This is a genomic window from bacterium 336/3, from assembly GCA_001281695.1.
Taxonomy (GTDB): Bacteria; Bacteroidota; Bacteroidia; order Cytophagales; family Thermonemataceae; genus Raineya.
The window spans coordinates 813,508-871,178 of record LJIE01000001.1 but is presented as its reverse complement, the minus strand read 5'-3'; the positions used below and the strand labels follow the sequence as shown (position 1 = coordinate 871,178).

Below are 57,671 nucleotides of genomic sequence, written 5' to 3'. Positions count from 1 at the left end.
ATTTTTAGGTTTTTCCATGGGCCTTTGGGTGATTGGTGCTGGACTTTTCACTAAAAATTTTTTACAAACATTTCGATACTTTCCTTTGGCAAGTAAAATCATGAATATCTATGCTATTTTGGGTGTATGGGTGTGTTGTAGTGTTTTTTTCTTGTCATATCCATTTTTTGCATTACAAATTATCATATTAGGTAATCTTGGTAATCTTGGTATTACCATTATTGGTATTGTTTGTTGGCTTAGAGGAAACCCTTTTGCCAGATATTTTGCTATTGCTTGGATTTTTTATGTAACAGGTACTATTTTGCTTGCTCTTTCAATAACAGGTCTTTTACCAAGAACTTTTATAACAGCTCATTTAGGCGAAATTTCATGCGTTTTTGAGGTCATTATGTTCGCTTTGGCTTTAAGTTATAAAAATCGAATAAAACATGAAAAAGTACGTCAAGATAGACTAAAAAGCCAGCAGAAAGTTATTGAACTTCAAAAAGATAATAATGTTCGACTTGAAAAGCAAGTAGCTGAACGAACAAGAATATTACAACAAAAACAAGAAGAAATAGAGATTCAAAATGAAGAACTTAAACAACAACAAGAAGAACTTGAATCTAGTAGAAATCAATTGTCTGAACAAAATAAAATTATAGAACAACAAAACTTGTATTTAAAACAATATAATGAAAATTTAGAAGTGTTAGTTGCACAAAGAACTCAACAACTTACAGATGCTAATTTAGAACTTGTAAACCAAAATATGCAATTAGAGCAGTTTGCCTTTATTACTGCTCATAATCTACGCTCACCAGTAGCTCAGTTATTAGGATTAACTCATCTTTTCAATACAGTAGACATTACAGATCCTTTAAATAAAGAAATATTAAAACATATACTTACTGCTACCAATTCTATGCACCAAACACTACAAGATTTAAGTGAGATTTTGGATGTAAGGAAAGGTAAAGAACAAAACTTAGAATATTTATCTTTTCAGATTATAGCTAAGGAAGTTATCAAAGATTATTTTGATAAAGTTTCAGATATGCAAATAAGTCTTGATTTTGAGCAAGTTGATTCTATTTATTTTGTAAAAGCTTACCTAAAAAGTATTTTTTACAATTTTATTAGTAATGCTGTCAAATACAAACACCCTAAAAGAAAACCTATTATAGAGATTTATACAAGAAATTATCCGCAAGAAGTTTGTCTAACTTTTAAAGATAATGGAATGGGCATTGATTTAAAAAAATATATGCACAAGTTATTTGGTTTATACCAAAGATTTCATTTGGAAAAAGAGGGTAAAGGTATGGGACTTTATCTTTGTAAAACTCAAGTAGAAGCTTTAGGAGGACGAATACAAGTACAAAGTGAAGTTGATATAGGAACTCAGTTTGATATTTATTTTAAAAAAATAAAATAAAAAGCGTCAGAAAAATCTGACGCTTTTGTTTATCTTCCTAAATATTGGTTTTTCAATTGATCATCTAAAGTGTCAGCCCACCATTCCAAATCAGCGATACAAGTACATACTTCGTTGTAATCTATACCCTGAATATCACGTTCATAAGTAGCATAAACAGTATCCGAACCAGGCATAATAGTCATTTTAACGCCTAATTTAGAGTCATTTAATTCTAGTAAGTGGCGATAAAATTGCTGCTCATTAGATTTAGGTACTTGCATAAGAGGTGAAAAAATGCGTAAAAAATAACGTTCTGTGCCATCTTTCATTGGAATAGATTGAACGAAAACTTCGATTTTGGCAGAACCTATCGTCCAATACCAAGCTCTACGTTGTTCGTTAAATGTACCTTCTTTGGTTAAACCAACAGAAGCCACATATTGGTTAATCATGTCTTCTACTTGTTCGCGTGTAACTGCCATAATTGTAATTTTTTTTGTGATACCTTAGTTTCTATTGGTAAATCTATTTTTTTTTTTGAGGAAAACAAAATTTTTAGTTTTTTTTTAAAACCTCTTTTTCAATAGAAAAAAATATAGCTTTTCTTTAAGAGAAAGTTATATTTTGACAACACCCACTGCATAAGCTTGTCCTTCGGCTTTGACAACACCTCCCTCTTTTTCAAGAGTTATGATAAATTTTTGAGGTTTTTTGAAACACTTTACTGGCGAGAACTTTCCCCAATGAAAAACTCCAGCATCCCAGACAATATTATCATCTGTAAGAGCCCAAAGTTGATACTGTTTACCTTTAGGAGGTTTGGGTAGCGAATTGGTAAATATATATGCTTGTTGTTTTTCGTCATTCCAAAATACAGTAGCATGACTTTGAGGTGCCATATCTTTCATACCTTCTAAGTAGGTAATATGATAAGCTGGATTTTGTACCATAGAAAGCTCACTTTCTAACTCTTGATATCTTGTTTCTAAAACTTTCTGATTATTGGCTATTTCTACATTTTGATTTTTGACAATGGCAAGATCATTTTGCGTTTGTTGCCATTGTCCATAAAAATAGAAATTCCCCAATAGACTTACAAGCAACAAAGCAATAGAAGCTACCATTCCATACTGGAAAAAACCTCTATTTTTAGATACTCCAATAATCGCATTGGGTGTATCTTTTTCTATACTTTGCATCACTTTGCTTTTGAGGCTTTTTGGAGGTGCTACCTCAAATTGAGATGCATACTCATTTAAGGAAGCCTGTAAGCTATGAAGCTCATTGGCTATTTCAGGATACTGGTGAGCCATATCCTCTACTTCTCTTCGTTCTTCCTCAGAGGCTATACCAAGTACATAAATACTTAAAATACCTGATTCGATATATTCCTGAATTTTCAAGTTCTTTATTATTTAAAATCTATTCTAAAAATTCCAGTCGCTTTTCAGCAAATTTCTTAAATATTCCAAGGCATTTCTTGCTCTCGTTTTTACTGTTCCCAAAGGAATAGATAACTTTTCAGCTATTTCAGATTGAGAATAACCCTCAAAATACATCATATCAATAATTACCTTATGCTCATCTTTCATCTTACCCATAATCTCTTTAAAACCTATGTATTCGCTCATTTGCCGAGTTGAGTCATCTGTTTTTTTATAAGCTTTTAAGGTTAGAGAATCATTTTTTTGTATTTGTTTGATTTCTTTAGACCTTAATTTATCAATAGCTGTATTTCTTGCAATATTGAGTACCCATGTAAACAGTTTTCCTTTTTCCGTTGAATATTGAGCTATATTACTCCATATTTTCACAAAGGCTTCTTGTACAACATCCTGTGCAATTTCTTCCGAACTTACAATGCGTATTACCACCCCATATATAGTAGGTGCGTAGTTATCGTACAAATACTCAAATGCTTTTGTGTTTTTGTTTTGTAACTGACTAACTAACTCGTTTTCCGAAAAAAATGTTTTCTCTTTTTCCAAACTAAAAAACCATTATTGATGATTAACTCCTAAATATAAAGAAAGTTTTTTTTTCGTTGTAAAAAAATTTATGCAGCATTTTGAGAAATATATTTTATCAGTATTCTTTTGGCAAGTGGTAACAGAGTTTCTTCCAAAGGGTACGATAGTTTAGCATTTACTAAAAATGTTGCTGGATTTGGCATTTGTTTATACTTACGAAGTAACTGGATTTTTAGATTTTCAAAAGTTTCAAAAAAGCTTTTTTGTATGGTTTCCATGTGTTGGAGATGGATAGCTCTAAAAGAATTTTCTATACTTGTAAACATAGATACCTGATAATAATAAATTTGTATATTTCTTAAAAACTCTTCGTGAAGTAAAAGATAGCCTTCTTTCTGATACAATGGAGATATACCAATAGGCAAAAATTCAAGATTTTGCTCTATATATTCATACATATTTTTACCCTCAAGGAGTAAGCTTTTAAAATTAGGCAATGCAAAACTGATGATAGATTCTAGTTCCTCCATGAGTTCATCATCTTGTACTAAATTTTCATATTCCAAGTGTAATTTCTCAAAGTCTGCTTTACTAATTTGCTTAGGAAAACTCTGATAAAGTATTTTTTTATGTTCTTTTACACTTTGTAGATTCTGATAATGAAAAATTATATCTGAAAGATAAGGATATAATTTTGAGGCTTTAAATTCTTCTTGAATGCCTTTAAAGTAGGCTAACAAAATATATTTTTTATACTCAAAATCTATCAAGCCTTCTGTAAGCCAATTAGGATTTAATACTTTCATAAGCTGGGGGTTTTAGGTAGATTATAAAAAATGCCTCTTTCTAAAAATACAAAAAACTTTTTTTCTTTAAAAATAACTTTTGGTTTTCTTCAAGAAAAATATTAAAATAGTGGACATTATTGTATCATCAAAACTCATGCAAAAATGATCTTAAAAAATCTATTGTTTTTTTGTGCATTAACCTTTTTAGGTTTGAACGCTTATGCTCAAGATACTTTTACTGGAAAAATTGTAGCGAAACCTTGGAGTAAAACAGGAGAAAGTTATTGTGCTCAAGGTAGTAGTTATTATGTTTTTGAACAAAAAGATCAATCTGCTATTGTAATTAAGGAAAACAAATCTGTTGATTTAAAAAAGTGGGAAGGAAAATATGTTCAAATTAAAGGTAAAATAGAAACAAAGGAAATCAAACCTTCTAATAATCCTATGGAACAAAGACCTATCAGTACAGATATCAATGGTAAAGAAGTTCCTTTTACTTGTTCAGTTTTAGTTATTGAAGAAATAATGAATCTCAAGAAATTCAAATCAAAAAAGTAATTTTTTTTATAAATTTTATAAATCATTCATCTCTCATGAAAAAATATAATATTTATTTTGATGAGTCTAAAAACACTGTTATTTTAGAATTTATAAGTTTTTTGACTTTTGATGAGTTTAAACAAGTATGGCTAGAATCTATGCATCTAATAGAAGAAAAAAAAGCTTCTTATTTTTATATTGATGCCAGTAAAGAACGTATTATCCCTCCTGGTTCTGAAGAGTGGCTTGTGAGTGATTTCTTTCCTGCTGCTCAACAAGCAGCCCAGCGTTTAGGGTATAGACTAAAGGTGGCAAGGTCTGAATCAGTAGATATTTTTAATAGACTAGCTTCAGAACGTAGTATTAGTCATTTCAGTAGTAATAATCCAAATTTTGATTTTCAGAATTTTCCAAGCCCTGAAAAAGCTTTAGAATGGCTCTATGAAGCATAAAAAATTAAAGTATAAAACAAGCAATTATGCTTGTTTTATACTTTAATTCCTTTCTAGAAATGATTCATTTCATATAATTAGGCTCATAAATCTATTCTAAAGGTAGCCCATAAGGTAGTGCTTTCCCAAGCAGGTGTTCCTGGTGATACATCAGGTCCTCCTGCATTACTATTCATTGGGTATAAGTTATTTTGATTGGTGATATTTTTTATTTGTATATCTATACTAGATTTGTTAGAAATATCATATCCCAAGCCTATATTTACAAGTAAACTACCTTGAGCGACTGTACCCACAGGTGAGACCCAAGAAGAATAATAGAGCATGTTTAATCCTACATTAAGTTTTTTGAAAGGTTTAGCAAGTGCATTAAAACGAATAATATTTTCGGGAAATGCTTTATAGCGAAGTTTTCCATCTTCTGATGCTAAGTACATACTATTAGCATTCTCTGCTAAATCTTTTTGTTCTTGAGTAGCATTGATTACTTTGACTAAAGAATGGCTCAAAATAAAAGAATATTTAGGTTTTGTAAAACTTAAAGTGGATTCACTACCTAATTGATTGAATGTTCCAGGTGTATTTTTAAAATACCAATATCCATTCCAGTCTCCAGGCACATCAGAACCTATACTAATCATTGGAAATACATTAGGATCTTGGTAAATTACACCTACATCTATTACATTTTGTACTGTATTATAGAATCCTACAGTATTTAGTACAAGATCATCAGTAAAGTTATATTTCAAAGACAGTTCTATATTATTAATTCGTTCAGGAACAATAGAAGCTATGTTATTTGCATTAGGAATACCTAAACCGTTGATTTGTGAGTAATTTTCGGAACGAAGAAAACCATCTTTTCTATATCCTCCAGAATAATGAAGTCCTACAGCCCCTCTAAAGCCTGCTTGATAAGAAGCTCTAATCAATAATTTTTTAGATGGTGTATAAATTGCTCCAAAACGTGGTGAAATATTTTGTCCCCAAAATGGGTGTTGATCATATCGAAAAGCAGCGAATATATCTATTTTTTCATTAATAGAATAAAAATCCTCTGCAAAAACACTAAGTAGATTTATTTTTTGTTGAAAAGACATTGTTAAATCATTATTGGCTGTGGCAGGGTTAAAAGAACCCACCACATTTGCGATGAAATTATTATTGTCTTTATTAGGCAACCCCATGGAAAAGGTTTTATATTCTACTCCTATTGCTGTTTTATTACGCTTCCACAAATCATCTATGTTAAAAACCGTTTTACCACCATATCTTTGTTCTGCTGTTCCTCCCATAACAGTTCCTGAAAGAGAATACAAACCATAATCATCATTGATAAAAGATGCTGTAGTAGTATTGGTGATTTTTTCTGAAATTTTAAAATTATAACTCACTCCTAAACTTAACAAATCTTGCCTAATGACTTCTCTATCTCTATAAAAATTATATAAATCTCTCTTTTGTTCTGTTTTTAAGATGTTAATAATTAAATCTTTATATTGAGTTGTATTAATAATTGTAATATTATCATTCCTTCGCAATCTATGCCCCATGTCTGCAACTTTTCCTCCTGCAAAACCCTGATTATTTTGTAAAGCTGCCCAACCTTCACGTCTAAACTCTTGTCCTTGATAATTTAACCCTGATATATAAGTATAAGATTTAATCCCTTTCATATTAAGTTTAACTCCTAAAGAGCCTCCATAATAGTCGTTTAAACCTACAGAAGTAGCAACCTGTGTACTCCCACTTGTTTCATTTTTAGCATCTTGCGTAACAATATTAATAACCCCCAATAAAGCTCCTTGCCCCAAAGTAACTGATCCAGAACCTCTTATAACTTCTATACGTTCTATATATTCTAGATTTTGGCTATTTAGAATTGCGTCAGGAGGTCCCCAAAAAAACTCTGTATTCAAGTTCTGCCCATTGACTAATAGTAATACCTTAGAGTTGTTATCAGGTGCCATTCCTCTGAAGCCTGCAATAATATCATCTTGATCTTCTACTGCAAAATAACCTGGTGAAAATACTGTAAGAACCTCAGAGAGAGTTCTTGCTCCACTCAATCTAATTTGCTCTTTACTGATAACAGTTACAGAAGCGGGTTGTTTATCGATATCTTTTACAATATTAGATGCAATACTAACTTCTTTTTTCTCCTTGACAGGTATCAGAAGTAATTCATCTACAGAAGATGAGAAGAGTTTACCTTTTTGAACTGAATCTATTTGTGCAAATACGGTACTATTTGCTAAGCATAATACAACAAACAAGATTGTATGTACTTTTATGTATAAAAGTTTTCTTTGATAATGCATAAGAATAGTGTTTATTTTTACTATATAAAAAATCTCATGATTATACTAAAAATAAACATATTAACCAAATATTAATTTAAAATTAAATCAATATTTGGTTCAAAATTCTACCAATACTTGTTTTTTCAATATTTTATATTTATAAATAAATTTTAATTTAAGAGTTTTGATATAATACTTTGTGCAGCCACAGAAATAACAGTACCTGGCCCAAAAATACCCATTACTCCTGCCTCATACAGAAATTGATAATCTTTTGGGGGAATCACTCCGCCTACTATTACTAAAATATCTTCTCTACCTATTTTTTTAAGTTCTTCAATGAGTTGTGGTACAAGTGTTTTATGACCAGCTGCAAGAGAACTTACACCCACTACATGTACATCATTTTCAGCAGCTTGGCGAGCAACTTCAGCAGGAGTTTGGAATAGAGAACCTATATCTACATCAAAACCTAAATCAGCAAAACTAGTAGCAATTACTTTAGCTCCTCTATCATGTCCATCTTGTCCCATTTTAGCAATCATGATACGTGGCCTTCTTCCTTCCATTTCTGCAAATTGATCTGCCAAATCTTGTGCTTTCTTAAAATTTTCATCGTCAGAAACTTCTGAAGCATACACACCTGAAATAGCTCGGATGGTTGCTTGATACCTTCCAAAAACAGTTTCCATCGCATCTGAAATTTCGCCTAAAGTGGCTCTTAATCGAGCTGCCTGTACAGCCAAATCTAACAAGTTTCCTTCTCCTGTTTTAGCAGATTCTATAATTGCCTCTAATGCTTTTTTAACAGCATCACTATCTCTTTCAGCTTTTATTTTTTGCAAACGAGCTATTTGTTCATTACGAACAGTTGTGTTATCTACTTCTAAAAGTTCCAATTCTTTCTCTGATGTAGGTTTAAACTGATTCACACCTACAATAATTTCTTTATTAGCATCTATACGAGCCTGTTTTTTAGCAGCAGCCTCTTCTATACGCATTTTAGGCAACCCAGTTTCAATAGCTTTTGCCATTCCTCCTAATTCTTCTACCTCTTCAATTAATTGCCACGATTTTTCTACCAAATCATGGGTTAGTTTTTCTACATAATAAGAACCTCCCCAAGGGTCAACAGTCTGGCAAATGCTACTTTCTTCTTGCAATATTAATTGTGTATTTCGAGCAATACGAGCCGAAAAATCAGTTGGCAAGGCTATTGCCTCATCTAAAGAATTTGTATGTAAAGATTGTGTATGCCCTAAAGCAGCAGCCAATGCTTCAATGGCTGTACGAGCTATATTGTTGAAGGGGTCTTGTTCTGTAAGGCTATATCCTGATGTTTGACAGTGTGTTCGCAAAGCCATTGAAATAGGCTTTTTGGGGTTGAATTTTTTAACAATTTTTGACCAAAGTAAACGCCCAGCCCTCATTTTAGCTATCTCCATGAAATGATTCATGCCTATTGCCCAAAAGAATGAGAGTCGAGGAGCAAAATCATCAATATCAAGTCCTGCTGCAAGTCCCGTTCTGATATATTCTAAACCATCTGCAAGTGTATAGGCAAGTTCCAAATCAGCTGTTGCCCCTGCCTCATGCATGTGATAACCTGAAATACTAATATTATTAAATTTAGGCATATTTTTGGAAGCATAAGCAAAAATATCTCCAATAATACGCATACTTGGCTTGGGAGGGTAAATGTACGTATTACGTACCATGAATTCTTTCAAAATATCATTCTGAATTGTTCCAGAAAGCTCTTCTGCTTTTACTCCTTGTTCTTCAGCAGCTACAATATAAAATGCCATGATAGGAATTACAGCCCCATTCATGGTCATAGAAACGGACATATCGTTTAATGGTATTCCATCAAATAATATTTTCATATCTTCTACACTATCAATGGCAACACCTGCCTTTCCAACATCTCCTACTACTCTTGGATGATCAGAATCGTAGCCTCTGTGTGTTGCCAAGTCAAAAGCAACAGAAAGTCCTTTTTGCCCTGCTGCAAGGTTTCTTCTATAAAAAGCATTGGAGTCTTTGGCAGTTGAAAAACCTGCATATTGGCGTATTGTCCAAGGGCGTTGGAGATACATAGTGCTATATGGACCTCTTAGATAGGGTGGTTTTCCTGCTATGAAGCTTAAATGACTTAGGTTTTTAGCTTCATTGGCTGTATAAAAAGTATAGATATCAATGCTCTCAGGAGTTTTCCAAACTTTATTATCTCCAATACTTGTAGGTTGTTTGGATACTTTTAAAAGACTCTCAAAAGATATATTGCTAAAATTTGGCTTCATAACATTAAACGTATTTGGGCAAATTTATAAAAATAAAGTTTAAAGAGAAGTATCTATTACCTAGAAAATAGCTTTTACAGAAAAAACATGTGAATATAGCCCTGCATCATTACTTACTACATCTGTAAGAGCATAATCAATTGTAAAACGTTTCAATTTAAAACCTGCTCCAAAATTACTTTGAATGCTAGTATATGTACTACTATCAAAGTTTTTGATTTTTTGGTAGTTACCAATCCCTGCTCTTAAGAAAATAGTTTGCTTATAATCGCCTTCAATCCCCAAAGCTGGAGCGATTGAAATAAAATCGGAGGAAATTAGTGTATTTCGTTTACCATCAAAGGTGTTTTGCAATTCAAAAGCTGTAAGTAACCCAAAGTTTTTTTGAATAGGAAAACGTCTGCTCATTCCTACATTAAGTTTAGGAACTGTAATTTCTACCGAATTTTGAGGAATGGGATTTCCTGTTTGTGCATAAATAGCATACAACAATGCTAAATTATGCCTCCAAGCCGTAAATGTTCCTGTAATATCTCTTGCCATAGCTCCCACATTCCATTTACCCAGTTTAATTTGAGCTCCTGCATCCAATCCAAAGCCCCAAGCTGTTGCAAAATCGCCTGCTTGCCTGTATATTACTTTAAAATTCCCTCCTAGTTGGAGATTTTTTAGTTTAGGGAGACGTTTGGCATAAGAAACCTGAAAGGCATAATCGGCAGCTGAAAAAAACTGAACATTATTATAGTTAATAGCTCCATTGACATCATAAAGAAAACGAGTATCGGGAATATCATCTACGCCAAAACGAATAGCTGAAATAGCAATATGACTTGTAGAATCTACGGGTGTTGCAAAACCTATATAATCGTATTGTGCTATACCTGCAAAATACTCAGCATGCATCAGAGATACCTCATATTTAGATTTGATATGAAGTAACCCCGCAGGATTCCAGTAGCTGGAAGTAACATCATCCACAGTAACTGTCATTGTTCCAGACATGGCAAGCCCTCTTGCTCCTACTCCAATATTCAAGAATTCATTGCTGTATTTTGGAGCAAATTGAGCATCCAATCTGTTACAAGCAAGAACAAACAATAATACAAGAAGAATTAAAAATTTATTCATTGATCATCATTGATTATTGTTTCAGGACCATTGTTATTTATTTCTATTCATTAAGAGTACACCAAAGATAATAAAACTCATCCCAATTAAATGCCACATTGTAATAGTTTCCCCATTCAATACTCCCAAGCTTACTCCTACAATTGGAATCACATAAGTTACAGAACTTGCAAACAATGGTGATGACATTTGTAATAATTTGTAAAATACCATAGAGCTTATTCCAGAACCTACAATGCCCAATGCCATTACTAAAATTAAAGCTAGTTCTGTTTTAGGAACATCAATAAATACGCCAAAAGATGTTTTGGTAACTGGAGCATTTTGGTAAACGTCTACAAAATCTGTAAAACCAAACAAAAATATATTAGCCATCATTCCTACCATAAAAATAGAAATACTTGTGATATGAATGGGGCGAACATCTGAGAGGTATTTTCCTGTTAGGTTTACATTAAACCCATAACATATGGTAGCTAATACTATCAAAAGAGCGTATGAATTGAACTCTATTCCTTCTTTCTTTACAAAAATAAGAACAGTTCCGACTATTCCTAAGCTAATGCCTATTGCTTTTTGCCAAGCACTTTTCTTACTAAAAAACAGAACCCCTACCACAAATGTAAAAAAGGGTGTTAGAGAGTTCAAGATACTTGCCACAGAGCTTTTAATTTCTGTTTGAGCAATGGCAAATAAAAACGCAGGTATTAAATTACCTAATAAACCTGAAAGTAATAAAAAGCCTATTTTTTGTTTGGGTACAAGCCTAAAATGCCACAGAGCAGGTATCACTATTACTAAAAAAGCAGAAGCAATACGCAAAGAAGCCACCTGCACAGGTGGAAAAACTTCTAACCCTATTTTAATCAGTAGAAAAGATGTTCCCCAAATAATAGAAAGTAAAAAAAGTAAAACCCAAGCCAAAACAGGATAACTGCTGGTTTGGGTAGCTGGTGTAAGAGTTTTCATGATTTTGGTTTAGAAAAATAACATTTTGATTGCTGTAATGGCTGCCTCATCTCCTTTGTTGCCATGTTTACCACCCGAACGGTCTATGGCTTGAGCAAGATTGTCTGTTGTAAGAACGCCAAAAATAACTGGTTTGTTATATTTTAAATTTACTTCAGTAATACCTATAGCTACAGCATGCGAAATGAAATCAAAATGGCGAGTTTCACCTTGAATAATACAACCCAATGTAATTACTGCGTCAATATCTCTGCGTTCAGCAAACCATTGAGAACCTAAAGAAAGCTCATAACTCCCTGCTACTGTTTTGATTATAATATTTTCTTCTTTTGCTCCATGTTTAAGTAAAGTATCATAAGCTCCTTTCAAAAGGGCTTCTGTTACTTCACTGTTCCACTCAGCAACTACAATACCAAAACGTTTTTGGCTAATATCGCCTATATTTTTATTTGAATATTCACTTAAATTTTTGAGAGAAGAAGCCATAAATAGTGATATGTTATAAGTTATTGAGGATAATCATTGACTTACCCGAAAAGTTCATACAAAAATCTTATTTTTCTTGAAAAAAAACTATTTTTACAGCCACAAAAAAATATCAGATTCAATTAATCACTTATTCAACGCTTTATATATGCAATCTGTTTTTGACCAAATCAACGAAAATAATCATGAGCAAGTCGTCTTTTGTAACGATCCTCAAACTGGTTTAAAGGCTATTATCGCTATTCATAATACTGTTTTAGGTCCTGCTGCGGGTGGTACTCGTATGTGGATGTACAACTCTGAAGCAGAAGCTCTTAAAGATGTTTTACGTCTTTCTCGTGGAATGACTTACAAAAATGCCGTCGCTGGTTTGAACATTGGAGGCGGAAAAGCTGTCATTATTGGAGATGCTCGTAAACATAAATCGGAAGCTTTGTTCAGAGCTTTTGGTCGTTTTGTAGATAGTTTAGGCGGAAAGTATATTACTGCCGAAGATGTAGGGATTGGAACGCAAGATATTGAACAAGTGGCTATGGAAACTAAATATGTTTCTGGAATGCCTAAAAGTTTGGGTGGAAGTGGAGATCCTTCACCTGTTACAGCTTATGGTGTGTATGTGGGCATGAAAGCAGCAGCCAAAAAAGTATATGGATCTGATAGTTTGGCAGGGAAAAAAGTTGCTGTACAAGGCGTTGGGCATGTAGGGCAATATTTGGTGGAACATCTTGTAAAAGAAAATGCTCAAGTAATTATTTCTGATATTTACGAAGACAGAATCCAAGCTCTTACAAAGCAGTTTTCTAATTTACAAGTAGTTGATAAAGATAATATCTATGATGCTGATATGGATATTTATGCTCCTTGTGCATTGGGTGCAACTGTAAATGATGACACTTTAAGTCGTCTAAAATGTAAAATTATTGCTGGAGCAGCCAATAATCAATTACAAGATGAAAATCGTCATGGAGATTTGTGTGGAGAAAAAGGTATTTTGTATGCCCCTGATTTTCTTATCAATTCTGGAGGTATCATTAATGTATATTGTGAAATAGCTATGCCTACTTATAATTCGGAAAGAGCTTATGAACAGACTGAAAGAATCTATCAATATACTTTGGATATTATTGAAACTGCTGAAAGAGAAAAAATCAACACTCATAAAGCAGCTGTACAACTTGCTAACAAGCGTATTGAAGCAATGGCAAAATTAAACTCCAATTCTAAAAACAGATATGGTTTTTAAAATCCTCAAAATATATTTTTTTCTTTTTAGGGGCGAATCACATTCGCCCTATTATTTTGGTAAAAATATTTCAGCTATCATGCAACGGGCACTTCCACCTCCATAAGTTTCGATAGTATTGAGTGGACATGGTAACAACTTTACATAGTTTTCTAAACGCTTTTTTTGACTTTCTTCTAAATGTTGGTAAGCTCTTTCCGAAAGAATTAAAATTTTTTCTCCCTTATTGTTAGTAACTTCTAAACAGTTTGCAACAAAATTTTTCATTTGTTCATACGAAATTTTAAAAACTTCTTTTTGTGTTTTTCTAAAGGAAGCTATCAAATCTTCTTGGTCTGAAAGCTCTTTGATGGCATCCATACAAATAATCACAAACTTATCTCCTACGCTCATCAGTACATTGGTATGGTAGATAGGCTTATCAAACTCATCTACCGCCTGAAAAGTAATAGGCTGAAAACGCATGGAATTACAGAATCTATCTAAAACTTCCGTATTTGTTCTTGTAGAAAGACTTGCATAAGCTATTTTATGTGTATGTTCAAAAATCATACTACCTGTCCCTTCCAAAAATTTCCCTTTTGACTCATAATGAGAAAGATTTACAACATTATGTACTTTATACTGTTTTTGTAGAATTTCAACAATATCTTGCCTTCTTTCGACTCTTCTGTTGGGGGCTTGCATTGGATAGAGTACAATCACACCTTCTTGATGAGTGGTTATCCAATTATTTGGAAATACAGCATCAGGTTTATAAGGTTCTATGGTATCATCAATCACCATTACATTCAAATCTTCTTTTCTAAGCAATTCAACCATATAATCAAACTCTGCCAAAGCCCTTGTATGAATTTCTTCTGAAAAATCAGAAGCTTTTTTTTGAAAAACATTGGTCTGGGCTGTTTCTGGATTGAATCCAAAAGCAGCAGGGCGTATCATGAGCAAGTGTGATGTAGTTTGCATAAAATTGTTTTAAAATATAAAGCTCAGAAATAAAATAATCTTAATTGGTGTATGATATGGTAAGATAATGAAAAAATCATTTTTTACAAAATATCTCTTTGTTTTTGAAGGCTTTTTTCCGTAATTTTGATTTATTTACTTCATCTTAAAACACCTATGTTTACAGAGCTTATCATAGAGACTCCAGAAGAAAATGTTGAACTCCTTATAGCAGAATTAGCCGATTTAGGCTTTGAATCGTTTGTAGAAAATGAAAATGCCTTACAAGCCTATATTGCTTCAGATATATTTGATGACCAATCTGTAAAAGAACTACAAAATCAATATGAGTTTACTTATACTTATCAGCATTTACAAAAAGTAAATTGGAATGAAGAATGGGAAAAAAACTATCAGCCTGTTGAAATTATTGATAAAGTAAGAATTAGAGCAGTATTTCATGAACCCAATCCTAATTTCACTTATGAAATCTTGATAACACCCAAAATGTCTTTTGGGACAGGGCATCACGAGACTACTTCTCTCATGGTAGAACATCAATTGGGTATTTCTCATCAAAATAAAACAGTTTTAGATGCTGGCTGTGGAACTGGTGTACTTGCTATTATGGCACATTTCTTGGGGGCTAATGATATAGAAGCATTTGACAATGATGATTGGGCCGTGGAAAACACCCAAGAAAATATTGAATTGAACCAGTGTAGCCATATTAAAGCTTATTTGGGAACTATTGAAACCGTTGATACAAACAGAAAATTTGATATTATTCTAGCTAATATCAATAGAAATGTCTTGCTCAATGATATACCATCTTATGCTAGTTTACTTGTAAAAGATGGTTATTTACTTTTGAGTGGATTTTATGAAGTAGATATTGATGATATTCTTGCTGTTGCACAAACCAGTGGCCTAGAGTTGGTAAGTAAGAAATCCAAAAACAACTGGGTTTCGTTAGTTTGTAAAAAAAATAATTAGAGTCTTGAATCTTGTGAGTTATGAAAAAAATCATCTTTTTAATTGTATTATTGTTCTGCTTTATACAAGGCTTTTCTCAACGTTTTTCTACCAATCCTGATGAGTTTATAGGGCAAATAGACAAAATTTTAAGAGAATCCAATCAAATTAAGTCAGCTGAACAGATTAGGTCTGCTTGGACAAGGGGAGCATTTACAACTGACCAACAAACTAAAATAATTATTCTAAGCCAAAAGATTGTTAACAAAAGAGGCAAAGTAGATACTGAAATCAAAAACTTATTAGAAGCTTTTATTGGTGGATTAGAAGGGCAAACCGTTACTAGTAACCAATTAGATAATTTGCTAATGGTAAGCGATAAACTCGTAAGTACAGCTTCTTTAGCTAAAATTAATGTTTTTTCTAATCGAATCAATAGTCTATTACTTTACAAAGCCCTTTATAGCTCTAATTTTAATAAAATTTATGTAGATGGAGGCTTTGAGTTTGTTTATGCAGATTCTTCAGTTAGAAATCAAAATAGTTGGTTCAAGGATTGGAAGGAGGCTAGCAGAGAGCCTGATTCTCTAGGAAATATTCAACCCTATCCACATCCTTTGGTGGTTGGTCCTGTAATTTTATTTCCCAAAACCAATTTATATTTTTCATCGCCACATGATTCTGTAAGTATTACTAACACAAAAATTGCTTTTTTTCTTGAGTTAGATATGTTTGTAGCTGATAAAGGTCGCTTTTCTTGGGAAAACCTCTACAATAAAGGAACTGTTGATTCCATAGCACTAGGAAATATTCAGAGAAAAAATATTTATGTAGATTTTGATAAATTTAGCCATAAAGTAACAGAACAAAGAATAAAAGCTGAAAATGTAAGCATTTCTTATTCTGAAAAATTAAAAAACCCAGAAAAAGGTAGTTTTGAGTTTTTGAGTGAAAAGAGAAAAAATATGCAAGACCTTCGTTTCCCTATATTCAAGTCATACAGTGAACGAACTGATATACAAAATATAGGAACCAATATATCTTATACAGGTGGAATGAAAATGGTAGGTCTTAAACTATATGGTTATTCGCCTAGTAAACGCCCAAATTGTAGATTACTGGTTACTAAAGATGGAGAAGTGAAGTTTCATGCTAACTCCAAAGAAATTTATTTAGGAGATGACCAAATATTATCTAAAAATACCTCTTTTGGTTATTATATTAGTGGTTCTGACTCTCTTACACATTCAGATGTTGTATTGAGTTATAACAAGATTAAACTACCAAATGATAGTACTCCTGCTAATGCATTTAAACTTTATAAAGAAAAGGTAAATGATGATATTCCTTTTATAGATGAATACCATAAAATGTATATCATTGCAGATATGGCTATTTATCAACCTGAAAAAAATATAGTTGATTTTTACATTGTAGGAGCCAATACCAAAATACCAGCTATTTTTGAGTCCTTTAGTTATTTTGATGGTGATCGTTATGAAGAAATTCATGGTTCTTATAATTTTCATCCTCTCAAGCTAGTTCAATATTATGCAGGAAAATATGGTTCTACTAATTCTCAGGGAGTAAGAGAGTTTAATATTGCTGCTATTTTTGATGATTTATCACAACAGAATAACAACAAGAAAAAACAACAATCCAAAATAGATCCAAATGCTGTAAAAATGGCTATGCGAAAGCTATCCAGAGAAGGATATGTAGCTTATGATGAGTTTTCGGGTAGTATAATTGTTCTCAACCGTACAACACAAAGTGCTAACTCCTACCAATATAAAAGGGCGATGGAGTATGCAGAAAAAAACCCTAAAAAGAAACTTCCCATTGAATTTTCTTCCTATGCAGATAAAGATTTTGATGATATGATTATAGAGTCTATTTCTCCAAGAAATGCTCGTAAAGATAGCATCAAGGTTGATACCATTAAGTTTAAATTTAATCAAGGAAGAATTTTATATCCTAAACTTGAAGGAAAAGATGTTTACATCACTAAAAGAGTTTTCAAACCCAAAACAGACTCTATATCAAGAGATACATTGTTTAGAGATACAACTATTACACTTACTGACACTTTTAAAATTGACAGATTTACAGAAGTAAAAAAAGTAATATTAGGGCAAGAATTAGAGGTTAATCATCTAAACCCTAACAATTTTGTTTTACTTGAATTAGATGGTTTCTTTACACAAGGCGATCGTAAAAAAGGACCTTATATGCCTAATGCAACTATTGATGCCAATGGTGGAGGTATTGTTATTAGAGGCATTGAACGATTTGCAGTAAGTAAAAAGCTTAATCTAAACTTTATACCTAAAAATAAAGAAATTCGGATATTTGGAGATAGAGTAATTATGATGGAGGAAGGTGAGGTAACAGTAGGTAACTTTAGATTCATTGGTAAAAATTTTACACTTCCTTATGATGAGTTTAAACTTACCATGGAAACTATTGATACTGTACTTTTTGCTGTGCAAGATCCCAAAAATCCACAACTCAAATATGATTTAGGTGGTGAAATCAAGATGAATGCAGGTGATTTATATATCAATCATCCCAATAATAAATCAGGTTTGAAAAAAGGACAAATCCCTGGTGGTAAAAAAGGAGAAACTTATGAATCATTCCCAAAACTAAAAGTAGAAACTGGTGGGCGTATTTATTTTGATGCGTTCTATAGAGAGAAGTTCGCTTACCACAAAAAACAAGTCTATTTTGAGATTCCAAATGTAGAATTGGACAGTTTGACTAGCAAATTACCTAAATTTAGTGGTGTTTTCCATTCTAATATTTTCCCTCCTATCAAAGAGGAACTTGTACCTGTGTACGACCCCAAATATAATGGTATAGAATCTAAATATGCTTTGGGTTTTGTACATCGTCCAAAAAAATCTTTAAAGTTGTATAGTAAACATGGAGAGATAAAAGCAGATTCTATTGTTATGTATAAAACAGGCCTTGTGGCCTCTGGCAAAAATCTTGAAATTAAAAATCATACTTATAGTGTAAAAGCTCGCTCTGTAGTACTTACACCTGACTCTGTACATACAGAAAATGCTACTTTAGAAGTAAAACAAGGTTTTGCTGGTAAAACTTTATATCCCAAAGCAAGTGGAGAAAATTTACGTCTTGCATGGTTTACAAGCAAAGATTCTGTACAAATTGATAGTATCACTTTTAAAAACAGAGATAAATTATTTAAGTTGTTTGATGATAAAAATCCCGCCAGTTTAAAAGGAACATTGGCCATAACTCCTGAATCGTTATGGGGTATTGGAGAGCTTTCCAGAAAAGATTTTTTCTTATTTGCTCCCAAAGGTGTAAAAGTCTCTCCAGAAAGAATTTTCACTCCTGATATACCAGATAATATTGTAGAGTTTAAAGTAAATTCTACTGATAAAGATCCTTTTGCAAAAGAAGAAGTTGAAACGAACAAGCCTCTTATTGATGCAAATGCTATTTTTATAGATTTCGACTTAAAAAAGTCTATTTGTAAAATTACTTATAACAAAACAATTGCTCAGCAAAACCCTAATTACGATTTTATTAGCTTTCCTTATGCCCAATTTAAGACATCTGTAAAAGAAGCTGTTTGGGATGTTGCTAAAAAAAATGTAACCATGCATAGTGATAGTGCTTCTATGTTTGCTTCCACTAAATTTGCTGAAGAAGAAAATACACCTCAAAAAGATATTATATTTAAAGCAAAAGGTGGAAAATATGATTTAAAAGATATTAATAATCCTATTTTAGAGTTATTAGGTGTTGATTATATCCCTTCGGCAGATGCTCGTATTATCCCAAATAAAGGCAAAGTTACCATTTTGAAAGGTGCAGATATTCAAGAACTAAAAGATGCAACTATTGTAGTAGACACTATTAATTTTTATCATACACTTGTGCATGGAAATATCAAAATCAACCATCGAGAAGATTTTGAAGGTGATGCAACTTATAGATATGTAAATGTAATCAAAGATACTACTAAAATAAAGTTTGATAAATTTGAATTAGTTGGCAGAGATAGTCTTTCAGAGGCTGGTGTAGTTAAGAAAAAACGTAGAAAGAAAGATTTGGACACACTGCATTTGCCTAGTCGTTACACACAATCTCAAGGAGAAGTTTTAGAAACAGATAATTTCTTCATTACCTCTCGTATACAGTTTAAGGGTAAAGCTGAAATGTTGGCTTATAAGAAAGATTTAATTTTAGATGGTTCTATTCGTTTGTCTTTGAAAAGTAGAAAAGACTTTGACTCTTGGATTCCATACCAAAGAGATGCAGGAGATGTTTATATAGAATTAGACGAAAAAACCAGTGTAGAAGATAAAATTCTAACTTCTGGCTTACATTATGCAGGTGAAGCAGGAAAGCTTTATACAACTTTCTTATCAAGTAAAAAAGAAGATTTGGATGGTGATTTATTTCTAACAAAAGGTGTTTTATCTTATGTTCCTGAACTCAATGAATTTAAGATTACAGACAAAGCTCGTTTGGAAAAAGAAAGTTATCAGGGTAGTTTATTTACTTTTGATGACTCCAAAGCAACCATCGAAATGCAAGGTAAATTCAATATGGTAGATGAAGCTTTGCAAAAAAATGTTTTTTCTTCTGGTAATGTCAAAATTAATTTGAAGAAAGATGATTACCAGTTCAATCAGTTTTTTGTAATGGACTTTTCTAAGTTCAAATCAGCTTTTGCTGTAATGGGTGATATGTTGAATTTGAATAAAATGGATGGTGGAGAAGCTGCTTATAGTACTGAGGACGTTTCTCTAATGAGTAAACTTGCTGAAATAGTGGGTGATAGTAAAGCTAAAAAGTATGAAACTACTGCAAGAACTAAATTTACTCCTTTGTTCAATGCTGACAAGAAACTATTAGCCAAAGGTATTGTACTTTCTAATGTAAATATGCATTGGTCTGACACAACCAATAGTTTTTATAGTGTTGGTAAAATAGGTGTTGCAAATGTTTTAGATAAAGATTTGAATAGTCTTTATGAGGGTTATTTGGAAATCCAGAAAATGACAGATGGAGATATTTTAACACTCTACATCGAAGGAGCAAATGATATGTGGTTTTATTTTTCATTCCATCAAGGAACTTTATATGGAGAGTCTTCCGTAGATAAATTCAACAATATTTTTAGCAAAGGTAAAAAAGCAAAAAAAGTTGGTGAATTGAGTATGGAGATAGCAGATGATGGTGCTGCACAAGCTTTCAAAGCAAAATTCAAACACTATTATATTGATAAAAAATTAGGTGCTGTGCCTGAAACTCCTAGGAAAGACAAAGAGGAAAAAGAAGAAGAAGAAGAACCCAAAGAAGAGAAAAAATCGAAAAAGAAGAAAAAGAAAAAAGGTGATGAAGAAGAGGAAGAAAATATAGAACCGAAGGAAGAAGAACCTAAAGAGGAGGAAAAACCCAAAGAAGAGAAAAAATCGAAAAAGAAGAAAAAGAAAAAAGGTGAAGAGGAAGAAGATGAGGAAAATGTAGAACCGAAAGAGGAAGAGCCTAAAGAAGAAGAAAAACCTAAAGACGAAAAGAAGAAAGATGAGAAAGTAAAAGAAGAGAAACCGAAGGATGAAAAAGAGAAGCCCAAAGAAGAAAAGGAAAAACCTAAAGATGAAAAGAAGAAAGATGAGAAAGTAAAAGAGGAGAAACCAAAGGACGAAAAAGAGAAGCCCAAAGAAGAAAAGGAAAAACCTAAAGACGAAAAGAAAAAAGACGAAAAGAAACCTAAAGACGAAAAAGAAAAGAAACCAACTAAAGACAAAAAGAAGAAGAAAAAAGGTGAAGAAGATGAAGAAGATGAGCCAAGAAAAGAAGAGAAAGACGAAAAAGATGGTTTCTAAAATAAAAAGAGGAGCAACTGCTCCTCTTTTTATTTATGCTACTTTTTTTCTTAAAGAATTTCCTATCATCTTGACTTGAATGGATTTAGGGATAATATATCGCATCCAAGAGTATAACCTTACCAAAAGTTTAGGCACATACATATTGCGTTTATCAAACATTGCCTTGATAGCGAAGTGTGCTACGTATTCTGGTGTAGAACTAAGGATTTGTGCTGAGCGACCTATTCTTGCTGTATCTTCTATAATTTTTTCATTCGTTAAAATACCTCCAGGACACAATGCCGTTACACTTATCCCAGAACCTTTTAGTTCCTCTCTTAATGCTCTTGAAAATGAATAAACATATTGTTTAGAAGCAGAATAAACTGTTTTATAAGGCATTGTAAATAATCCAGCCATACTTGAAATATTTAACAAATACGATGGACTGTTATCTTTCAGCATAGGCAACAGTAAATGTGTTAATTTTGTAGGAACTAATACATTTAGTTTCAACAATGTATCAAAGAAACCAACATCAAAACTGTCAAATCTGCCTGTATAGCCTATTCCTACATTATTGATAAGGTATTTTACTGGCAGTTGTTTTGATTCAACAAATTCTAAAATTTGTGCTGGAGCATTATCTTGTGTAAGATTAATTCCTAACACTTCTACATTTACAGAATATTTAGTTTGAATTTGATAAGCTGTTTCATAAAGTTCTGGACTATCCAAAGCCACTAAAATCAGGTTGATTTGTTTTTGAGCCAACTCCTCAGCCATTGCCTTTCCCAAACCTTGACTACCACCTGTTATAAGAGCATAAAAATTCATAGCAAAAATAGTTTCCTCCAATTCTCCGCAAGATTACGGTTTTTCAATCAGAAGTAATAATTTTTACACGAAAATATTCTACCCCTTATTATTTATAGGAAGTATTAATTCTATAGCTGTAAACTGATTTGGTTCGCTTTCGAGTAATATCTCACCTTGCATTTTATCAATAGCTTTTTGTACAACATGCAATCCTAAGCCATTTCCTTTAGAAGTTTCATCTCCTCTAAAAAACATTTCAAAAACTCTTGTTTGATAATGTAGTTTGATACCAATACCTTGATCTGTTATTCTGATATGATTTGTGCCTGTTCTTTCAACAAAAACTTCTATCTTTATTTGAATAGGTTTAATAGAAGAAAAAACTATTGCATTTTCAATAATATTTTCTAAAGCAATCTCTATCAGAGCTTTATCTCCTTGTATTTCTTCATCTCCTTGGTAAGAATACTGTATATCAGTCGTTCTGACATGCAGTTTTTCAGAAAGTTGCTTGATGATTTTCTCACATAAACTTGGTAATAAGAATGTTGTATAAACAATATCCTGATGAGCTACTTGATATAAACCAGAAAGTTTTCTGAGAAGAGAATCCATTTGTTCCAATGTCAAATCGACTTTATCAAAAATTTCTTTTATAAAATCTTTTTGCGACTCCATTTTACCCAAATTGCTCAATCCCATCATGGTAGACAGTGGACTTCTAAAATCATGAGCAAAACGATACACATAAGTATCTAACTCATTATTAACGTTTTGCAATTTCAGATTCGATTCAAAAAGTTTTTTAGTTCTTTCCTCTACAATTTTTTCCAAATTGTCATTCAAAGCTAATAATTCTGCATTTTGTTGTTCTATAATGCCTTTTTGATTGCTGATTTCATCATTTTTTTGTAATAATACCTTATAGAATTGTTGTTTTCGTTTTGCCCTCCACAAAATAGCCCCTATCACTCCTATCAAAACAAGTGTAATAATACCATAAATGATATTACGAAGTTGATTATTTTGGCGTAGAATCGAGATTTGTGACTCTTTTTGTTCTATATCTTTTTTTCTATTTATTTCTGCAATGATAGAGGCTTTATCTTGCTTGGCAATAGAGTCCAACATGATTTTATGGTCTTGCAAATATCTGTAAGCATTTTGATAATCTCCCATTCCTTCATAAATTTCTGCCAGTGTAATCGTTGCTTCTTTTATTCTTCGCTTTTGGTAATAGGTTTTGGCTAATTTTAAACTTTGTAATGAGTTTTCTAATGCTTCTTTATATTGCTTTTTTCCTAAGTAAGAAATACCAATATTATTTAAAGTTGCAATATTTCTTTCACTCTCTTTATATTTTTCTCTGATAGCTTTTGCTTTAAATAAATATTTTAATGCCTCTTCATATTGAAATAAATGATTGTTAATGAGTCCAATATTATTGTAGGTTACTCCTAATTCTTTTTCTAAATTTAATTTTTCTTGTATTTTTTTATTTTCCTCAAAAAAATAAAGCGATTGTTTATAATCTTGCCTTTCCCAATAAATAATGCCTATTCCATTCAAACAATAAGTTTGAGCTTTTATAATATTATGTTTTTTACCTACCTCAAGCCCTTTTTGATACATTTCTATGGCTTGGTCATAAAGCCCTTGTTCATTGTTAATAAAGCCTAAGTTCATATAACTTTCAGCCACACCATGCCAATAACCAATTTTTTCAGCCTTTTCAAGAGCTTCCAAAGCCTTAATGAATGATTGGTATTCATCTATTACTCTGTATTGTCTGCTAATAAGATTTAGTAGAATAATTTGCGTTGTATCTGTTTCAGTTTTTTCCAAAATACTCTCCAAGCTATCTATATGTCTTTTTACAACTATAGGATACTCCAAACCAACACCCGCTTCTTGTCCAAGGGCGTTGATTATCGAAAAATTTATAAGTAATAATATGAAAATGATTCTAACCAATATATTTAAAATAAAATCCTATTGAAGCAATATAAAAAAAAAGTATCAAATAATTGCATTTAAGTAAGATAAAGCATCACTTATTTCTGATGAATTTACTTCTATATCAAAAATGCCTTCTCCAATAGATTTTAACAAAGTGAATTTATGTTTGCCTTGTTCATTTTTTTTGTCTTGAAGTGTAAGTTTCACAATATTTTCTATCATTTCGGGCGAAAAATGGAATTTAAAATAATTTTGCTTGATAAATTGGGTGATTTCCTCAAGTTCCAGCTCTGTCAAATGCCCCATTTTTTGAGCTATCCAACTTTCAGCAACCATTCCCCAAGCAACAGCCTCACCATGTAAAAACGAATTCTTTGTATCAAGGAAAAAACTTTCAATGGCATGTCCAATCGTATGTCCAAAATTTAAGAGTTTACGAATATTTTTTTCATGTGGGTCTTGTTCTACAATTTTAGATTTAATAGATACAGAATGGTTTACTAAAAAATCCATATTTTGATTTTCAAAATCTATCTTAGAAATCTTTTCCCACATTTTCTTATCATTTATCAAGCAATGTTTGATAATTTCTGCAAAACCTGATCTTTTTTCTTTTTCAGATAAAGTTTGTAGGAATATTGTATCAATTAGAACTGCATTTGGTTCTCTAAAAACTCCTATTTGGTTTTTAAACCCTTCAAAATCAATACCCAATTTTCCTCCTACACTTGCATCTACTTGAGAAAGCAAAGTAGTTGGAATTTGTATAAAATCTATTCCTCTTTTGTATGTAGCAGCACAAAATCCTCCCATATCTCCTATCACTCCCCCACCCAAATTGACACACAATGCTTTTCTATCAAGGTTATGAGTTGTCATTGTATGCCAAATGGTTTGGCATGTTTCTATATTCTTATATTGTTCTCCTGCTTGAATACTAATAACCATTGCTTTTTCTGCAATGGAACCCAATTTTTTTAAACAATAGTGATGCGTATTTTCATCACAAATGATTACATAACTCTGATAATTGTGTTCTACTATCCAGTTATGAAGGGTTTGTTCTATATTATTTTTACAAAATATAATCATGAATTTTAAAAGAGAAATTTTATATTTTATTACAATATTAACAAAAAAAGCCCTTTTAGAAAACTTATAGAGAGCTTCTTGTAGTTTATGTTGTGGTTTTTTGAAAACTTTTATTAGCTTTACCTCATTATTTCAACCAAAAATAATTCAATATTATGAGTCTTCAAGTATTCACAGAAAAAGTACAAACAATTGTAGGCGAGGACAGTCGTTTAAACGCAACTGTAAAATTTTCTACTGATGAAGGTGTATTGTTTGTAGATGCCAAACAAGTTCCTAATATAATTAGCAATGAAGATAAAGATGCTGATTGTACGGTAAGCCTTTCTGCTGCTGATGCAGTAAAATTATTAGAAGGTAATTTAAATCCTATGAATGCCTTTATGATGGGTAAAATCAAAGTAAAAGGTGATATGGGTATAGCTATGAAAGTCATGCAACTCATTGGAGGATAAACAAAAAAGCCTGAAGAACATTCAGGCTTTTTTTATGTAAATTCTGTTTTTTATCCTTTTAAAACTAATATTACGACTCCTGTAATCATTACGTTTAAAATTGCCAAAGGTAAGAGTGTTTTCCAACCTAAATTCATAAGTTGATCGTAACGGAAGCGAGGAAGTGTCCAACGTACCCACATAAAGAAGAATACAAAGAACAATGCTTTGGCAAACAATGCTCCCACACCTATCAAAGTAGCAATATTTTGACCAGCATTTTCAGTAACCCAAGCCATAAACGGATAATTATACCCTCCAAAAAATAATATAGAAATTATAACAGACGAAATAAACATATTGATATACTCCGCAAATAAATAAAAGCCGAGTTTCATACTGCTATACTCTGTATGGTATCCACCAATCAATTCTGTTTCGCATTCTGGTAAATCGAAGGGTGTACGATTACATTCTGCAAAAGCACAAGTAATAAATATGATAAAACCCAAAGGTTGATAAAACAGAAACCAATTTGTTCCAGAAGGCATAAAAGAAAGTCCATATAAACTACTTTCTTGTACTGTAACAATGTCTCTCAAAGAAAGAGAACCCACCATCATCACAATAGAAATGATAGAAAGTCCCATAGCAAGTTCATAACTAATATTTTGAGATGCAGCTCTAATAGCTCCCAAAAGAGAGAATTTATTGTTAGAAGCCCAACCTCCAATCATGATGCCATACACACCTAAAGCTACTACTGCAAAAACATACAAAACGCCAATATTGGCATCAATGCCTTGAACATAAAACTTTTCCCCAAAAAGTTCCATTTGTCCCCCAAAGGGAATTACAGCACTTGTCATGGTAGCAGCCATCATAGCAGCTGAAGGTCCCAAAATGAAAAGCCATTTATTGGAATTGGCAGGAATAAAATCTTCTTTAAAAAACATCTTACCTGCATCAGCAATGGGTTGTAACAATCCGAAAATACCCGCTCTATTAGGACCTATACGATCCTGTAAAAATGCAGCAACTTTTCTTTCTGCATAGGTAGAGTATGTGGCAATCAGTAATGTGATGCCAAAAATAAGTAGAATAATTACTCCTTTAATCAATAATAGTGTATCCATTGATTTCTATTTTTATTTCAGATAACTCTAAACTATGTGCAATTTGTTTAAAATATTGAAATTTATCAGCTTTTTTTTATTTTTTTTTATTTGATAAAAAGCCATTTTATTTTGTTTTGGTGTATTCATATAGTTTTTCACCTTTGTTATTGATAAACGTAAAGGTTATCTTTTGATTATCCACTTTAAAGAGTGTAAAACCATAAGTAGAAGCTGTATATTTAGAAACATCATAATTAGAAATAGGTGTTATATCTGCTCCCCCACCTCCAGAAACAACATACTCTGTATGATTATTATCTGGTTTTAAATGCCCTAAATGGTGTTCGTGTCCAGCTACATAAAAATCTACTTTATATTTATCAAAAATGGGTTTAAAAGTTGCAATATAATTCCCCATTGTTCCTTTTCTTGGTCCTGCAGTATATAAAGGGTGATGCCCAAAAACCATTTTCCATTGGGCTTTAGAATTGGCAAGGGTGCTATCTAACCACTTTTTTTGTAGAGTTGTATCTTGCTGTGTAACATCTGTATGCACTCCTGATGTATGCAGGTTTTTATCAAATGGAGAAGTATCCAAAAATACCATCAGAAGCGTAATACGAGGAAATGATTGAAGTGTTTTTTCAACAGTATAATAACGTTTAGGTAGTTTCCATTGACTATTTTTGGTATTATAGTCAAGTTGAGCTTGTACATTGCCTTCATAATCGTGATTACCCAAAGTAACATACCAATCTTTACCTAAAAGGCTTCCATTATACATATTTTCGTAACGTTCAGTCCATTTAGAATCATCGATGCTTTGTACACCATTATAATAAAAATTATCTCCTGTTGAAACTAGATAATCTATTTTAATGGTATCTGCTACACTTTTCATGATGTTGGCTGTTTTGGCCTGTTCAGTAGAAGTTACCCAACCCCAGTCACCAATTACCATAAAAGAAAAACTATTTTTACCTTTTTCAAGAGATGTTTTACATGAAAATAGCATCATCAGGATAACATAAGCGAGATTTTTCATAAGCCTTTAAAATAAAAAAAGCCCTTTCGGGCTTTTAGTAATTATTGAATAATTTTACCTCTTACTTCTTTTACTTTTTCCAGTAATGGCTTTAAATCCTCAGTAGAGACTGGCATTTTTCCACCTTCTGATTTGGCAAATTTTTCTGCATACTTATTATCGCTGTATATTTTCTTTAACTCTTTTAAGCCTTTCAACAGTTCGTCTCCTTTTGCATCTCTTTGTACAGATTCTAAGGAGGCAATTGCATCATCTAAAGATTTTTCTTGATCAGCAATAATCTTTACCATTCTACCAAAAATCTGGTCTTTGGTATTTTTATCTAAATCAGAAGGTAAATTGATGATATTGGTAGATAAGTATAAACCTTCTACAAACATTCCTCCTAAAATAACAGCCGACATAGCTGTGCGTTCGTTATCTCTCAAATATTTATCAATATTTTGAACAGCCTCATTTGCCATTTTAATAAGTGTATCTTTTTTATCCAAGTTTTTACGGAAACGCTCTAACGTTTTCTCATCAATAGCGGAAGAAACACCTACTTTATCAGCTAATTTTTTACATGCTTGCATGTAGTCTATACCTAATTGTATTTTTTCGTAGTTTAGTACATATCCTAAGTCTACAGCATAAATACCAAAATTAACTCCAGCTAAATCATTGGTAGTCAAGTATTTATCTGCATTTTTTGGAGTATTAATTAAATTTTCATAAAAATCATCTATTCCTGCTGAAGCTAACAAATCAGGCAATTCTTGTACACGAGGCATTTGCTTTACAGCATCTCTTACATTTTTCTTTACTTCCTCTGTGTTTGTTTGGGTTTGAGTAGTATCTTTTTTATCAGTTGTATTTGTTTCTTTTTCTCCACAACTTGCTAAAAGTAATGCACAAGTAAATATAGCAAAAAGGTTTTTGGACAGCATATAGACTATGAGTTTAGTAAAGTTTAGATTTGAAAGCAAACATAATAAAAAATTTAGAAAGTCAAATCATAGTGTATGAATAAAATTGATAGAATTGATGAGTATTTTTCTATATACATAAAAAATTATAAATATTTTTATAGAGAAATGTGTTTTAGCAAGTTATTTTACAATATTTTTAGTATTTTTGCTTAGGACAAAAATCGTAATATCCACTAAAAGCATTTTTTCAATGTTATTTGCTGAAAAATCTTATTTTACCATCGAGCAAACTGATTCTCCTGAAGATTTATATTGTTTTGCAGTGCATATTCCTGAGAAAGAATCAGCAGAAAAAAAAGCAAAAAAACTACTTCAGGATAGTAAAAACTTAGATGCAGCTGATTTTTTTGGGTTATTACACCAAAGTGGTTGGAAAATGATTGTTTGGATTTATCAAAAATCAGCTTTCCCTAATGACCAAACCAAAGAAAAGCTTATTTTTCCTTTGATTGAAAGGAAACTTATCAAACATAACCCTGATTATCTAATTATTACTCCAAAATCAGAGGGTTTTCAAGAATCTTTTGCTCATTTTTTGGAAAGTAAAAGGAGTTTTAATCTATTTGAACAAAGCCCTAATAGAATTGCTGTTATAGAGAAATCTCCCCTTTTTGAGTTAAACAAAAAAATAGCTTCTTATTTTTCACAGAATTTTGATAAGAGTAATTGGAAAACTATTTTAAAAATGTGTTATGCTGTATATCAGTGGCCCGAAAGCTTTCAGCCTTTTGCATATGAACAAGAAGATTTCCCTGATTTTGAACCTCTAATTGCTCAATTGAGTTTGCAATTGGCTTATGATTTTAACCATAGAAAATCAGCAAGTGATGTTCCTTCTGAAAAAGACCAAGTAGCTTGTTTACAATATCTTATATTTTATTTCAAATACATTCATCCTAACAAATATATTTCGACTTTTGAACTCATGGGACATCTTAAAAATTTCAAAGGCAAGCCCATCAGCGAACATTATTTTAGGTCGAAAGTAATTGCAAAACTAAGAGACGCAGGAGTTCTGATAGCCAGTTCGCACAAAGGCTATAAATTACCTGCATCCCAAAAAGATTTGTTAGATTTTATTGAGCATTCCAATACCTACATAGAACCCATGATTTCCAGAGTTTTGGCATGTAGAAATGAAATTTTAGTCGCTACAGAAGGCAAAGTAGATTTGCTGGCTGACAATAAGTTTGCTTATTTAGCTAAAATAGCTGAATAGTTATTCTAACGTAATGGTTTTGATAGTTTTATAACGAACTTTTGTTCCCTTTGGTGATTCTGCCTCCAAGAATCCTTCTTTGATTTCTAAGACTTTTCCTTTGGGGACAACACATATTTGATGACCTAGACCAGCCCAGAAACCTGCACAAGCAGAAATAGCGTTTTTAGGAATTTGATATTGTGATTGTCTGAATGAGTCTTTCTCCAATTCATGAAAAACACCCATTCCTTTTACAAGTAATGTTTTTTTCTCATTTACAACAACATAGATTGTTGTTCTGGGTATGCCCATATCATCTTCAACACTTGTAAATTCCCAAGAAATTTTTGGTGAGTTGTTTTGAGCAAAGCCATTTGAATAAAAAATGATAGAAAGTACTAAGGCTAATAAATAACGCATAATGTTGGGGTTTAAAATTTAATAGCAAAGTACAATTTCCTTGCTAGTTTTTCTCTTTAAGAAAAAGTTTTTTTGAATAACAAAGATAATAAATTTTATATTCAAATTTATTTTGAACCTATCGGTTTTATTTTTACCTTTGCGACCTATTTAAAATTTTAAATTAGTTTATTATGTACGCTATCGTAGAAATCGCGGGACAGCAATTTAAAGTTCAAGAAAATCAGTATATCTATACACACAGATTACCTGAAGCTCTTGACGCTGACGTGAAATTTGACAAGGTAATGCTTGTTGATGACAATGGTTCTATTACTGTTGGTGCTCCTGTTATTGCTGGAGCAAGTGTGAGTGGCAAAGTGCTTGCTCATGTAAAAGGTGATAAAGTTATCATCTTCAAGAAAAAAAGAAGAAAAGGATATCGCAGAAAGAATGGACACAGACAATTCTTGACTAAAGTTCAGATTTCTAAAATTTCCTTATAAAAAATTACTCAATTTTTTTGATAATATCTAAATATTTACTAATATGGCACACAAGAAAGGTGTGGGTAGTTCTAAAAACGGACGTGAATCACACAGTAAAAGATTGGGGATTAAGTTGTTCGGTGGGCAAACTTGTATTGCTGGCAACATTATCGTGAGACAGAGAGGTACACAACATCACCCTGGAAATAATGTAGGTATCGGTAAAGATCATACATTATATGCTTTGACAGATGGCGTTGTGGTATTTAAAAAAGGCAAGAATGACCGTTCTTTTGTTCATATAGAAACGGCTCAAGCCTAACTTACTTAAGAAAAGTTTTCATAGTTATAGTGGTTTAAAAAACTTCACCCTTGGTGGAGTTTTTTCCTTTTTATATATTTGTAAAAAAACAAGTATGCAAAAAGTCTTATTATTTGTACTACTGGGCTTACTAACTTCTTTGAGTATTGTAAGCTATCAAAAATACAACCCTATCAAACAAGAAAACTTCCAGAAAATAAAAGATAGAGATATTATTTTCCATGTTTCTCTTTCGGGGCAGGGCAAAGCTATTCAACTTGCTACCAAATCGAAATATACACATTGTGGCATTATTTATGAAGAAAATGGAAATTTCTGGGTGTATGAAGCCATACAACCTGTCCAAAAAACACCTTTGAAAGAGTGGATACAAAGAGGTGATAAGCAACACTATGTAATTAAAAGACTCAAAAATGCTTCTAATGTTTTAATACCTGAAGTTTTACAAAAAATGAAAGACTATGGTAAAACTTTTCAAGGTAAAAATTATGATATTTATTTTTCGTGGTCTGATGATAGAATTTATTGTTCTGAACTTGTTTGGAAAATCTATTATAAAATTACAGGTATTCAAATTGGCAAGCTTCAAAAGTTAAGAGAATTTGACCTAACAAGCTCTGAAGTCAAGCAGAAAATGCAAGAAAGATATGGAAATAACATTCCTTTTGATGAAGATGTCATTTCTCCTGCAAGTATCTTTCATTCAAAGTTATTAACCACTATCATTTCTAATTAAATATTCATCAAAATCAATTTATCTTTTATCACTCATTCTTCTTATTCATGCTAACTTTTGTATTGAATTTAATCGTTTTCTTGGCTGTATTGGGCTTGGTTTTATTCATTTTCTACTTTAGAATCACTGCTCTTCAAGAAAGCAAAAAGGTAACTAATTATTTGAGTGTGCTCAATAGAAAACTGAATTTACAAGAAGATTTTTCAAGAAAATCTGGAAATGATTGGCTACCTAAACTTAATGGTGTGTATGAAAATAGAGATTTGGTGATTGAAAGAACTATCCAAGAAAAGTATAAGTACTTAGTAATTAGTTTATCATTTCAAAACCAGAATAATTTTTTTCTACAAATTACACCTCAAAGTCATTTAAAAGGCAAGGAAAAGCCCGAAGAATCTCAGATTATACAAACAGGTCTAGAATCTATTGATAATGAATATTTTGTTAGTTCCAATCATTTAGAAAATACAACCCAAATCATCCAAGATTTTTTTCTCCCTATACAAAATAAGTATAAACAAATTTGGTTTTTATTCAGTACATTTTTAGTTTTTCAAAATAGAATTACCTTTGTATTGCTTTCTGTTCCAACTAAACTCAAATACGATTTGATATTGGAACAAATGGTACAAGATTTATATCAACTAGCTAAAACCATAGAACAAAATGACAAACAAACTTCCTAAAGGTGTTGGTGTAGCTTTGGTTACCCCTTTTGATGCTAACTTAAACATTGATTTTTCTGCTTATAAACGCCTTTTGGAGCATACGGCTCAAATTGGTGTAGATTATTGGGTTGTACAAGGTACAACTGGCGAATCTCCTACTACTACATTTGCTGAAAAGGCTCAGTTGTTAGCCTTTGCCAAAGAAAATAATCCAAAGAAATTGCCTATTGTATATGGAATGGGTGGCAATAATACTGAAACGATTATTCAAAACATAAAAAATACAGATTTGGAAGGCGTAACAGCTCTTTTATCTGTAAGTCCATATTACAACAAACCTTCTCAAAGGGGTATTATTGCTCATTATCAGAAGATTGCAGATGTTTCACCTGTACCCATTGTACTTTATAATGTACCTGGCAGAACAGGCTCTAACATTACAGCCGAAACTACTTTAGCATTAGCAGAACACCCCAACATCATTGCAACTAAAGAAGCTTCAGGAAATCTAGTTCAATGTATGGAGATAGCTAAAAATAAGCCTAAAGACTTTATGTTAATTTCTGGAGATGATATGCTTACTGTACCCATGATAAGTTTTGGAGCAGAAGGCGTTATTTCTGTGATGGCAAATGCCTTCCAAGAATTTAACGATATGAGTCATTTAGCACTTGAAAAGAATTTTGAAGCTGCTTCACAAAAACTGTTCAGCCTACTTACCCTCAACGATTTGATGTATATAGAAGGAAACCCTGTAGGTATCAAGCAGGTATTAACATTTCAAGGTGTTTGTTCTTCAAATGTTCGCTTACCACTTGTAGAGGCTTCCGAAAAACTTTCTGAGCAAATTAAAAAAGGCTTGGAAGAGTTGAAAAAATAAATAAAAAGGCTGTTTTAAACAGCCTTTTTAATATTCAAAAACTCCTTTATCTGTTTTGATAGTCAATTTTGTACTTTCTGAGGCTTCTACCCTACCTACAATTTGAGCATCCACACCAAAAGATTTACTAATCTGGATGATTTCCTGAGCATATTGTTCTGGCAGATAAATTTCCATACGGTGTCCCATATTGAAAACCTGATACATTTCTTTCCAAGCTGTTTGGCTTTCTTTCTGGATTATTTCAAACAACGGAGGAATATTAAATAGATTATCCTTAATAATATGTACATTTTCTACAAAATGAAGCACTTTTGTCTGCCCACCTCCACTACAATGCACCAAGCCATGTATATTTTTTGAGTGTAGTGATAAAATTTCCTTCATGATGGGAGCATAGGTACGAGTAGGTGAAAGCACCAATTTACCTATAGGTATTTGTTTGCCTTCTATTTCAATAGTGTCTGTTAAATTATATGAACCTACATATACAACACTATCATTCAAGGCATTATCATACGTTTCAGGATATTTTTTTGCAATTTGTTTACTAAATACATCATGACGAGCTGAAGTAAGTCCGTTACTTCCCATTCCTCCATTATACTCTTTTTCATATTTAGCTTGTCCAAACGAAGCCAAACCCACAATCACATCTCCTGCCTGTATGGTATGATTTGATATAATTTGAGAACGCTTTGCTCTTGCAGTTAGAGTACTATCAACAATTACAGTTTTTACCAAATCACCTACATCTGCTGTTTCACCACCAGTTGTACGAATTTGAATTCCATATTCTCTCATTTCCTCCACAAACTCTTCTGTTCCATTGATGATAGCTGCTATTACTTCTCCAGAAATAAGTTGTTTATTTCTGCCAATTGTTGAGGAAAGCAGAAAATTATCCCAAACGCCCACACATAACAAATCATCGATATTCATTACAATCGCATCTTGGGCAATACCTTTCCAAACAGATAAATCACCTGTTTCTCTCCAATAAGCATACGCCAAAGATGATTTTGTTCCCGCTCCATCAGCATGCATGATGTTACAATAAGCATCATCACCTCCCAAAAAATCAGGTACTATTTTACAAAATGCTTTAGGAAATAAGCCTTTATCTACATTTTTAATGGCATTATGAACATCTTCTTTGGTGGCTGAAACACCTCTTTCGTTATATTTAGTCATAAGAAATTATTTACTTGGATTATTTACTTTACCCATAAACATGACATTTGTTGACTCATTATCTACAATTATGAAAATAAAGGGTCTGTCTATTTTCACCTGTAACCTTGAACCTCCTCTTTCTACCAAAGCAATACTTGTTGCAGCAGCTATTCGTGTTCCTGTTTCATCAAATTCCATTTCACAGATATGCTCAAGAACTTGTACTTGTAAACCAGCTTTTTTTTCTGTAATTCGAGAAAAGTCTGCATTATCATTAAATGCCTCTCTTACTCCCATTTTTATCATTGTTGAAATAGGATCTGCTAGTTTTGTATTTATTTTAAATTTGGGTAATCTTACCAACGCTGATTCAAACTTTAAGTCTGACTTCATATACATGATTTTTTCATTATCAAAACTTTCAGATGTTTTTTTCCAATATTCTTCTATATTTTTCTCCAAGTGTTCCATTTTTTTCTCTTTGAGAGGCATCATAATAATCATTGTAGCTTTATAATCTTTATAAAAAAGTCCTAATGTGATTATAGAGTCTTTATTTCTATAAAGTACATCTTGATTCTCTTGCATAAATGGCACAGATACCTGTGCATCTTGGGTATAGAATATATCATTTTTAGTGTTGCTTGTATTAAAAGTCTTTTCCCATTTTGCATCAAATAAAGCTATATTATTAATCACTACTTTAAATAAAGGATTATAGCTTTGGAGTATTTTTTCTAATATTCCCTTACTATTCTTTTTTCCCCAATCATTAATTTTTTTGTGAGTATTGATATCAGAAAAATCTACTGAGAAAATATTAGATTTATAATATTGCTCTATAATTCTCTGGTAGCTAGGCAAGAAACTATACTTTTTTTGTAACCATAAAGCATTGGCTATATGTAGATTTTCATTTTGATATTTTTGTAATTTATTTAAAAATTCTCCATAAGCCTTATGATGTTTCAAAGAGTCATTTTCCTGAAACCCAAAAACACTTTTTATTTCCTTTTCTGTATTTTTATTACTCCCAGCATAAAGCATAGAGAATGCTGTTGAAAAGCTCAATGGAGAAAAAACTATATTTTTATCATTTTCTTTAATAATATTTTTATACAAACTCAAAGCAAAAGTATTATTGCTTTCTGCTATACGAATGAAAGATGTATCGTTATTTTCTTTATAGAATTGACCATATACCAAATTTACATTAAAAAGCAATGACATCCATAAATACCTTCTTATCATTATTTCTTCTTTTTAGGGATTTTAATAGAAGTTTTCATTTTCTTTTGGTTGGTTACATGAATTTTCTCAAACCATTTCTCATCCATTTCAGGACAATTTTTAACTATAAAGTCTTGTATATACTTCACCTTTTTACTCAAATAAGTATCTTCTTTTATCCATTCTTTGACCTGCTGATAACGATGAGTAGCCATGATATAAGAATAAACTTCTGCTTTATCTTCTTCTAAGGCATATCTTGAGTATGCACTCACAAAACCTGATACAGGATGGTCTTTGGGTGTGTACACACCATCTGTATAGGCATTTGCCCCTTGTGTACTAATATAAGGATACTCAGGAGGATTTAATACCATCCATTTAGGGTCTTTGAAATAGAAATCTCCAAAATAATGCTCTTCAAGCATATGATAAAACTCATGGTGTATTGTTTCCCTAATATATTTCTCTCCTGAACTACCCAAATATTCAATATCTAAATACAATACCTCACCATAAGCATCTGGCATGCCCGCTCTATACTGAGAGCCAACTGCAAGTTTTTTGACAAGAGCAATTGCCTTTAACTTTGATTTTTTTATCCATTCTATTGGGTATTTTTTCCATTCTTCGATTAATAAATTTCCATATCTGTCCAGAGCAAACCCATCTTCTTCTGAAAGTGTTTTCCAAGTACACCATTGTTTGGCATAACTACTTGCCTCAAAATCACCTGTATAGATTTCTATATTATAGCCTTTCCCTAATGTTTTCTTTAATCGTTGGGAGCTTGATTCATAATCTTGGCTTTGTCCTTTGTAACCCATAAAAACCAACAGTAACATAAAAAACAACTTTGCTTTCATACAAATTTTTGTTTAGTTTGAAAATGATATACAAATATAATACATCCTTACGTTCTAAAGAATATATTTTTTTATGAAGAAAATATTTTTTCGCAAGCGAATGCTTTTCATTTATTTTCTAATTGTTTGGGTTGTTTTTGCTCATTCAGGTTGTCTTTCATTTAGAATGTCTGAAAAGAAGCAAAGAGAGCATCTTCAAAATAAAGGACAAAAAGAGATTCAATTCTTTACATCCCAAGTAGAAAAAAGAAATATTCATTATACACAGGTTGGATATGATAAGAAACATGTTCTTATTTTTGTACATGGCTCGCCAGGCTCTTCGAGTGCATGGATAGATTATTTATCTGATAGCACATTGAGCAGTCAGGCTATTTTATGTTCCATTGATAGAGCGGGCTATGGAGATAGTGATTATGGGCGATCGGAAGGTTCTTTGGAAAAACAAGCAAAGCAGATAAAGCCAATTCTTGAAAAATATGGTCAGGACAAAAATATAGTTCTGATAGGTCATTCTTTGGGTGGACCTTTGGTGGCTCGTTTGGCAATGGATTATCCAGATTTTGTGGATGGTTTAATTATTATTGCTGGCTCTTGTTCTCCTGAACTAGAACCTAAAGAATGGTTTAGACCTATTTTGGATTGGATTCCGATTCGTTGGTTGATGCCTCCTTCATTCAAAGTTTCCAACCAAGAAATTATGCCTTTGCGTAAAGAACTTGAAAAAATGCTTCCATTTTGGGAAAAAATTAAATGTCCTGTGCATTTAATTCATGGAGATAAAGATACTTTTGTTCCTGTTGAAAATGTTGATTTTTGCAAAAAGATGCTTCAGAATGCCCCAACAGAAACAACTATTCTAAAAGATAAAGACCATTTTATAGTTTGGAGTAGCTACAAGACCATTCAAAATATTATTTTGAGTTTTTTAAAATAAAAAAGCTCCATAAGGAGCTTTTTGCTATAAACTGTCTGCAACAAATTGCGTGAATTCCAATTTCAAATCGCTGTATATCTTCTTGAAAGTTTGAAGTTTATCTTGCATAATACTATGGTCTTCAAACAAACGATGCTCAATAGCAACGGGGTTTTCTTGAGCAAATTTGGCTAAAGACTGCTCATGAATCTTAACTTCATGATTTAGAATATCTAATTGTTCTTTCTGAATAATAAATTGATTTTGGAAGTGGCTTATTTTTTTACTGATTTCATCACCAGTATTTTTGGAAGCTATTTCATCCAATCTATTTTGATAAATTTTTAACTCATCTGCAAAAAATTTAGCTTCTGATTGCCAAAGTTGATGCTCAAAATGTAAATCGCTGAGGTGTTTTTTCTGACTTTTCATAAATAAGATAATTTTATAAGAACAATAATAAACATCTTTTTTTTAATAATACATGACTTTCATTAGCTAAATCTATGACTTTTATAAAAAATAAAGGAGAACATAACTGTTCTCCTCACATATTAAGCCATTACTAAATTTCCTTGATACACAGCACCTTTTTTGGTAGCTTCTGTGGGATTGGTAACATGCCACTCAAATTCATCTCTGAAGTGACGAACAGCAGCCTGAACAGGCCAAGCAGCAGCTTCACCAAGTGGACAAATTGTTTTTCCTTCAATATTATTAGCAATACCTACAAGCAAATCTATATCACTTATTTTACCTTTACCATACTCAAGATTATGAAGAACTTTTTCTAACCATCCAGTTCCCTCACGACAAGGTGAGCATTGTCCACAAGATTCATGATGATAGAATTTAGCTAGACTCAAAGTATTTTTCACAATACAAACACTTTCATCCATTACAATAAAACCACCCGAACCAAGCATAGTACCCGTTTGGAAACCTCCATCACTTAAGGATTCGTAGGTCATCAAGCGTGATTCTCCTTTTGCTGTTTTTACAATTAAGTTAGCAGGTAAAATCGGTACTGAAGAGCCTCCAGCAATCACTGCCTTTAACTTTTTACCATTCTTGATACCACCACAATATTCATCAGAATAGAGAAACTCCTCAACAGGAACACCTAATTCTATTTCATAAACACCTGGTTTATTAATATGCCCACAAGCTGATATCAGTTTTGTACCTGTACTTTTACCAATTCCGATTTTTGCATATTCATCTCCACCATTATTGATAATCCAAGATGTAGCAGCAATAGTTTCCACATTGTTTACTACTGTAGGACAGCCATATAAACCTTTTACAGCAGGGAAAGGAGGTTTATTTCTTGGATTACCACGCTTTCCTTCTAAACTTTCTAGAAGAGCAGTTTCTTCTCCACAAATATATGCCCCACCACCAGAATGTACATAAAGGTCTAAGCTATAATCCGTTCCTAAAATATTTTTACCTAAAAGACCCGCTCTATACGCTTCTGCAATAGCTTTTTCTAAGATTTTAATAACATAAAGCATTTCTCCTCTTACATAAATATAAGACGTTTTTGCACCCAAAGCATAACTTGCAACTATCATTCCTTCTATCAAGGCATGAGGAATTTTAGCCATCAAATGTCTATCTTTGAACGTACCAGGTTCAGATTCATCAGCATTACAAACCAAGTAACGAGGTACTCCTTCAGGTTTTGCCAAAAAGCCCCATTTCATACCTGCAGGAAAACCTGCCCCACCACGCCCACGCAATCCTGATTTTTTTACTTCTTCAGTTACTTCATCAGGAGTCATGGTTTTAAGAGCTTTTTCAACAGCTCTATATCCTCCCTTTTGACGATACACTTCAAGAGTATCTATATTTTCAACATTAATATGTTCAGTAAGAATTTTAATACCTGCCATGATTATCTAAATTAATATGACTAATGTTCTTTCAGTGCAATATATAATATTTTGTAGGTTAATTTTGTTTTTTTATTCACAAAATATTTATTTCTCTTCTTCCTCCTCATCATCTTTGGGAGCATTCGGGTCAGGAGGAAGGGTTGCATCTTTGATTTTACAAGTAAAACGAGTTGCATTTACTTTTTTTGTAATTTCTACAGATGTAGCTTCGTTTGCCCCAAGTTTAGGAAGTGTTTTTTCTTCTTTTTCAACTACATCACCTGCTCCATTGTAGTACGAAACCAACAAAACTACATTTTGAAGTTCCATATCTTTATTACTATTGAATATCTCTACATTGATTTTATAATCTCCTAACTGATTGCTCACAAATTGACCATCCACAATTACTTTTTTGAAAGCTTGCTCTTTTCTTTCTTTCTCACGTTTTTCTCTGGCTTCTTTTTTGTCTTTCTTAATTTTATCTAAACTATCCTTTTTCTTTTCTTCAGGTGTTTTCTTTTCGTCATCTTGCTTTTCTTCTTCTTCTTTCAATTCTGCTTTTTTAGTATAGTCTACTGTATCTTTAATCACTACTGGTGAATTTCCTTTAAAACTAACTTCTTTAGGCTTTTTATCATTGGATGCCAATAGCCCTTTGATCAGTAAAATAAAAGCAATAGTAGCTACTAAACCTGCTCCTCCAAATACAAAAGGCATATATTTATTTTTCTGAACTGGTTTTTCTTGATGCGAAATCATGAAAAATTCAGATAGCAGATCTGCTTTCATGGATTCACAAGTCTGGTAACGTTTGTAAGAATCTGCATCACAGGCTTTTGCTATTATTTTTTGTAAATTTTGAGGTGGATTTGGAAATAGATAATTCAAGGTTTTTCCTAATGAAAAAATATCACTTCTTGCATCTGTATAGCCTTGTTGCAGATATTCGGGAGAGGCAAAGGCATTTGCATTGGGCTCACTGAATACAGAAAACCCAAAATCAGTAACATAAACCTGATTTTTAGAATTAATAATGATGTTTTGTGGGTCTAAATTCAGATGGTAAATTCCTTTCCGATGGCTGTAAGCCAAAGCATCTAAAATCTGAATAAAAATTTCTTTTCTAATTTGTTCTGTTGGGTTTTTCTGGATGAATTTATCCAATGTAACCCCATCTATATGTTCATAAACAAAAAATATCCCTTGTGAATTTTCTAAGTAATCGTATAATAGCTGAATATGACTATGTTGCAAAGCTGCTCCTTGTGTAGCCAATGTTCTTAATTGTAATTTTTGGGCTTCAGTTTGTAGCAAATGTGTTTTCATTTGCTTGATACGAGCATTTCTATTCAAAGAATGATGCCTACCTGCCCAATTACGAGCAATGGGGCTTTCTGCAATAAGTGATTGTATTTGATACTGATAAAAATTCTTTCCTATTTCCATAAAATGAGTAAAACTACAAGGAAAGCAAAATTATAGAATTAGGTGTGAAAAAAGAAGTAACACCCTGAAAAAGATTTGAATTATTATGTTTTTATCCAACTACTAAGAGCTTCTTGTACCTGAGAGAGCATACTTTGTTTACAACTTAGTGTAGCATGGCAAAATAAATCAAAATTTTGACTGATAATTTTTAAGCCAAGTTTATTGACTACACTCATTACTTCGCTGGTTTCTGGATAGTTATAAGTTATTTGTATTTGGACTGTCAAAACCTTTTCTATTAATTTTGTTTCTTCCAAAGCTAGCAATGTTGATGTTTTATAAGCTTGAATCAATCCACTAACACCCAATTTTGTTCCTCCATAATAACGTACAACTACTACCAAAACATCACTTACTCCTTTTGCTTTAATCTGATTTAAAATAGGTGTACCTGCTGAGTGATTAGGCTCACCATCATCATTAGCTCTCCATTTTTCCTGATTAGCTCCTAAAATATATGCATAACAATGATGAGTCGCATCAAAATATTCTTTCTTTAAAACATTTAAAGCATTTTTAATTTCTTCTTCTGTTTCTATAGGGTAGGCAAATGCTAAAAATTTACTACCTTTTTCTTTATAAACTCCTTCTGTGGGATTTTCTATACTATAATAAATATCTGTCATTGACCTTCTTGATAATCTAACGGCAACAAATCGGCTACTTTTTTGAGAGGCATATATCCTTCATAAATTAAGTCTAAGGCTTCAATTACGTAACCATCTTCTTGCAAAAATACAAAAGGTTTGAAGAACGTAATGATAGAAGTTTGCATTTTTTCAGAATTACCTTTAGGAAAATAATTAATTTGAATATTATCAGAAAAAGTAAGTTTTTTTAGTTTGTTATCGGCATTTGTCACCAAACTATCAGCAGGTTTTAAAGGATTGGAATGTAAAAACTGTATAATGGATGGTATTTTTTGTTGTTTTATCCAATATCTAACACTGTCTTGCTTATTTTCTTTTAAAAACTTTTTTATTTTAGCTCTAATCAAACTATCAGGCAAGCGTTCAGGATTAGGTTTTCTTTCTAACCTTCTCAAAGTAAATCTTTGTTCTTCCCAGTTATTCTGATACATACTACGCATCAGATGTAAAGAAGAACCCAAATAAGTTTGTAGGCGTCTTTTTTTCCATCTTTTTTCTTGACTTTTTGTACCTTTCATCAGTTCAAATAAAGGATAACCCAAAATCACAAAGTACCCCTTGTCAAAATCTACAACAAAACCAGATAGTTTGTATTTGATGATATATCCTAAGTTTTTATTCTCAATTATTAACATATCATCTGCTGAAGCCTTAAAAACTCTTTTCTGAAATTGCAGATTGAGGATTTCAGGATTTTTGATAATACAATTCTTTGCATTTTCTGTTTCTCCCAAAAAATGTAGCTTAAAAATATTATAATTGGTTTGCCAATTAGGGTTTTTATCTTTGACTACAATACCTTCTATTTTATCTACTTTTTCTTTTAAAAGAACAGTTAAAGGTTTATTGCCAAGTGTATCTAATAAGATTGGAATGGCTAAAGTTTCATAGCCAGTCATAGAAAAAATCAAATCTATATTTTTTTGTGGGCTTTTTGGAATTAGAAACTCTCCTTTTTCGTTACTGACCGTACCCACAGAAGTATTAGCTATAAATACATTTGCTCCAACAATAGTCTCTTTAGTATTGGCATCTAATAGTTTTCCTTGTATAGATTGAGCAAAATTTGCGTGAATAACTAACAAAAAAATTAAATTGCAGAAAAAAAACTTCATAAGCATAAAATATTTAGTGGTGAAAAAGCACATGAAAAAAATATTATTTTTATTCCCTTATCCTCATGCAACGGCTGGCTCACAAAGATTTAGATTTGAACAATATTTAGATTTTCTACAAACACAAGGCTTTTATATTGTTCTAAAATCTTTTCTTAGTCAAAAGACATGGAGCATCTTGTATAAAGACAAACATTTTATGCAAAAAGTTGTAGGTATTGTAAACGGATTTTGGAAGCGATTTATTTTACTTTTTTCCGTCTGGAAATACGATTTCATATTTATACATCGAGAGGCTACTCCCATTGGATTGCCTTGGGTGGAATGGTGTATTGCCAAAATATTTAGAAAAAAAGTCATTTTTGATTTTGATGATGCTATTTGGCTACCCAATACATCTGAGCAAAATAAAATAGTGGCAAAAATAAAATTTCATGAAAAAACAGCCTTGATATGCAAGTGGGCTTATAAAATTTCTGCTGGTAATAATTTTTTAGCTGATTATGCAAAAAAATACAATTCAAATGTAATTATCAATCCTACAACCATTGATACTGAAAACTGGCATAACCCTGCTCTAGTTTCATCTAAAAAACATATTAAACCTATTATCGGCTGGACAGGCACACATTCCACTATTCAATATTTGTATTTTTTAATTCCCATTATTGAAAATTTATCTAAAAAATTTGATTTTACTTTTTTGGTTATTTCAGACAAACAACCTGATTTTCAATTGGACAACTTACTCTATATCCCTTGGAATAAGGCTACTGAAATAGCAGATTTGGCTCAGATGGATATAGGTGTGATGCCCTTAGAGGATGATCCATGGGCAAAAGGAAAATGTGGATTCAAAGCACTTCAATATATGTCAATGGAAGTTGTACCTGTTATATCGCCTGTAGGGGTAAATACAGAAATCGTAGAACATGGTAAGAATGGTTTTTTAGCTCAAACAGAGCAAGAATGGCTTGAAACTTTAGAGTTTCTATTAAAAAACAATGCTTTGAGGGCTGATTTAGGTAAAAATGCTCGAAAAACCATCATTGAACGTTATTCAGTTCAAGCAAATCGTGGCAATTTCTTAGGTTTTTTTACATAATACTGAATGGTGTACATCATAGAAATATAGAAAGGAATAAAAGGAATTCGGTAACGGTCTAATGAGCCATAATTTCCACTTCCAACACCTGTGCCAAAAGCCAATACCAATGTAAAACAAAGGCAAAAAGCTAAAAATGGATGATTAATTATGATTGAAAAAAACTTAAATCCTGATTTTAAGAAAGTTTGGATAGTCAGAAAGATAATAAATGAAGCCTGTAAGGCAGCCAACAGCATTACTACATTTCGGGCTTGCCAAATAAATGGTTGAAATAAAGAAACAAAAATAGCAGCAGGAAATTTTGTAACCACACTTGTTATAGTTCCATCATATTCTCCCAAAGAGTAAGATGCATTTCCAGATACTGCATTCCACTCTGTATTTGTTTTGGTAGTTGCCCCTATCTCTTCAAATGAAAATCTTGTGCCTTCTGTTAATTTACTTACAGAGTATAATCCTATTGGTAAGGCTATCAGTAAAACTAAAGGTAACATCAATGCTCTTGCCAAAGCCATTTTCATACTTGATCTGTATTGTAAAAATATCCATACTGCAGCAGAAGGCAAAAAACACATGGCTATATAAATTTTTACAGCTTGCATCAACCACAAGGAAGCTATCAGAATCAATATATTTTTGGTTAAATTTTTTCTTTTAATTACTCCAAAATAAAAACTATGAAAAACCCAACCCAAGGCTCCTATAATTAAGGTATCTTTCATCAAACCCGAACCCCAAAAAAATGCTGATGGCATCATAAAACAAGCAAAAGCATAACGTTTGTAAAGCATTGGATAAATATCTACAAAAGCTTTATACATTGCCCAAAGACCTGAAAAACTAAAGAATGCCAAACAAAAAGAGTTTGCCAAATAAGTGTGATAAGAAATTACTCCCAACAATGTAGAAGCCTTTACAATGATCATGGTACTTCTATCAGGATAAAAATACATGTAATTTGTATAAGCTTGCGTAGCTGGGTTTAGAGTATCCGGTGTATCTGTGAGTATTTGTATGCCAATATCAGGTTTATCTAATAGAACAGACCAGATGATTTGACTATCATGAAAAAAGTTATAGGTATCTCCTCCTTGATAATAAAACTGATATATCAATCCTAGTGCTAAAGCTCCAAACATTCTTAGATGCAGAGCCATAAAATAGTACCTTTTTGTAAGTGGATTGGTTTGTTTTGCTTGCCTTAAGTATGCCCATAAATACAATATGGCTAAAAATACAGGAGCAAGCAAAACATCTTTCAGTTCCATAGACTTATTTTTTATGTCTTTTCTCCAAAACTTCTATCACTTGATTCAATGATATATTTTTAGCTTCTAAAAGCACCAAATAGTGAAATAACAAATCAGCTGCTTCTCCTAAAAACAAATCTTGATTGTTGTCTTTAGCTTCTATTACGAGTTCTATTGCTTCTTCTCCTACTTTTTGAGCTATTTTATTAATCCCTTTTGCAAATAAAGAAGCCGTATAAGAAGTTTCAGGTATTTGGTTTTTACGTTCTTGTATTACTTTGCGTAAATGATTGATAAAAAACAGATTATCCTTGTTTTCTTCTTCAAAACAAGTATCTGCTCCTGTGTGACAAACCACACCTAGAGGCTCTGCCTTGATGAGTATAGTATCTTTGTCACAATCAATTTTTATATCTTTTACTTTCAAAAAATTACCTGAAGTTTCTCCTTTTGTCCAAAGGCGTTGTTTGGTACGACTGTAAAAAGTTACAACTTGTTCCTTTTGTGTTTTTTCAAAAGCTTCTTCATTCATATATCCAAGCATCAATACTTTTTGTGTATTATTATCTTGAATAATAACAGGAATCAGCCCATCTGTGTTTTTATTAAATTGCATTATAAATAATGATTAAATAGCCAATTGATTTATGATTTCTTCAATGTTTAACTTTTGTTGAGTACCTTCTTGCATATTTTTAAGCGTAAATATACCACTACTCATCTCCTCTGAGCCTATCAAAACTACAAAAGGAATTTGTTTTTTGTTTGCATATTTAAGTTGCTTATCCAGTTTGGTACTTTGTGGATAAATCTCAGCTTTGATGCCTATATCTCTTAATCGCTTCAGAATTGGTAAAGAATAGGCTTCAGCTTCATTATCAAAATTACTCAACATTACTTTAGTAGTACTTTGTGTTTGGCTTGGAAACAGATTCTGTTCTTCCATCACATCATAGATTCTATCCAGACCGAAAGAAAAGCCGACACCAGCTACACCTTCCAAACCAAATGTACCTGTAAGATTATCATAACGTCCACCACCACTGATACTCCCAATAGCAGAGTTTTTCACTTTTACTTCAAAAATAGCTCCTGTATAATATGAAAGCCCTCTGGCAAGAGTTATATCTATATCTACTTCAAATTTCAAAGTGCTTGAAAAAGAATTCAAATATTTTAAAACCTTATTTACCTCCTCTATCCCTTGTTTTCCAATATTTGAGTTTTCTAAAAACTTCTCTAAGAAAGCTATTTTTTCTCGATTATCAGTTGGCAGACTGAATATAGGAAGCAGTTTCTCTAAATTTGTTTCTGTAAAACCTCTTTCTTTTAATTCATTTAAGACTTTTTCCTTACCAATTTTATCAAGTTTATCAATAGCCACACACAACTCTGCTTCTTTTCCTTCTGCTCCTACTGTTTCAGCGATTCCTGCCAAAATTTTTCGATTGTTCATCTTGATGGCATAATCTTTAATTTTCAGGCGATTGCCTAAGACTTCATGCATCATCAGGATAATCTCTGCTTCACAAATCAAGGATTCAGTTCCTACTACATCAGCATCACACTGATAAAACTCTCTGTAACGCCCTTTCTGGGGAGCATCACCACGCCAAACAGGTTGTATCTGATAGCGTTTAAACGGAAAAGCTAAATCGTTTTGATTCATCACCACAAAACGAGCAAAAGGTACTGTTAAATCATAGCGTAAGCCTTTCTCAGATATTTTCAAAGCTAAATGTTTTGAACCTTTTTCAATATCAGAGGTTTCTACTTTACTCAAAAAATCTGCTTGATTTAAAATTTTATATAAAAGTTGGTCACCTTCTTCGCCATATTTACCCATCAAAACAGAAAGATTTTCCATTGCAGGTGTTTCGAGTGGCATGAATCCATATTTTTCAAAAACTTCTTTGATATGCCCAATAATAAAATTGCGTTTGAGCATCATAGAAGGTGTATAGTCACGTGTTCCTTTAGGTGTTGTTGGTTTAGCTGGTTTCATGAATTATCTTGTATTTTCTTCAAAATTGTCGCAATATACAGAAAAAATAGCTCAAAAGTTTGATAAAAACTGAAAATATAGTATCTTCAATGTTTCTAATAATTTTAGAACTTTTCTAAGTAAATCATATTATTTTAATTATATTGCTTATTTAAAATCATCACTGCTATGTCTGTTACCCTCAATTCTACCCAAAAACAATACAAAACATTTTCATTTCCTACAAAATTTCCAGAGAAATCTTCTCTCAAAACCTTGATAGAAAAGTTCTATCATTGGGAGAAAACCACTCCTAATAAGGTTTTTCTAAGACAACCTTATGGTAAAACATGGAAAGATTATACTTTTGCAGAAGTTGGTGTACAAGCAAGAAAATTAGCTGCATGGATTCGCCAAAATTTTCCGCCAAGAACTCATATTGGATTGGTTTCCAAAAATCATAGTTTTTGGATGATTAGTGATTTGGCTATTATGATGGCTGATTGTGTTTCTGTACCTTTTTTCCCTACTCTTAATGCAGAACAAATCAATCAGGTATTAACTCATAGTGATTGTCAATTACTTTTAGTGGGTAAATTGGATGATTGGAATGGTATGAAAGGAGGTATCCCCTCTTCTGTAAAAACTTTAGCATTACCAGATAGCCCAGCTAAAGAACTTCCACAATGGGAAACTGTTTTGGAAGATATTACCCCACTCCAAGAAAATACTAAGCCCAATATAGATGATATTTTCACTGTTATTTATACATCTGGAACAACAGGAATGCCGAAAGGAGCCATGCTAACATACTTTGCAACAGCCATGGCTACAGAAGTAAATTTAGAGTTTATGCAACTTAATCATGATGATAATAGGTTTTTTTCGTATTTACCTTTATCTCATATTGCTGAACGTTGTTTTACTGAAATATTTAGTATACAATGTGGAGGGACAGTTTCTTTTGTTGAATCTCTTGATACATTTGCTCAAAATCTGAAAGATACTCAGCCTACACATTTCTTGGCTGTTCCTCGTATTTGGACAAAATTCCAGATGGGTATTCTCTCTAAAATGCCTCAGAAAAAGTTGAATCTATTACTTAGCATCCCTATTATTTCAAGTCTTGTAAAGAAAAAAATAAAAGAAGGTTTGGGTTTATCACAAGGGCGTTTGGTTGTAACAGGTGCTGCTCCTATGCCTGCTTCTATGTTAAGTTGGTTTCATAAACTGGGTGTTAGAATACAAGAGGTATACGGTATGACTGAAAACCATGCAGCGGGAAGTATTATGCGAGAACATAATATGAAAATAGGAACAGTAGGACAATCTTTTCCTGGTGTAGAAGTACGAATAGATCCTGATAATGGAGAAATACAGATGAGATCTCCTTGGATTATGAAAGGCTATTATAAAGACCCTCAAAAAACAAACGAAGTATTAGATCCAGAAGGCTGGTTACATACTGGCGATATGGGAGAGCTTGATAGTCAAGGATTTTTAAAAATCACAGGACGTGTAAAAGATACTTTTAAAACGACCAAAGGAGAGTTTATTGTACCCGCTCCTATTGAATGGGGTTTTGCAACCAGTCATTTTATAGAACAAATTTGTGTAACAGGACGTACCTTAGACCAACCTGTCGCTTTGGTTGTACTTTCAGAGTTAGGATTAAAAGCCTCTAAAGCTGAAGTAAATGCAAACCTTCAAGAAATATGTAAAGAAGTAAATGCTGGACTTGCTAATTATGCTAAAATAGATAAAATTATTGTTACTAAAGATGCTTGGACTGTGGATAATGGCATTTTAACACCTACTCTCAAAATTAAGAGAAATATATTGGAAGACAGATATACTAAACTTCTTGAGAAATCGGCTGGTAGCAAAGAAATAGTTATTTGGGAATAAGATATAAAGCGTAACATATGTTACGCTTTTTTTATAAAACTCCTATAAATTTAGGTGGAGCTCCTTGTACTTGTTCTGTTTTAAGAAAAAACTTTGTAGCAGAAATGTTCAAAATCACAGAAGCAAATCCTCTCCAATATAATTCAGAGAATATTTCTTGAAATTCAAAGAAACCATCATCATAATCATTATAGTTAGAAATTATATAACAAATTTCTGTATTTTTAAAGCCTAATAATTTCTGTATTGATTTTTCATCATCTTGTTCTCTAGGCACTTGCAATAGGTATTACATTTTAAATATATTTTCCCATCCATGATTAAGTTTATTAGTAAAATTATTCCTTTTTAATGGATGTGTAAGTTCCCATAAAGCTCTCTCAGCTTTATATTTTTGTATAAATGTTTTAACGAAAGCTTCTAAAATAGAATTTTTATCCTTTTCCATTTTTAGTTTATATTTGAACTCAATTTATATATAAAAATATATGCTTACAGCTACTTATGAGCTTAACAATCAAAATTATACTTTTGATTTAAAAAAACCTATTGATATTTCTATTCCTATCAGAGAAGGTCAAGATAATCCTAATTGTTATTATGCTAAAAGTCCTATTTTTGAAACCATCCGTTCAGGTAGCTTTGTTGGAAGTGTTGTTTTAGGTGGTAGCTGTAATTATCAGCAAATTACACTTACTCCACATGGTAATGGCACTCATACAGAATGTTATGGGCATATATCAGCAGATGGAGCTACTATTAATCAGCATTTACATGATTTTTTTGCACTTGCTCTTTTAATAACTATAGAACCCAAAGAACAAAAAGGTGATTCTGTTATTTTTTGGGAAGATATAGCTACAAAAATTCCATCAGATTTACCTTTAGAAGCAATTATCATTAGGACTTTACCAAATTTCACAGGTAAAAAAACAAGAAATTATAATGAGACGAATCCTCCTTATTTAGAATACCAAATTGGAAAAGAATTGGCTAAAAGAAATGTAAAGCATCTTTTAGTAGATTTACCTTCTGTGGATAGAGAAGTGGATGGTGGAAAATTACTTATGCATAAGGCTTTTTGGCAATACCCAAACAATATACGTACTGATGCCACTATCACAGAATTAGTTTATGTGGAAGATTATATTTTAGATGACATTTATCTACTTAATTTACAGATTATTAGTTTAGAAGCGGATGCTTGTCCAAGTAAACCTATTTTATACCCTATTAAAAAATAAAACGGAAGAATATAAATCCTTCCGTTTTATATGTACTATAAATACATTGCTTATCTTTTAAATCCTATTACGCTTGAGCCACAGAATTCTCTACCTTCTTTTACTTCATAAGCTAAGTAGTAAATTCCTGTACGAGAACATTTAATTGTAATAGCCGAAAGATATTTTTTATCTCTTTCTACATAACTACTTGCTACTGGTCTTTTTTCAGAGTCTAATAAAGTAACATAAAGTCCTTTATTATCTTTTTGGTTATTAGCCAATGTAACAATGTAATTTGTACCATTACTAAATACATAAGAGTACATAATCTGTTTTTTACTACCATTCAAGAAATCGAGTTTATAACTCTTAAGATACTTGAACCCTAATGGCTTCAAACGATCCGCACACTTATTAGTGAATTCAGTTACGTCACATTGAGCTTGAGCGAATGATGCAATAGTCATCAAGAACACGCTGAGGATAACAATTTTTTTCATCTTCTTTAATTTTTTTCTGATACAATACTTTTTTTAGCTAACAATCTTATTACGAACGTCTTTAAGAGCCTGATTGAGCTTTGTAAAATCTTCTTTGGTCATTTTTACTTCAGAAGGTTTTCCATCTACTGGTGTTACGCTTATATTCTGATAAGCCCCTTCTATTTTCTTTAAATCAGCATAAAGCTCCTCTATATGTTTAGATGAAGATTTATTTGGTTCAATCATTGTAATTAATGAAGTAATTACGGCTTTTTGGTCTGCAATTTTTTCTTTTAACTCTTGTTTATCAGCTTTTTCAGCAACCTGAGCGGCAATATAAATAGATTCTAACCATCCACCTATTACTACTAATGTTACTGTTTCAGACCTTTTTTCATCTTCCAATCCTTGTCTCATTTTTTCTAAACCTTGTAAAGTTACTAGAAGTAATTCATTTAAATCTTTTTTCTCTTGTGTAACTTTTTTAATTGCTTCAAAATCAAAATATTGAGAAACTTTCAAACCTTCTGCCATTTTTTTGGTGGCATCCAAAAAATTAATTGCATCTTGTGTTTTATTATGTAAATTGGCATAACCTAAATCAACACTATAAATACCTATATTCAGAGCCATTTTATGTTCTGCATTATATTTTTCAGTATTTGCAGGTTTGTTCAAAATACTATTATCATATTCAACACCTATACTTTTGATTAAGTCCACCATTTCGATAGGGTCAGGCATTGAATTAATAACATCAAAATTAACTTTAAAATCTTTTTTGTCTGTTACTTTATTTGTATCTACATTTCCTTCTTCTTTAGGCTTTTTTTCACTTGGTTCAGGGCATCCTGTGAGAGATATTATAGTCAATGCAGAAATAACAATTTTTTTCATAATTTAATAAATATAAAGTTTAAGATTAAAAATTATCTTTTAAAGCCTAATACGCTTGCTCCACAATAATCCTTAGGGCTTTCATGAGAAAATTTTAGTTTATAAATCCCTGTACGTTGTACTGTCATTTGTACAGAAGGAAAATACTTTTTAATATCAGTATTATAACTTGATGCTATCATCTTTCCTTCAACATCATATAATGATACTCTTAATTTAGTTGAAGGATCTGAATTTACCATAGAAATGAAGTATGTTATACCTTTACTTAAAGTATATTCATATTCTAGTGGTTTAGACGATTTACCTTCCAACTTATAACTTTTCAGAAACTTGTATCCTAAAGGCTTTAGAGATTCTACACACTTATTCAATTGAGCACCTGTATTACATTCTACAGTTGTGTTAGTTTTTACATTATTGGTAGTTGTTTTTGTATTTTGAGCAACTACTCCATAACTTACTACCAAACTCAAAAGCATTAGAAATATTTTATTACGTTTCATAAACCCTTTCTTAAATTTGAATTAGAAACTTTCTTAATTTACAATTTTGTTTCTGATTGTAGATATTTTTGCAGTAATTTTATCAAGGTTTTCTTGTGTCATTTCTGCTTCTTCTCTATCTCCTTGCTCTACTACCATTGTTTCATTTTTTGTTTCTTGTTTGTCTTCCCCTTTCACAAGAGTAATTTTGATTTCAGCAAACATCTTTTCTAATTCAACCAATTCATCATGTAGAGCTTTCATTTTAGGTGTTGAATCATAATAGTTTAATAATTCTACTAGTTGCTTCAATACTATTTTTTGGTCTGCAATAGTTGTTTCTAAATCTTTATTACGTTTCTTTTTTGCTACATTACATGCTAAGTACATTACTTCTACCCAACCACCTGTGATAATCAAAACAGTCATATCACTTCTATTATTGGATTGCAAGCGATTATTTACTTCTTGTAGGTTTTCTTCTGTTACACGCAAAAGCTCATCTAATTTATCACTACTTTTAGCTAATTCTTTAATTTTTTCGAATTCAAAATACTGACCAATAGAAAGAGCATCTGCCATATCTTTTACTCCTACAAGTAAATTAGTAGCATCTTGTGTTTTTTCATAAATATTTGCATAGCCTAAATCAGTGCTATAAATACCCAAGTTAAGAGCTCTTCGATAATCATTATTATATTTCGATTCGTTATCTATGGAATTCAACAAACCTTGGTCATACTCTACATCCATTTCTTTGATAAGTGAAGAAATAACCATTGGGCTTGGTATTTTGTCAACAAAACTTTTAATTACTTCAGGAGAAATAGCAGCTTTAGAGGATTGTTTTGATGTGCTGTCATCTTTTTTTACATCAGACACATCTGCATCACCTCCACAGGCATATAAAGAAAAACTTAAAATTGCTGTAGCAAGTATTTTTTTCATAACCAATATATTTTTATATAACGACTTAGTGAATTTTTCTTTAGACAAATGTAATAAAATTATAATAATATTTTTACTTTTTCACCTTTGATTTATTTTTCTTTGAGAACAAAGATGTTAGAGAAATATTAAAGCCTTTTTTAAATGTCTCATAGTATAATGTAAAATACAATATAATTGACATTGCCCACATTACTGCAATATTAAAATAGTAAGTGCCAAAACGTATGCCAAATAGATGTTTGCTAGGAGCAAGAAACTGTGTTCTATAGTCTAATGCATTAGCAGGTAATAATGGGTCTTGGAATATTGGGTCTATTTGTTGTAAAAATCCTCCTCTATATTCTAAAACTTTATCTCGAATATTGGCATTTCGAACAAGATCAGAAAGGCTTTCGTTAAAGTATTTATTTTTATAAACATCTAATTTATAACCTTTTACCTGCTGTTCCCTATATTCTTGATTATCATTTTTGAGTTTATTTGCAGCAGTAAATCTATCTCTATAATAATTACTTACAGAATCTAAATATCCTTTGAGCTTTTCTCCTGTTTCTGGAGTATATCGTCCCACTGCCAAATCTGCTGCAATATTGGCATATTGATACAATTTGGGTCTATTTGCTTTGGAATACGCTGTTTGTGCATCTATTAGTTTTTCTCTTCTTACTTCATTTGCCAATAAGTCTAAATTAGACTTTACTATTCTTTTTGCAGAATCAGACTGATTATTGAACAAATTATTTGTCTTGGTAAGCGTATTTCTCATGGCATCTACCCAAAAGTTTCTACGGTAGTCTGCAATACTTTCTTCTTTTTCAAACTCAAAATAAGGCTTTTGATATAAATTGTTTTTGTATTGCTCTACAGCAATGGCTTCAAACCCCCACCGAGATACCATCAAGTCAGCTAATATAGGCACTTGCCCTCTATCACTCACCAACTGATTGAGTTTATCGAAGTTAAATATAACACCACTCAAAATCATTTGAGGGATTAATAACAAAGGTATTGTAATATAGATTGTTACAACAGAGTTGAATGTTGCAGAAATATTTAAACCTAAAATATTGGCAAAACATGATACTGTAAATAATACAAACCAGTACAGCATGTTCATAGATTTTATTTCTAATATTGCATTGCCAATAACCACAAAACTAAGTGTTTGAATTGCAGAAAGGGTAAATAGAATAATCAGCTTTGAAGACAAATAACTATGCCTACTTAAATTCAGGAAAGATTCCCTTCTCTGAATTTTTCTGTCTTTGATAATCTCCTCAGCACTAACAGTAAGACCCATAAACAATGCTACGAGCACACATATTAATATATATGCAGGCATATTGTCATTATAACGATATGTATAACCTCTTGTGAGAGGGTCATTTTCGAAACGAATAATAAAAGCTAATAAAAACGCTAAAAGAGGTGCTTCCAACAAGTTGATAGCCACATATTGTCTATTTCCTGCTTTTGCTAAGAAATCTCTCACTGTAAAAATTACAGTTTGTTTTATCTTATTAGGTAGATCTAAAGCTTTAGGTGGTTTTTCTTTATGTTCTTCAACAGCCCTTACTTTATCACTAAAGTTTTTATTAAATAGTTCATTCCATTGGATAGCTGTTTTCTTACGCTGATTCGTATATTTCCCTTGTTCATCAATGGTACGAGCTTCAATGATGTCAAAAATTTGTTCAGGATTTACGTTACCACAGCTAGGGCATTGTCCTTCATCTGCTTTTAGTTGGTTATCCTGTTTTTTAAAGTACATTACAGCATCCACTGGATTACCGTAGAATGCCTGATAACCACCTGTATCCAAGATAATTAGTTTATTAAACATCTTGAATATATCAGATGATGGCTGATGAATAACCACGAATATTAACTTTCCTTTTGCAGAAAGTTCTTTGAGCAAATCGAGTACATTTTCAGAGTCTTTTGAAGATAATCCAGAAGTAGGTTCATCCAAAAACATTACTGCAGGCTCACGAATAAGCTCCAAAGCAATATTTAATCTTTTTCTCTGACCACCACTAATGGTTTTATTCAAAACATTTCCTACTTTGAGGTGCTTAATATGAGCCAAACCTAAATCTTCAAGGGTTTTCATGACCCTTTCATCTAATTCTTTTTCAGAAAAACTCTTAAAGCAAAGTTTTGTATTATAATATAAGTTTTGATAAACTGTAAGCTCTTCTATAAGAAGATCATCTTGAGCCACATAACCAATTACTCCTTGAGCTTCTCCAGTTTCACCATGTATGTCTATTCCATTTAGTAGAACTTGTCCTTTAGATGGTTTTTCTAATCCTGCTAATACATTTAATAAGGTGGTTTTTCCTGCCCCACTTGCCCCCATAATACCAATGAGGTTTCCTGCTCCTTCTGCAACAGTTACACCACGCAAACCTAAATTACCATTTTTGAACTTATATTCAATTTCAACTGCATTGAACGAAAGTTTTTGTCTTTGTTGCCCTGAAGTGAAGTTTGCAATAATATCACTGAAATAAAAAGCATTACCAGCTTGTGTTCTGATGATACTACCAGAAGTAAACTGATAAATTTTATTAGGCTTCATCAAGAAGTCGTTGAGCTTAATGTTTTCGTTACCTGTATATTTCACGAAATACATATTAGCATCTGGTAATCGGAGAAATATCATTTCTCCATCCAAACGCTCAACCTGAATATGCTTGATGGTATCTGTACGAGGGATGTAAACAGAACTTACAGTCAAGATATTTTCTTGTCCTATCAGTTCTTGAGCAGTCTTGAATACAAAGTCACTAGTAACTTTATAGAGTTTTTTGTCTTTAACAAGATACTCTGCTGAAGTTTCAACAACTTCTAATCGTCTTTTGGTGATACGATTATCGGAGGCTAATAGCTCCAACATTCTTACCAAAATGAGGATTTTTTGACTTAATACTAATTTACTTTCTTTCTCTGGTGCAATTTCTTTTCTGAACAATCCTCCAAGTTTTACAGAAAACTTTTGGAAAGCTCTTTCTTCATCAGTAATTTTTTTTGGAGCACCTTCTTCCTCACCAGGCTGAATTTCTTTTTCGTTTTCTGCAACCCTGATTCCAAAATCAGCCCAAAGTTTTTCGTAATACTCTTTATACTTTGCAATATATCCTGCAATAGCATCTTGAGCGAGTACCTCTTGGAAATACTCTTCCACAAAACTTTGCTCTTTTGGTGATGTGCCTCCATCTTGCAAAGTAGTAATGGCAAAAACTTTGGTTAGAGCATCTAAGACTTCTTCACTCATAGCTTAGCAGACTAAATAAATTTAAGTGTAAGGTGTTAATATTTGAATTGTAATAAATTAATATGTTTTAAAATCGAATGGAACACCATCAACAATATCAGAGAATTCTTTACCAGCCTCTTCCATATCTTCATCATCTTCGTGGTAATACCATAAAACTTTTGCACCACCTACCGCTTCTAATTTTGAAAGAATATCCAAGATAAGTTTAGAAGAAGCTGTATTGAAGTATTCAAGCTTAAAAGTGAAGGAAGTTTCAGGGTTGGGGGCAGCAGCATACTTATCCAACCAATTAAGTACTGGTGAATAGAATGTTGATACATCTTCAGGTAGTGAACGTCCTGATATTTCAAAAATGCCATTATCTTTATCTAAAACAACTTTGGGTGTATCCTCTTGCCCTTCTAAATTAATAATTTCCATAACATCTATAAATTTTTACTATGACTTTAACCGTTTTTTTAGTTATCTCTTGGGACTGTAACCCTTAAAGCAAAGAATGAGTATTCATCGTTGATAGGCTCAAAGCTAAAACCAAGTTTTTCACCTGATTTTCTTGCCATATCTACAAACCCTAATCCTGCACCACCTTTATCAGAGATTTCTGTATTTTTGATGATTTCTTTGTAAAGGTCTTTCAATCCATCTTTATCCAAAGCATTAATTTGCTCTATTTTAGATTGAATTTTAGCAACAGTGTTGTTGCGTACGGGATTTCCAGAGGTAACAATATACTCATTGATTTGCTTGCCCAGCATAAAAATGGCATTATTCTTCAATCCATCATCATCTTTTTCGTTAAGGTCTTCTGCGTGTTTTACAATGTTTTGGAGACATTCAACCATTACGTTAAAGACTTTCCTTTTTACATTGGCAGACTCCCCAATAGCGTCCATATTTCGTTCTGCCATTGCCAAAACTGATTTTGTAATTTCCTGAGTAAATTCACCTTCGTAAACAATAATCAGGTTATTGGCAATCATTGTTTTGTGCAGATCATAAACATATTTCATAATATTCTTGACATTTTAGGAATGACGACTCAAATTTAATAATTTTTTTGCTGTAAGATACTTATTTTTCACAAAACAAAAAATTTTGCTTAAAATATTGCTTAAAATCTAATACCAATTACTAATATATCATCAGTTTGTTTAATTACGTAATCTCTACCATCAAATTTCATCCAAACTCTGAGTTCATTTTCAATAGCATCATTCACACCCATCATAGGAGTATTAACATTATTTTTAAGGATATCACGAATACGTTTTGGAGAGAA

Annotated in this window: 51 protein-coding genes and 3 pseudogenes (2 of these 54 only partly in view); 17 read left to right on the top strand and 37 right to left on the bottom strand. The window is 32.0% G+C overall.

Annotation, left to right across the window (positions count from 1 at the left end; all coding sequences use genetic code 11):
- Positions 1 to 1,420, top strand: partial view of a hypothetical protein gene (locus AD998_04085; GenBank protein KOY85440.1) — the 3' portion only. The gene continues 737 nt to the left of window position 1, outside the view; the window shows 1,420 of its 2,157 coding nt (coding positions 738-2,157); its start codon lies beyond the left edge, outside the window; it ends in the stop codon at positions 1,418 to 1,420.
- A gap of 29 nt (positions 1,421 to 1,449) precedes the next feature.
- On the opposite strand, the gene AD998_04080 is transcribed toward AD998_04085, so the two are convergent.
- From AD998_04080 to AD998_04065, 4 genes are all read right to left on the bottom strand, one after another.
- A complete protein-coding gene (locus tag AD998_04080; protein KOY85439.1) occupies positions 1,450 to 1,884 on the bottom strand; it encodes a hypothetical protein in 435 nt (144 codons plus the stop codon).
- A gap of 135 nt (positions 1,885 to 2,019) precedes the next feature.
- Positions 2,020 to 2,805, bottom strand: coding sequence for a hypothetical protein (locus AD998_04075; GenBank protein ID KOY85438.1), 786 nt, complete (start codon positions 2,803 to 2,805; stop codon positions 2,020 to 2,022).
- Between the two features lie 24 nt (positions 2,806 to 2,829).
- Entirely contained in the window at positions 2,830 to 3,390 is a 561-nt protein-coding gene (locus AD998_04070) for a hypothetical protein (GenBank protein ID KOY85437.1), read from the bottom strand.
- Positions 3,391 to 3,458: 68 nt separating this feature from the next.
- Entirely contained in the window at positions 3,459 to 4,178 is a 720-nt protein-coding gene (locus AD998_04065) for a hypothetical protein (protein KOY85436.1), read from the bottom strand.
- Between the two features lie 144 nt (positions 4,179 to 4,322).
- On the opposite strand from AD998_04065, the gene AD998_04060 reads away from it, so the two are divergent.
- Positions 4,323 to 4,718, top strand: coding sequence for a hypothetical protein (locus AD998_04060; GenBank protein KOY85435.1), 396 nt, complete (start codon positions 4,323 to 4,325; stop codon positions 4,716 to 4,718).
- 35 nt (positions 4,719 to 4,753) lie between these two features.
- On the top strand, positions 4,754 to 5,152 hold the full coding sequence (locus tag AD998_04055; GenBank protein KOY85434.1) for a hypothetical protein: 399 nt from the start codon (positions 4,754 to 4,756) through the stop codon (positions 5,150 to 5,152).
- 83 nt (positions 5,153 to 5,235) lie between these two features.
- On the opposite strand, the gene AD998_04050 is transcribed toward AD998_04055, so the two are convergent.
- The 5 genes from AD998_04050 to AD998_04030 all read right to left on the bottom strand — a co-directional run bounded on the left by AD998_04050 (position 5,236) and on the right by AD998_04030 (position 12,344).
- On the bottom strand, positions 5,236 to 7,476 hold the full coding sequence (locus AD998_04050; protein ID KOY85433.1) for a hypothetical protein: 2,241 nt from the start codon (positions 7,474 to 7,476) through the stop codon (positions 5,236 to 5,238).
- Positions 7,477 to 7,628: 152 nt separating this feature from the next.
- On the bottom strand, positions 7,629 to 9,761 hold the full coding sequence (locus AD998_04045) for a methylmalonyl-CoA mutase (protein ID KOY85432.1): 2,133 nt from the start codon (positions 9,759 to 9,761) through the stop codon (positions 7,629 to 7,631).
- Positions 9,762 to 9,821: 60 nt separating this feature from the next.
- On the bottom strand, positions 9,822 to 10,889 hold the full coding sequence (locus AD998_04040) for a hypothetical protein (GenBank protein ID KOY85431.1): 1,068 nt from the start codon (positions 10,887 to 10,889) through the stop codon (positions 9,822 to 9,824).
- A 33-nt stretch (positions 10,890 to 10,922) separates the two neighbouring features.
- A complete protein-coding gene (locus tag AD998_04035; GenBank protein ID KOY85430.1) occupies positions 10,923 to 11,858 on the bottom strand; it encodes a hypothetical protein in 936 nt (311 codons plus the stop codon).
- Positions 11,859 to 11,867: 9 nt separating this feature from the next.
- Complete coding sequence (locus AD998_04030) at positions 11,868 to 12,344, bottom strand: 6,7-dimethyl-8-ribityllumazine synthase (protein ID KOY85429.1); 477 nt, start codon at positions 12,342 to 12,344, stop codon at positions 11,868 to 11,870.
- A gap of 148 nt (positions 12,345 to 12,492) precedes the next feature.
- Here AD998_04030 and AD998_04025 point away from each other — a divergent pair, with 148 nt between their 5' ends.
- Positions 12,493 to 13,587, top strand: coding sequence for a leucine dehydrogenase (locus AD998_04025; protein ID KOY88045.1), 1,095 nt, complete (start codon positions 12,493 to 12,495; stop codon positions 13,585 to 13,587).
- Between the two features lie 51 nt (positions 13,588 to 13,638).
- Here the strand turns inward: AD998_04025 and AD998_04020 are convergent, their stop codons facing one another.
- The gene (locus tag AD998_04020) at positions 13,639 to 14,553 is read right to left on the bottom strand and encodes an amidinotransferase (GenBank protein ID KOY85428.1); all 915 of its coding nucleotides are present in this window, start codon (positions 14,551 to 14,553) and stop codon (positions 13,639 to 13,641) included.
- Positions 14,554 to 14,709: 156 nt separating this feature from the next.
- On the opposite strand from AD998_04020, the gene AD998_04015 reads away from it, so the two are divergent.
- Positions 14,710 to 15,528 carry a 50S ribosomal protein L11 methyltransferase gene (locus tag AD998_04015; protein KOY85427.1) on the top strand — a complete coding sequence of 273 codons (819 nt, stop codon included), beginning with the start codon at positions 14,710 to 14,712 and terminating at the stop codon, positions 15,526 to 15,528.
- Positions 15,529 to 15,548: 20 nt separating this feature from the next.
- A complete protein-coding gene (locus AD998_04010; GenBank protein ID KOY85426.1) occupies positions 15,549 to 21,380 on the top strand; it encodes a hypothetical protein in 5,832 nt (1,943 codons plus the stop codon).
- Positions 21,381 to 21,512: 132 nt separating this feature from the next.
- Here the strand turns inward: AD998_04010 and AD998_04005 are convergent.
- The 3 genes and pseudogenes from AD998_04005 to AD998_03995 form a co-directional block, all read right to left on the bottom strand.
- A pseudogene (locus AD998_04005) lies at positions 21,513 to 22,199 on the bottom strand (hypothetical protein).
- 78 nt (positions 22,200 to 22,277) lie between these two features.
- A complete protein-coding gene (locus AD998_04000; protein ID KOY85425.1) occupies positions 22,278 to 24,155 on the bottom strand; it encodes a hypothetical protein in 1,878 nt (625 codons plus the stop codon).
- A 45-nt stretch (positions 24,156 to 24,200) separates the two neighbouring features.
- On the bottom strand, positions 24,201 to 25,232 hold the full coding sequence (locus AD998_03995) for a 3-dehydroquinate synthase (GenBank protein ID KOY85424.1): 1,032 nt from the start codon (positions 25,230 to 25,232) through the stop codon (positions 24,201 to 24,203).
- A 155-nt stretch (positions 25,233 to 25,387) separates the two neighbouring features.
- Here AD998_03995 and AD998_03990 point away from each other — a divergent pair, with 155 nt between their 5' ends.
- Entirely contained in the window at positions 25,388 to 25,687 is a 300-nt protein-coding gene (locus tag AD998_03990; protein KOY85423.1) for a sterol-binding protein, read from the top strand.
- Between the two features lie 50 nt (positions 25,688 to 25,737).
- Here the strand turns inward: AD998_03990 and AD998_03985 are convergent, their stop codons facing one another.
- From AD998_03985 to AD998_03975, 3 genes and pseudogenes are all read right to left on the bottom strand, one after another.
- On the bottom strand, positions 25,738 to 26,802 hold the full coding sequence (locus tag AD998_03985) for an NADH:ubiquinone oxidoreductase subunit H (protein ID KOY85422.1): 1,065 nt from the start codon (positions 26,800 to 26,802) through the stop codon (positions 25,738 to 25,740).
- 106 nt (positions 26,803 to 26,908) lie between these two features.
- A pseudogene (locus AD998_03980) lies at positions 26,909 to 27,760 on the bottom strand (hypothetical protein).
- 110 nt (positions 27,761 to 27,870) lie between these two features.
- Positions 27,871 to 28,758, bottom strand: a complete 888-nt coding sequence (locus AD998_03975) for a hypothetical protein (GenBank protein ID KOY85421.1) — start codon at positions 28,756 to 28,758, stop codon at positions 27,871 to 27,873.
- Between the two features lie 799 nt (positions 28,759 to 29,557).
- Here AD998_03975 and AD998_03970 point away from each other — a divergent pair.
- Positions 29,558 to 30,019, top strand: a pseudogene (locus tag AD998_03970) (hypothetical protein).
- Here AD998_03970 and AD998_03965 read toward each other — a convergent pair.
- Positions 30,020 to 30,421 carry a hypothetical protein gene (locus tag AD998_03965; GenBank protein KOY85420.1) on the bottom strand — a complete coding sequence of 134 codons (402 nt, stop codon included), beginning with the start codon at positions 30,419 to 30,421 and terminating at the stop codon, positions 30,020 to 30,022. It abuts the pseudogene before it with no gap.
- Positions 30,422 to 30,594: 173 nt separating this feature from the next.
- Here AD998_03965 and AD998_03960 point away from each other — a divergent pair, with 173 nt between their 5' ends.
- From AD998_03960 to AD998_03940, 5 genes are all read left to right on the top strand, one after another.
- Positions 30,595 to 30,906: a 50S ribosomal protein L21 gene (locus tag AD998_03960; protein ID KOY85419.1), complete on the top strand. Its 312-nt coding sequence runs from the start codon at positions 30,595 to 30,597 to the stop codon at positions 30,904 to 30,906.
- A 43-nt stretch (positions 30,907 to 30,949) separates the two neighbouring features.
- Positions 30,950 to 31,210: a 50S ribosomal protein L27 gene (locus AD998_03955; GenBank protein ID KOY85418.1), complete on the top strand. Its 261-nt coding sequence runs from the start codon at positions 30,950 to 30,952 to the stop codon at positions 31,208 to 31,210.
- 139 nt (positions 31,211 to 31,349) lie between these two features.
- Complete coding sequence (locus tag AD998_03950; protein ID KOY88044.1) at positions 31,350 to 31,946, top strand: peptidoglycan peptidase; 597 nt, start codon at positions 31,350 to 31,352, stop codon at positions 31,944 to 31,946.
- Between the two features lie 47 nt (positions 31,947 to 31,993).
- The gene (locus AD998_03945; protein KOY85417.1) at positions 31,994 to 32,632 is read left to right on the top strand and encodes a hypothetical protein; all 639 of its coding nucleotides are present in this window, start codon (positions 31,994 to 31,996) and stop codon (positions 32,630 to 32,632) included.
- Complete coding sequence (locus tag AD998_03940; GenBank protein ID KOY85416.1) at positions 32,613 to 33,494, top strand: 4-hydroxy-tetrahydrodipicolinate synthase; 882 nt, start codon at positions 32,613 to 32,615, stop codon at positions 33,492 to 33,494. Before AD998_03945 ends, AD998_03940 begins: the two co-directional genes overlap by 20 nt.
- A 27-nt stretch (positions 33,495 to 33,521) precedes the next feature.
- Here AD998_03940 and AD998_03935 read toward each other — a convergent pair whose 3' ends face one another.
- From AD998_03935 to AD998_03925, 3 genes are read right to left on the bottom strand one after another with little or no spacing between them, the layout of a single operon-like run.
- Positions 33,522 to 34,688 (bottom strand): phosphoribosylformylglycinamidine cyclo-ligase, encoded by a 1,167-nt coding sequence (locus AD998_03935; protein ID KOY85415.1) that lies wholly within the window; start codon positions 34,686 to 34,688, stop codon positions 33,522 to 33,524.
- A 6-nt stretch (positions 34,689 to 34,694) separates the two neighbouring features.
- A complete protein-coding gene (locus AD998_03930; protein KOY85414.1) occupies positions 34,695 to 35,900 on the bottom strand; it encodes a hypothetical protein in 1,206 nt (401 codons plus the stop codon).
- A gap of 20 nt (positions 35,901 to 35,920) precedes the next feature.
- Complete coding sequence (locus AD998_03925) at positions 35,921 to 36,766, bottom strand: hypothetical protein (protein KOY85413.1); 846 nt, start codon at positions 36,764 to 36,766, stop codon at positions 35,921 to 35,923.
- Between the two features lie 73 nt (positions 36,767 to 36,839).
- Here AD998_03925 and AD998_03920 point away from each other — a divergent pair, with 73 nt between their 5' ends.
- The gene (locus AD998_03920) at positions 36,840 to 37,703 is read left to right on the top strand and encodes a hypothetical protein (protein KOY85412.1); all 864 of its coding nucleotides are present in this window, start codon (positions 36,840 to 36,842) and stop codon (positions 37,701 to 37,703) included.
- A 24-nt stretch (positions 37,704 to 37,727) separates the two neighbouring features.
- Here the strand turns inward: AD998_03920 and AD998_03915 are convergent, their stop codons facing one another.
- The 5 genes from AD998_03915 to AD998_03895 form a co-directional block, all read right to left on the bottom strand.
- Entirely contained in the window at positions 37,728 to 38,114 is a 387-nt protein-coding gene (locus AD998_03915) for a hypothetical protein (GenBank protein KOY85411.1), read from the bottom strand.
- 122 nt (positions 38,115 to 38,236) lie between these two features.
- Positions 38,237 to 39,580 carry an NADH dehydrogenase gene (locus AD998_03910; GenBank protein ID KOY85410.1) on the bottom strand — a complete coding sequence of 448 codons (1,344 nt, stop codon included), beginning with the start codon at positions 39,578 to 39,580 and terminating at the stop codon, positions 38,237 to 38,239.
- A gap of 87 nt (positions 39,581 to 39,667) precedes the next feature.
- Entirely contained in the window at positions 39,668 to 41,011 is a 1,344-nt protein-coding gene (locus AD998_03905; protein KOY85409.1) for a hypothetical protein, read from the bottom strand.
- A gap of 83 nt (positions 41,012 to 41,094) precedes the next feature.
- Complete coding sequence (locus AD998_03900; protein ID KOY85408.1) at positions 41,095 to 41,679, bottom strand: hypothetical protein; 585 nt, start codon at positions 41,677 to 41,679, stop codon at positions 41,095 to 41,097.
- Entirely contained in the window at positions 41,676 to 42,851 is a 1,176-nt protein-coding gene (locus AD998_03895) for a hypothetical protein (GenBank protein ID KOY85407.1), read from the bottom strand. Before AD998_03895 ends, AD998_03900 begins: the two co-directional genes overlap by 4 nt.
- Here AD998_03895 and AD998_03890 point away from each other — a divergent pair.
- Entirely contained in the window at positions 42,850 to 43,923 is a 1,074-nt protein-coding gene (locus AD998_03890) for a group 1 glycosyl transferase (protein KOY85406.1), read from the top strand. The genes AD998_03895 and AD998_03890 overlap by 2 nt on opposite strands.
- Here AD998_03890 and AD998_03885 read toward each other — a convergent pair.
- The 3 genes from AD998_03885 to AD998_03875 are packed head-to-tail and all read right to left on the bottom strand — an operon-like array spanning position 43,884 to position 47,181.
- Positions 43,884 to 45,194: a hypothetical protein gene (locus AD998_03885; GenBank protein KOY85405.1), complete on the bottom strand. Its 1,311-nt coding sequence runs from the start codon at positions 45,192 to 45,194 to the stop codon at positions 43,884 to 43,886. The genes AD998_03890 and AD998_03885 overlap by 40 nt on opposite strands.
- 4 nt (positions 45,195 to 45,198) lie before the next feature.
- Positions 45,199 to 45,792 (bottom strand): phosphoribosyl-ATP pyrophosphatase, encoded by a 594-nt coding sequence (locus AD998_03880; protein KOY85404.1) that lies wholly within the window; start codon positions 45,790 to 45,792, stop codon positions 45,199 to 45,201.
- A 12-nt stretch (positions 45,793 to 45,804) separates the two neighbouring features.
- Complete coding sequence (locus AD998_03875) at positions 45,805 to 47,181, bottom strand: histidyl-tRNA synthase (GenBank protein ID KOY85403.1); 1,377 nt, start codon at positions 47,179 to 47,181, stop codon at positions 45,805 to 45,807.
- 255 nt (positions 47,182 to 47,436) lie between these two features.
- On the opposite strand from AD998_03875, the gene AD998_03870 reads away from it, so the two are divergent.
- Entirely contained in the window at positions 47,437 to 49,068 is a 1,632-nt protein-coding gene (locus tag AD998_03870) for an AMP-dependent synthetase (protein KOY88043.1), read from the top strand.
- A 31-nt stretch (positions 49,069 to 49,099) separates the two neighbouring features.
- Here AD998_03870 and AD998_03865 read toward each other — a convergent pair whose 3' ends face one another.
- Entirely contained in the window at positions 49,100 to 49,351 is a 252-nt protein-coding gene (locus AD998_03865; protein KOY85402.1) for a hypothetical protein, read from the bottom strand.
- Between the two features lie 205 nt (positions 49,352 to 49,556).
- Between AD998_03865 and AD998_03860 the strand changes: the two genes are divergently transcribed.
- Positions 49,557 to 50,312 (top strand): metal-dependent hydrolase, encoded by a 756-nt coding sequence (locus AD998_03860; GenBank protein KOY85401.1) that lies wholly within the window; start codon positions 49,557 to 49,559, stop codon positions 50,310 to 50,312.
- Between the two features lie 50 nt (positions 50,313 to 50,362).
- On the opposite strand, the gene AD998_03855 is transcribed toward AD998_03860, so the two are convergent.
- The 8 genes from AD998_03855 to AD998_03820 all read right to left on the bottom strand — a co-directional run.
- Positions 50,363 to 50,794 carry a hypothetical protein gene (locus tag AD998_03855; protein ID KOY85400.1) on the bottom strand — a complete coding sequence of 144 codons (432 nt, stop codon included), beginning with the start codon at positions 50,792 to 50,794 and terminating at the stop codon, positions 50,363 to 50,365.
- A gap of 33 nt (positions 50,795 to 50,827) precedes the next feature.
- Positions 50,828 to 51,673 (bottom strand): hypothetical protein, encoded by an 846-nt coding sequence (locus AD998_03850; protein KOY85399.1) that lies wholly within the window; start codon positions 51,671 to 51,673, stop codon positions 50,828 to 50,830.
- 32 nt (positions 51,674 to 51,705) lie between these two features.
- Positions 51,706 to 52,179 (bottom strand): hypothetical protein, encoded by a 474-nt coding sequence (locus AD998_03845; protein ID KOY85398.1) that lies wholly within the window; start codon positions 52,177 to 52,179, stop codon positions 51,706 to 51,708.
- A 33-nt stretch (positions 52,180 to 52,212) separates the two neighbouring features.
- Positions 52,213 to 53,106, bottom strand: a complete 894-nt coding sequence (locus tag AD998_03840; protein KOY85397.1) for a hypothetical protein — start codon at positions 53,104 to 53,106, stop codon at positions 52,213 to 52,215.
- A gap of 73 nt (positions 53,107 to 53,179) precedes the next feature.
- On the bottom strand, positions 53,180 to 56,389 hold the full coding sequence (locus AD998_03835; GenBank protein KOY85396.1) for an ABC transporter: 3,210 nt from the start codon (positions 56,387 to 56,389) through the stop codon (positions 53,180 to 53,182).
- 57 nt (positions 56,390 to 56,446) lie between these two features.
- Positions 56,447 to 56,812, bottom strand: coding sequence for a nuclear pore complex subunit (locus tag AD998_03830; protein ID KOY85395.1), 366 nt, complete (start codon positions 56,810 to 56,812; stop codon positions 56,447 to 56,449).
- 38 nt (positions 56,813 to 56,850) lie between these two features.
- A complete protein-coding gene (locus tag AD998_03825) occupies positions 56,851 to 57,402 on the bottom strand; it encodes a hypothetical protein (protein KOY85394.1) in 552 nt (183 codons plus the stop codon).
- A gap of 101 nt (positions 57,403 to 57,503) precedes the next feature.
- Positions 57,504 to 57,671, bottom strand: partial view of a hypothetical protein gene (locus tag AD998_03820; protein KOY88042.1) — the final stretch only. It continues 3,489 nt past the right edge of the window; only the last 168 of its 3,657 coding nucleotides appear in the window; the start codon falls outside the window, past its right edge; the stop codon is at positions 57,504 to 57,506.

Coding starts and splice junctions, on each gene's coding strand:
- AD998_03905 (KOY85409.1), bottom strand. CDS start 41,011: ATGGAAATAGGAAAGAATTTTTATCAGTATCAAATACAATCACTTATT.
- AD998_04065 (KOY85436.1), bottom strand. CDS start 4,178: ATGAAAGTATTAAATCCTAATTGGCTTACAGAAGGCTTGATAGATTTT.
- AD998_04010 (KOY85426.1), top strand. CDS start 15,549: ATGAAAAAAATCATCTTTTTAATTGTATTATTGTTCTGCTTTATACAA.
- AD998_03885 (KOY85405.1), bottom strand. CDS start 45,194: ATGGAACTGAAAGATGTTTTGCTTGCTCCTGTATTTTTAGCCATATTG.
- AD998_03850 (KOY85399.1), bottom strand. CDS start 51,673: ATGAAAAAAATTGTTATTTCTGCATTGACTATAATATCTCTCACAGGA.
- AD998_03920 (KOY85412.1), top strand. CDS start 36,840: ATGAAGAAAATATTTTTTCGCAAGCGAATGCTTTTCATTTATTTTCTA.
- AD998_03960 (KOY85419.1), top strand. CDS start 30,595: ATGTACGCTATCGTAGAAATCGCGGGACAGCAATTTAAAGTTCAAGAA.
- AD998_04055 (KOY85434.1), top strand. CDS start 4,754: ATGAAAAAATATAATATTTATTTTGATGAGTCTAAAAACACTGTTATT.
- AD998_04045 (KOY85432.1), bottom strand. CDS start 9,761: ATGAAGCCAAATTTTAGCAATATATCTTTTGAGAGTCTTTTAAAAGTA.
- AD998_03940 (KOY85416.1), top strand. CDS start 32,613: ATGACAAACAAACTTCCTAAAGGTGTTGGTGTAGCTTTGGTTACCCCT.
- AD998_03955 (KOY85418.1), top strand. CDS start 30,950: ATGGCACACAAGAAAGGTGTGGGTAGTTCTAAAAACGGACGTGAATCA.
- AD998_03890 (KOY85406.1), top strand. CDS start 42,850: ATGAAAAAAATATTATTTTTATTCCCTTATCCTCATGCAACGGCTGGC.
- AD998_04080 (KOY85439.1), bottom strand. CDS start 1,884: ATGGCAGTTACACGCGAACAAGTAGAAGACATGATTAACCAATATGTG.
- AD998_04030 (KOY85429.1), bottom strand. CDS start 12,344: ATGGCTTCTTCTCTCAAAAATTTAAGTGAATATTCAAATAAAAATATA.
- AD998_03825 (KOY85394.1), bottom strand. CDS start 57,402: ATGAAATATGTTTATGATCTGCACAAAACAATGATTGCCAATAACCTG.
- AD998_03965 (KOY85420.1), bottom strand. CDS start 30,421: ATGCGTTATTTATTAGCCTTAGTACTTTCTATCATTTTTTATTCAAAT.
- AD998_04060 (KOY85435.1), top strand. CDS start 4,323: ATGATCTTAAAAAATCTATTGTTTTTTTGTGCATTAACCTTTTTAGGT.
- AD998_03845 (KOY85398.1), bottom strand. CDS start 52,179: ATGAAACGTAATAAAATATTTCTAATGCTTTTGAGTTTGGTAGTAAGT.
- AD998_04050 (KOY85433.1), bottom strand. CDS start 7,476: ATGCATTATCAAAGAAAACTTTTATACATAAAAGTACATACAATCTTG.
- AD998_03975 (KOY85421.1), bottom strand. CDS start 28,758: ATGCTGTCCAAAAACCTTTTTGCTATATTTACTTGTGCATTACTTTTA.
- AD998_04025 (KOY88045.1), top strand. CDS start 12,493: ATGCAATCTGTTTTTGACCAAATCAACGAAAATAATCATGAGCAAGTC.
- AD998_03990 (KOY85423.1), top strand. CDS start 25,388: ATGAGTCTTCAAGTATTCACAGAAAAAGTACAAACAATTGTAGGCGAG.
- AD998_03840 (KOY85397.1), bottom strand. CDS start 53,106: ATGAAAAAAATACTTGCTACAGCAATTTTAAGTTTTTCTTTATATGCC.
- AD998_03855 (KOY85400.1), bottom strand. CDS start 50,794: ATGAAAAAAATTGTTATCCTCAGCGTGTTCTTGATGACTATTGCATCA.
- AD998_03900 (KOY85408.1), bottom strand. CDS start 41,679: ATGACAGATATTTATTATAGTATAGAAAATCCCACAGAAGGAGTTTAT.
- AD998_03995 (KOY85424.1), bottom strand. CDS start 25,232: ATGATTATATTTTGTAAAAATAATATAGAACAAACCCTTCATAACTGG.
- AD998_03985 (KOY85422.1), bottom strand. CDS start 26,802: ATGGATACACTATTATTGATTAAAGGAGTAATTATTCTACTTATTTTT.
- AD998_03910 (KOY85410.1), bottom strand. CDS start 39,580: ATGGCAGGTATTAAAATTCTTACTGAACATATTAATGTTGAAAATATA.
- AD998_03860 (KOY85401.1), top strand. CDS start 49,557: ATGCTTACAGCTACTTATGAGCTTAACAATCAAAATTATACTTTTGAT.
- AD998_03915 (KOY85411.1), bottom strand. CDS start 38,114: ATGAAAAGTCAGAAAAAACACCTCAGCGATTTACATTTTGAGCATCAA.
- AD998_03835 (KOY85396.1), bottom strand. CDS start 56,389: ATGAGTGAAGAAGTCTTAGATGCTCTAACCAAAGTTTTTGCCATTACT.
- AD998_04020 (KOY85428.1), bottom strand. CDS start 14,553: ATGCAAACTACATCACACTTGCTCATGATACGCCCTGCTGCTTTTGGA.
- AD998_03880 (KOY85404.1), bottom strand. CDS start 45,792: ATGCAATTTAATAAAAACACAGATGGGCTGATTCCTGTTATTATTCAA.
- AD998_03930 (KOY85414.1), bottom strand. CDS start 35,900: ATGTCATTGCTTTTTAATGTAAATTTGGTATATGGTCAATTCTATAAA.
- AD998_03875 (KOY85403.1), bottom strand. CDS start 47,181: ATGAAACCAGCTAAACCAACAACACCTAAAGGAACACGTGACTATACA.
- AD998_03895 (KOY85407.1), bottom strand. CDS start 42,851: ATGTGCTTTTTCACCACTAAATATTTTATGCTTATGAAGTTTTTTTTC.
- AD998_03925 (KOY85413.1), bottom strand. CDS start 36,766: ATGAAAGCAAAGTTGTTTTTTATGTTACTGTTGGTTTTTATGGGTTAC.
- AD998_04015 (KOY85427.1), top strand. CDS start 14,710: ATGTTTACAGAGCTTATCATAGAGACTCCAGAAGAAAATGTTGAACTC.
- AD998_03945 (KOY85417.1), top strand. CDS start 31,994: ATGCTAACTTTTGTATTGAATTTAATCGTTTTCTTGGCTGTATTGGGC.
- AD998_04035 (KOY85430.1), bottom strand. CDS start 11,858: ATGAAAACTCTTACACCAGCTACCCAAACCAGCAGTTATCCTGTTTTG.
- AD998_04040 (KOY85431.1), bottom strand. CDS start 10,889: ATGAATAAATTTTTAATTCTTCTTGTATTATTGTTTGTTCTTGCTTGT.
- AD998_03935 (KOY85415.1), bottom strand. CDS start 34,688: ATGACTAAATATAACGAAAGAGGTGTTTCAGCCACCAAAGAAGATGTT.
- AD998_03830 (KOY85395.1), bottom strand. CDS start 56,812: ATGGAAATTATTAATTTAGAAGGGCAAGAGGATACACCCAAAGTTGTT.